The organism is Rhodoplanes sp. SY1, from assembly GCF_046000175.1.
Classification (GTDB): domain Bacteria; phylum Pseudomonadota; class Alphaproteobacteria; order Rhizobiales; family Xanthobacteraceae; genus Rhodoplanes.
Map to the genome: position 1 here is coordinate 1 of NZ_JBEOMB010000089.1, position 50366 is coordinate 50366.

Below are 50366 nucleotides of genomic sequence, written 5' to 3' on the forward strand. Positions count from 1 at the left end.
CCTGCGCCGCGCCCAGCCCGGCTGCCGCCGGGCGGAACCGCGGCCCGCCCGCCGCCCTTGATGCATGCCGTGCCGCGGTGCGCAAGCCGCGCGCGGGGGAGTCGCATGGACGCGACGTGCGTTGACAGGCCGGCGAGCCGGTTCCTATGAGGGCGCCCGCGGCCCTTGGAGAATCATGACCGACCACCCCCCCACCCGGTTCGACGTCCTGGTCGCCGGCGGGGCCGCGGCCGGCCCCGGCGGCGCTGCGCGGCGGCAACACGCGGCATGCGCGGAACTTTCGGATCGCCCATGCCGGCCCGGCCCCCTACGTGCCGGACAGCTACCGCCCGGACGAGTTCCTCGCCGACCTGATGCGCGTCACCGGCGGCGACACCGATGAGCCGCTCGCCCGCTCCCTGATCCGCGGCTCGGCCGGTATCGCGCCGTGGCTCCTCGCCGCCGGCGTCCGGCTGCAGGCGCTCGATCACGGCGTGCTGCCCTACTCGCGCCGCACCGCCTTCCTGCTCGGCGGCGGCAAGGCGATGGTGAACGCCCTCTACGCCACGGCCGAGGAGATCGGCGTCGTCGTCTCCTACGACACGACGCTCGCCGCGCTGCAACCGGACGACGCCGGCTGCGCGGTCGTGCTCGACACGGCCGCCGGCCGCGAGTCGATGCTCGCCAGGGCCGTCGTCGTGGCGACCGGCGGACACCAGGCGGATCTCGCGCAGCTCCGCGTCGATCTCGGCCCGCAGGCGGAGCGGTTCGTGGTGCGCGGCTCGCCCTACTGCACGGGCCACGGCCTCGATCTTCTGCTCGGGCTCGGCGCCGAGCCGGTCGGCGACCGGGCGAGCGCCCATCTGGTCGCCGTCGACGCGCGCGGGCCTCGTTTCGACGGCGGCATCGTCACCCGGATGACCGGCATCCCGCACGGCATCGTGGTCGACCGCACCGGCCGGCGCCTCGCCGACGAGCGCGCCGACACCCGCCGCACCCACTACGCCCAGTGGGGACCGCGCATCGCCGCCTGTCCGGACCAGCTCGCCTATCTGATCGTCGACCAGGACGGTCTGCGGCGCGTCGGCCCGACCGCGCTCGCCCCGGTCACGGCGCCCTCGGTCGCCGAGCTGGCGCGCCGGCTGGAGGTCGATCCCGCCGCGCTCGATGCGACGGTGCGGACCTTCAATGCCGAGGCGGCGGAGCGCGAGCCGGCGGTGCGGCCGCTGGCGGCGCTGCCGCTCGCCGCCTGGCCGCTGCTGCCCGGCCTCACCTTCACGCATTTCGGCGTCGCCGTGGACACCGGCATGCGGGTGCGGTTGCGCGGCGGGCGCCGCAGCGAGCGGGTGTTCGCGGCCGGCACCACGATGGCGGCCAACGTGCTGCGCCACGGCTATCTGGCCGGGCTCGGGCTCACGCTCGCGGCCGTATCGGGCCGGATCGCCGGCGAGGAGGCCGCCCGTGCCGCCGCGTGAGGTCGCCGAGGAGGCCGAGCGGGTGCTGCGGCTGTGCAGCGCCTGCATGTATTGCGACGGCGTCTGCGCCGTGTTCCCGGCGATCGCCGGCAAGGCGACCTTCTCGCTCGCCGACGTCGCCCATATCGCCAATCTCTGTCACGCCTGCCGTGGCTGCTGGCACGCCTGCCAATACGCGCCGCCGCACCCGTTCGCCGTCAACGTGCCGCAGACGCTCGCGGCCGCCCGTGGCCACACCTACGCGGACTTCGCCCGACCGCGCTGGCTCGCCGGCGCGTTCGGGCGGCACGCCTGGATGCCCGCGGCCGTGGTGGGCGCCGCCACGGTCGCGGCGCTTCTCCTGGTCGTCCTAACGGTGCCGCGTGAAACCCTGTTCGGGGTGCATCGCGGCGGCGGGGCGTTCTATCAGGTCGTGCCGTGGGGCGTGATGACGACGGCGGCCGGCCTCTCGTTCGTCTGGGCCGTGGCCGCCATGACGGCGTCGACGGTGGCGTTCTGGCGGGCGATCGCGCCGCCGGTCTCCGCCCGGGTCGTCAAGCGGGCGCTGTGGCCGGCGCTCTTCGACATCGTGACGCTGAGCAATCTCGGTGGCGGCGGCCCCGGCTGCAACGACGTCGACGGCCGTTTTTCGCGCGAGCGGCGCATCGCGCATCACGTGATGGTCGGCGGCTTCGCCCTGACCATCCTGTCGACGCTCTCGGCGGCACTCTGGCATCACGTCGCCGATGCACCGGCGCCCTACCCGGTCTTCAGCCTGCCGGTGCTCGCCGGCACGATCGGTGGCGTCCTGATGCTGGTCGGCATCGGCGGGCTCGTTTCGGTCGAGCTGCGCACCGACACGGCGGCGACCGAGCCGGGGGAGACGCGGCTGAACCTCGTCTTCCTGGTGCTGCTCGGGCTCGTGGCGGCGAGCGGGCTCGCCGTGCTGGTGTTGCGCGAGACCGTGCTGATGGGCGTCACGCTGACGCTCCATCTCGGGCTCGTCACCGGCTTCTTCCTGGTGCTGCCGGCGAGCAAGATGATGCACGCACCCTACCGAGCGGCGGCGCTGCTGCGCGCCGCCATCGATCGCATCGCCTCACCGCCCCGGCGCAGCGGCGGCGAGTGAGCGGCAGGCGGCGGCGAGCCGCGCGAAGGCCAGCTCGTCCGCCGGCAGGCCGAACCGGTACCTGTTCGGTGTATGGGGAAAGCCGCGCACCAGAATGCCGGCATGCGCGAAGGCGTCGACGAGATCGCGACCCGGCGGGCCTTCGGCGAGGACGAAGAGATCGGTGCCGCCGAGGATGCGCAGGCCGCCGCTCACGAGCATCCCCTCGAGTCGGGCGCGGTCGGTGGCGAGCCGCGCCCGCATCGCCGTCGCCCAGGCCGTGTCGAGGAGCGCCGCGGCCGCGATCGCGCAGGCCGGACCCGACACCGGCCAGTCGCCGAGCCGCCGCCGCCACGGCATCGCGGCCCGCTCCGCCACCGCGACGAAGCCCACCCGCAGCCCGGCGAGGCCGTAGAACTTGCCGAGCGAGCGCAGCACCACCACGCCGTCCGGCAGCCGGTCGGCGGCGAGCAGCGACAGGTCCGGCGTAACGTCGGCGAAGGCTTCGTCGACGATCAGCTTGCGGCCGGCGGCAGTCCACGCCTCGGCGAAACCGAGGAGCGCCGCGCGCGAAACGCTCGCGCCGTCCGGATTGTTGGGGTTCACCAGCACGACGACGTCGAGGTCGCGGGCGGCCGGGTCCGGCAGCGCCGGCAGCGGCCGCACCGTGGCGCCGGTCTCCTCCCAGGCGGCGGCATGCGACGAGTAGGTGCGCCCTACCACGCCGACCCGCAGCTTCGGTCCGAGAACCACCGGCAGCAGCCGGATGGCGAGCTCGCTGCCCGGCACCGGCAGCAGCGCCGTGCCGGCCGGCCGGCCATAGGCCGCCGCCGCCGCATCGGTCAGCCGGTCGAGGTCGCGGCCGAGCGGCAGCCGGCGATACGCCTCGGGATCGACCGCCGGCACCGGATAGGCGTGCGGATTGATCCCGGTCGACAGGTCGATCCACGGGGGCGGGGCGTCCGGATAGAGCCGCTCGGCCTCGTCGACACGCCCGCCGTGCCCGCGCAGGATCGCCTCGTTCCTCGGCTGCATCGGCCCGCCCAATCGGTCGTCTCAGATCGATCTGCCCGAGTCCGCCGCGGACTTCGATCCCGCTGGCGGCCGTCGAGGCCGGCGAGGCTTAGCCCGCCGCCCGCCGCGGTGCAATCGACTGACCGCGCCGCGACCTGTACGGGCAACAACGGACAGTCCGATGCTTGCGCCGGCACCCGCCGTGCGCCTAATGTCGCCGCGATGGTTCCTCGCGCCGCTGCTTCGACGCGAGGTGAAAAGGGAATGCGGTGCGGCGCCCCGCGGGCGCTCAGGCCGCAACTGCCCCCGCAACTGTAAGCGGCGAGGCTTTCGCGCGAGTTCGTCACTGGCCGCAGTCTCCCCCTCCGATCGGGACTGCGCGACGGCCGGGAAGACGGCGCGGGAGCCGCCGAGCCGCGAGTCAGGAGACCTGCCATCGAGGTGGCGTGCGCGAATGGTTCCGGGCGGGGTGTTCCGGGGCCTGACGAGGCGCATGCGCAACCGGCGGGAGGGTTCGCGTGCACATCATGGAAGGCTATCTGCCGGTCGGGCATGCCGCCGGCTGGTTTGCGGTGTCCGCCCCCTTCGTGATCGCCGGGGCGGTCCGGATTCGGCGCATCCTGCGGGACGAGCCGCAAACCAAGATGATGCTCGCCGCGGCCGGCGCCTTCACGTTCGTCATGTCGGCCCTGAAGATCCCGAGCGTCACCGGCTCGTGCTCGCACCCGACCGGGACCGGGCTCGGCGCGATCCTGTTCGGCCCCGCCGTGATGGCGGTGCTCGGCACGATCGTGCTCGTCTTCCAGGCGCTGCTGCTCGCCCATGGCGGTCTGACGACGCTCGGCGCCAACGTGTTCTCGATGGCCATCGTCGGACCGTGGGTGAGCTGGGCGGTGTGGCAGGTCGTCACCCGGCTCGGCCTGGGGGCGAGCGTCGCGGTGTTTTGCGCCGCCATGCTGGGCGACCTCTCGACCTATCTCACGACCTCGGTGCAGCTCGCGCTCGCCTATCCGGACGCGAGCTCGGGCGTGCTCGGCGCCGTGGCGAAGTTCGGCGGCATCTTCGCCGTCACCCAAATCCCGCTGGCGATCGCCGAGGGCCTCTTGACCGTGGTGGTGATCAACGCCCTCGCGGCCTCGCCGGGCCTCCTCGGCGGGATGCGGAACGGCGTGCGCGGCCTTGCCGGGGGGACCGAACGATGATCGCGAAGCGAACCTCGTGGCTGCTGATCGCGCTTGCGGCCGCCATCGTCGCCGCGCCCCTGCTCCTGCCGGGCATCGAGGGCGAGTTCAAGGGCACGGACGATCAGGCGGTGAGCGCCATCGCCGAGGCGCGCCCCGGCTACGAGCCGTGGTTCAAGCCGCTGTGGACGCCGCCCAACGGCGAGATCCAGAGCCTGCTGTTCGCCCTGCAGGCGGCGCTCGGCGCCGGCGTGCTGGGCTACGTGATCGGCCGAAGGCACGGCCGATCGTCCGCGTCCGACGATGTCCCCCGTCGATAGGGCGGCCCATCTCAACCGCTGGCGGACGCGTTCGCTCGCCGAGAAGTCCGTCCTGGCCTTCGGCATGATGGCGCTCGCCCTCGCCTTTCCGCCGTTTCCGGTCGCCCCGGTGGCCGCCGTCGTGATGACGGTGGCGACGCTCGTCGGGGCGCGGGTGTCGCCGCGGACCTGGCTCGCCTGCGTGACGGCACCGTTCGGCTTCCTGCTGATCGGATCGCTGTCGCTCGCGCTGCAGGTCGGCACCGCCGGCATCGGCCTCGCCCCGGACGGCCTCATGACCGCAGCCGGAGCGACGGCACGCGCGCTGGCGTGCGTGACGGCGCTCCTGTTCCTCGCCCTGACGACGCCGGCGACCGATCTGGTCGCCGGTGCGCGGCGTCTCGGCCTGCCCGGCGAGATCGCCGAGATCGCCCTCCTGATGTACCGGTTCCTGTTTCTCCTCGGAACGACCGCGCTGGCCATGGACACGGCCCAGGCGGCCCGGCTCGGCCATGCCGGCGCCCGGCGCCGGCTGCGCTCGCTCGGCGGGCTGATCGCCAACCTGCTGCCGCGCTCGCTCGACCGGGCGCGTCGCCTGGAGATCGGCCTCGCGGCGCGCGGCTGGACCGGCGAGATGCGGGTGCTGTCGCGCCGCGCCGCCGTGTCATGGCCGGCGCTGGCGCTCGTCCTCGCGATCGAAGCCGGTGTCGCCGGACTGGGGCTTTGGGCGCGGTGAATCTCCTCGAAGCCCAGGCTCTGACCTACGCCTATCGGGACGGTGGTCCGGCCCTGTCGGACCTCGATCTCGTCGTCCGGCGCGGGCGACGTCTCGCCATTCTCGGCCCCAACGGCGCCGGCAAGACGACGCTGCTCCTGCACCTCAACGGCACGCTCCGGCCGCAGCGCGGCCGGGTGCTGCTCGACGGCGCACCGGCCGGTTACGGCCGCGCCGACCTGACCGCCTGGCGCCGCCGCGTCGGGCTGGTGCTGCAGGACGCCGACGATCAGCTGTTCGCCGCCTCGGTCGAGGAGGACGTCTCGTTCGGGCCGCTCAATCTCGGGCTCGCCGACGACGCGGTGCGCCGACGCGTCGCCGACGCGCTACACGTGATGGGGATCGGCGACCTCGCCGAACGGCCGACCCACATGCTGTCGTTCGGCCAGAAGAAGCGCGTCGCCATCGCCGGCGCCGTCTCCATGCGGCCCGAGGTGCTGCTGCTCGACGAGCCGACCTCGGGCCTCGACCGCGCCGGGCGCGACGGCCTCCTGGCCGCGCTGCAGGCGCTGCACACCGACGGGGCGACGCTGGTGCTCGCGACCCACGACGTCGACCTCGCCTACCGGCTCGCCGACGACGTCGCGCTGTTCGCCGACGGGAAGGTGCTCCGCCAAGGGCCGGCCGAGGAGGTTCTCGCCGACCGCGCCGCCATGGCGGCGGCCGGGCTGGAGTCGCCGTTCCTCCTGTCGCTGGGCCTCGCGGCCCGCGAGGCCGGCATTCTCGGCGCGACCGACCCGCTGCCGAAGACCCGCGAGGCTGTGTTGGCGCTTGTCGCGCGGAGCTGGCGGAAGAGCTGACCGGGGTCGTGAGAGCTGCCTCGGCCGAGGTCTCGTGTCCCGGGCGCGGCGCGCCGCGCCGCGAACCGGGACCCAGGGGCGATCAGCCGAAGCGCCGATCGTGCCGCGCGTCGTGCCGCCCCTGGGCCCCGGCTCTGCGGCGCATCAGGCCTGCGGCCTGCCGCGCCTTGTCCGGGGCACGAGCCCGAGCATCGGTAAATCAGCGCGCGAGCCCGAGCAGGGCCTCGATGTCGACATGCGCCTCGAGATGCGACGCCAGCGCATCGAGGGTCTCGTCGACCATCGCCTCGTAGGCGAGGCCGCCCTGCTCCGCGACGGGCGCGCCGAGGCGAGAGAGCCAGGCGGCGCGCTGGCGATCGTCGGCGAAGAATCCGTGGACGTAGGTTCCGGCGACGCGGCCGTCCGGCGAGACGGCGCCGTCGTCGCGGCCGCCATCCTGCGCGTCGCCCTGCGGATCGTCGAGCCGCACCAGCGGCCGCGCCGTGCCGGAACCCGTCGTGCGGCCCATATGCATCTCGTAGCCGGAGAGCGGCACGCCGTCTTCGACGGTGCGGCCCGTCACCGCGACCAGCGACTTGTCGCCGGTCAACGTCGTGATCACGTCGAGCAGCCCGAGCCCGGCCGCCGTGCCGGGCGGTCCCTCGACGCCGTCCGGATCGGCGATCTCGCGGCCGAGCATCTGATAGCCGCCGCACAGGCCGAGCACCCGGCCGCCGCGACGGACATGCGCGAGAATGTCGACGTCCCAGCCGACCGCGCGCAGCGCCGCGAGATCGCGGATCGTCGTCTTCGCGCCCGGCAGGATCACCAGGTCGGTGTCGGCCGGCAGCGGCGCGCCGTTCCTCAGGAGCACGAGGTCGACGGCGGGCTCGAGCCGCAGCGGGTCGAAGTCGTCGAAATTGGAGATCGACGGCAGCACCGGCACGGCGATGCGCACCTTGCCTGACTTGGCGGAGGACGCAGCCGCGGGCCCGGCCTCGAGCCCATAAATGTCCTCGGCGGGCAGCCGGTGGGCGTCATGAAAATGCGGCACCAAGCCGAGCGGCACCCATCCGGTCTTTTTAGCGATGACCGCCATGCCAGCGGCGAACAGCGACGGGTCGCCCCGCATCTTGTTGACGAGAAAGCCGCGGATCAGCGCCGCATCCTCGGGCTCGACCACGGCCGCGGTGCCGACCAGGCTGGCGATCACGCCGCCGCGGTCGATATCGCCGATCAGCACGACGGGCACGTCGGCGGCGCGGGCGAAGCCCATGTTGGCGATGTCGTTCGCCCGCAGGTTCACCTCGGAGGCGGAGCCCGCGCCTTCGACGAGCACGATGTCGGCCTCGCCGCGCAATCTCGAAAAGCTGTCCAGCACATGCGGCAGCAGCGCGGCCTTTCGCGACTGGTAGTCTTTTGCGCGCGCGGTGCCGAAGACGCGGCCCTGGACGACGATCTGGGCGCCCGTCTCGCTCTGCGGCTTCAAGAGCACCGGGTTCATGTGCACAGACGGCGCGACCCGCGCCGCCCGCGCCTGAAGAGCCTGGGCGCGGCCGATTTCGCCGCCGTCGGCCGTGACGGCCGCGTTGTTCGACATGTTCTGCGGCTTGAACGGCCGCACCCGCAGCCCGCGACGGGTCAGCAGCCGGGCCAGCCCGGCGACGATCAGCGACTTGCCGACGTCCGAGCCGGTGCCCTGGAACATGAGGGTGCGGGCGGTCATGCGCTTTCTACGGGCTGCTCGTGGGAACGGTCATTCCGGGACGGCGCGCAGCGCCGGACCCGGAATCCAGTCCCGAGCGCTCCGGTCGCGGCTGGATTCCGGGCTCGCGCCTTCGGCGCGCCCCGGAATGACGACCGGACAGCCGAGTCGTCACGCTCAATACTCGATGCCGGCCTGGGTCTTCACGCCGGCCTTGAAGTGGTGCTTGACCATCGTCATGTCGGTGACGAGGTCGGCAGCCTCGACCAGGGCCGGCTTGGCGTTGCGGCCCGTGACGGCGACGTGGAGATCGCCCCGGCGCGCCGCGAGCGTCGCCACCACCTCCTCGACCGGCAGGTAGTCGTAGCGCAGCGCGATGTTGAGCTCGTCGAGAATGACCAGGCCGAACGCCGGGTCGTCCATCAGCGCCTTGGCGGTCTCCCAGGCGGCCCGGCAGGCCGCCATGTCGCGCGCCTTGTCCTGGGTCTCCCAGGTGAAGCCCTCGCCGGCCGTGTGCCAGACGACACGGTCGCCGAACACCTCCAGGGCCGTCTTCTCGCCGGTCGGCCGGCTCTTGATGAACTGGACGACGCCGACCCGCCCGCCGTGGCCGAGCAACCGCAGCGCCAGCCCGAAGGCGGCCGTCGACTTGCCTTTTCCAGTGCCGGTGTGAACGAGCAGCAACCCCTTCTCGACCGTCTTGGAGGCGATCTCGGCGTCCTGAAGGGCCTTGCGCTTCTCCATCTTGGCACGATGGCGCGCGGCCTCGTCGGTCTCGGTCTCTGGAGCGGTCATGGGCGTCCTCGTCGGGGGATGGCGACAGGACCACAGGGCGCCGGCTCGGGCAACCGCCGGATTGACAGGGCGGCACTTCCGCCGCACAGATCCTCGCGCCGACGGTGTCCCGCCCGCCGGGAGGTTTTCGTATGTCGCGAAACGCCTTGCGGGTCGGACAAGAGGGAATATCGGAGGCGGCGAGCCGGGACACCCGCGAGGCGGGAGGCCGGCTCGGCGCCGTGCCGGAGCTGCCCCCGCAACTGTGAGCGGCGAGCCTGCACCGAAGCCACTGGGGGCGTTCCCCGGGAAGGCGGTGCCGGCGGTGACCCGCGAGCCAGGAGACCTGCCGTCGCCTGCCACTGACGCCGTTCCGGGCGGGGTGTTCCGGAGCGAATGTCGGCCGAACGGAGTGCAGGTCCGCTCGCCGCACGTCTCGGGGGATTCGTCTCCCGTCGTCGATGAGCGATTCATGACCCCCGTGGAGCCTTCGGCCCCTTCACCAATCCCGCCTGGCCCGGTGAACCTCTACGTCTGCGTCACCTGCCGGCTCTCTGCCGACGAGGAGGTGCGCTCGGGCCGCCTCCTCCACGACACCCTGGTCGCGGCCCAGCAGCGCCACGCCGCCCAGGACGTGACGATCGTGCCGACCGAGTGCCTGTCGAACTGCAACCGGGCCTGCTCGGTCGCCGTCGCGGGTCCCGGCCGCTGGAGCTACGTCTATGGCGGCCTCGCGCCGGAGCAGGCCGACGAGATTCTCTCTGGCGCCGCCCGCTACGCTGCGACCACCGACGGGCTGGTGCCCTGGCGCGAGCGCCCGGAAATACTCCGCAAGGGCGTGGTCGCCCGCATCCCGCCGCTGCCCGCCGCCACGCAGGAGCCTTGAAAATGTCGCTCGAAAAAATCCCCGTCACCATCGTCACGGGCTTCCTGGGGGCCGGCAAGACCAGCCTGGTGCGCCACCTGATGGAGAACCCGGGCGGCCGCCGGCTCGCCGTGCTGGTCAACGAGTTCGGCGATGTCGGCATCGACGGCGACATTCTGAAAGGTTGCGCCGACCCGAGCTGCCCCGAGGACGCGATCGTCGAGCTGACCAATGGCTGCCTGTGCTGCACCGTGGCGGACGAGTTCGTGCCGACCATCCAGGCCCTGCTCGCCCGCCCGCAGCCGCCCGAGCACATCCTGATCGAGACCTCCGGCCTCGCGCTGCCGAAGCCGCTCCTCAAGGCGTTCGAGTGGCCCGATCTGCGCACCCGCATCACGGTCGATGGCGTGATCGCGGTCGCCGACGCCGAGGCGGTGGCGGACGGGCGGTTCGCCCCCGACCTCGCCGCCGTCGCGGCACAGCGCGCCGGCGACGAGACGATCGACCACGACACGCCGCTCGGCGAGGTGTTCGAGGATCAGGTCGCCTGCGCCGACATCGTCATCCTCAACAAGATCGATCTCGTCGACGGGCAGGCACTGGCCGCGGCGCGCGACACCGTGCAGGCCGAGATGCCGCGAAAGATTCCGGTGATCGAGACACAGGAGGGCCGCGTCGACCCGCGCGTCGTGCTCGGGCTCGGCGCCGCCGCGGAGGACGATCTCGCCGCCCGCCCGAGCCATCACGAGGAGCACGGCGAGCACGACCACGACGACTTCGAGACCATCGTGGTGACGCTGCCGGACCACGCCGCCATCCCCGAGGTGGTGGCCAAGGTCGAGGCCATCGCCCGCGATCACGGCGTGCTGCGCGCCAAGGGCTACGTCGCGGTGCGCGGCAAGCCGATGCGGCTGCTGGTGCAGGGCGTCGGCACCCGGGTGCGGGCGCAGTTCGACCGGCCATGGGCCGCCGACGAGCCGCGCGTCTCGCGCCTCGTCGTCATCGGCCAGAAGGGCTTCGACCACGCCGCCGTCACGACGGCCCTGCAGCGCGAGCCGGCCTGACCATGCACATCCTGTTCCGCGAGACGCACGGCCTCGAGGAGGCGGCAGCGGCCGAGGATCTCGGTCACGCGCCCGCCGATCTCGTCGTCCTGTCGTTCGCGGACAGCGACCTCGGCGCCTTCGCGGCCGGCTGGCGGGCCGGTCGCGACGATCTGCCGAGCCTGCGTCTCGCCAATCTGGCGCGGCTGCAGCATCCCCTCTCGGTCGATCTCTACATCGAGAAGACGCTGTCGCACGCCAAGGGCATCCTGATCAGGCTCTTGGGCGGGCTCGACTACTGGCGCTACGGCATCGAGGAGCTGCGGGCCGTGGCGGCGCGGAACAACATCGCGCTGGCCATCGTTCCGGGCGACGGCCGCGCCGACCCGCGGCTCGACGAGGCCTCCAACGTGCCGGTCTCGACGCTGCGCCGCCTGCAGGCGCTGTGCGACACCGGCGGGGCGCGCGCCGCGCAAGGCGCGCTCGCCCAGCTCGCGCTCGCGTCGGGCCTGTGGGCCGTGCCGATCCTCGGCGTGCGCGCCCTGCCCCGCCACGGTTTCTTCCCCGGCGATCTCTCGGCGTGTCCGGTCGACGCGCCGAACGAGGGCGACGCGCCGCGCGCGCTCGTCGTGTTCTATCGCGCCATCCTGGCGGCGGCCGACACGGCGCCCGTCGAGGCGCTGACTGCAGCGTTGAAGGCGCGCGGCTTGACGCCGGTCGGCGTCTTCGTCGGCAGCCTGAAGGAGCCGGAGACGCGCGCCTGGCTGCGTGATCAGCTCGCGCGCATAAGACCCGACGTGATCGTCAACGCCACCGCCTTCTCGGCCCGCGACGCCGACGGCGGGTCGTTCGACGCGGCCGATGCGCCGGTGCTGCAGGTGGCGCTGGCCGGATCGTCGCAGAAGGCGTGGGCGACGTCGGAGCGTGGGCTGTCGCCGTCCGACCTCGCCATCCATGTGGTGCTGCCGGAGGTCGACGGCCGCGTGTTCTCCGGCGTCGTCTCGTTCAAGGAGCCCGAGCCGGTCGATCCCGATCTCGGCTTCGCCCGCGTCGTCCACGCGCCGCACGGCGAGCGCGTCGCCGCGGTCGCGGCACGCGCGCAGGCACTGGCGCGGCTGCGCCGCACGGCGCGCGCGGAGCGAAAGCTCGCGCTGGTGCTGTCCGCCTATCCGGGCCGCGACGACCAGATCGCCCATGCGGTCGGCCTCGACGCGCCGGAGAGCGCCGTCGCACTCTTGTCCACGCTGGCCGGCTCAGGCTACGCGGTCGCGGATGCGCCGCCTGATCACGCGACGCTGATCACGCGTCTGCTGGCGGAGGAGAACGCGTGGCCGCTCGCCGACTACGAGGCCGCACTGCAGGACCTCGACCCGGCGCTGCGCTCGGAACTGATCGCGCAGTGGGGCGCTCCCGCAGATGACCCTTCGGTGCGCGACGGCCGGTTTCACTTCCGCGCCATCCGCTGCGGCAACGTGATCGTCGCGGCGCAGCCCGAGCGCGGCAGCCGCGCCGCGCGGGCGGCCGAGTATCACGACGCACGCCGCGCACCGCGGCACGGCTTCGTCGCCTTCCATCTGTGGCTGCGCCAAGTCTGCAATATCGACGCGCTCGTCCACATGGGCGCGCACGGCACGCTCGAATGGCTGCCCGGCAAGGCGGTGGCGCTGTCCGGGGCCTGCTGGCCCGACGTGCTGCTCGGGGCCACGCCGGTGGTCTATCCGTTCATCGTCAACGATCCGGGCGAGGCGGCCACCGCCAAGCGGCGGCTCGGCGCCGTCACGATCGGCCACATGACGCCGCCGCAACGGCAGAGCGCCGTGCCGGAGCGCCTGCACACGGTCGAACGGCTGCTCGACGAGTACTCCAACGCCGACGGGCTCGACCCGCGCCGCCGCGAGCGGCTGGCGAAGGACATCGTCGCCGCCGCGAAAGAGACAGGGCTCAACCACGACACCGGCATCACCGACGACACGAGCCCGCAGGAGGCCGTGGTGAGGCTCGACGCCTTCGTGTGCGACGTGAAGGCGACGCAGTTCTCCGACGGCCTGCACGTTTTCGGCCGCGTGCCGGTGGTGCCGGACGAGGTGCTGTCCGCCGACGTGCCGTTCGATGTCTGCGCGCGAGTCGAGCAGACGAGCCTGCTCGCCGCGCTCGACGGCCGCGCGGTGGCGCCCGGGCCGGCCGGCTCGCCGTGGCGCGGGCGGCGCGACGTGCTGCCGACCGGCCGCAATCTCTTCACGGTCGATCCGCGCGCCGTGCCGAGCCGTGCCGCCGCCGACCAGGGCGCCCGCCTCGCCGACGCGCTGCTGACCCGGCACCTGCAGGATCACGGCGAGTATCCGGGCTCCGTGGTGGTGGACCTGTGGGGCTCGGCGACGATGCGCACAGCCGGCGAGGAGCTCGCCATGGCGCTGCGGCTGATGGGCGTGGTGCCGACCTGGGACACGACCTCCGACCGCGTGTCCGGCTTCGAGGTGCTCACCCTCGCCCAGCTCGGGCGCCCGCGCATCAACGTGACGCTGCGCATCTCCGGCCTGTTCCGCGACGTGTTTCCGAGCCTGCCGGTGCTGTTCGAGCAGGCCGTCACGGCGCTCGCGGCGCGCGACGAGCCGGCCGAGGAGAACCCGTTCCGGACCGCCGGTGGCCCGCGTGTCTTCGGCCCGGCGCCCGGCGCTTACGGGGTCGGCGTCGCCGAGACGGTCGACGATCTCACGTCCGAGAGCGTGGCGGCCGCCGCCGAGGCCTGGCTCGCCGGCAGCGCCCATGCCTATGGCCGTGGCGACGGCGTGCCGGCCCGCGACGCGCTGGAGGCGCAGGTCGCGGCGGCCGACGCCTTCGTGCATACCCAGGACCTGCCCGAGACCGACCTCCTGATGGCGCCCGACTATGCGGCGCACGAGGCGGGTTTTGCCGCCGCCGCAAAGACGCTCGGCGGCGCGCCTGCCCTTTATCACGCCGACTCGGCGCGTGCCGACGATCCGCGGATGCGCACGCTGCGGGAGGAGATCGCCCGCGTCGTGCGGGCGCGCGCCACCAACCGGACCTGGATCTGCGGGCAGATGCGGCACGGGTTTCGCGGCGCAGCCGAGATCGCCTGGACGCTCGACCAGATGGCGCTGTTCGCGCATCTCGCGCAAGCCGTGCCACCGCATCACTTCGACCTCTATTACGACGCGACGCTCGGCGACGAGGAGGTGCGCGACTTCCTCGACAGCGCCAACCCGCGCGCCGCCGAGGCGATGCGCCGGCGCTTCCGCCAGCTCGTCACGGCCGGCCACTGGACCACCCGGCGCAACAGCGTCATCGACGCGATCGCGGACGACGGTCGATGACACCGGACCTGATCACGACTTCACCGGTCATTCCGGGACGGCCCGGAGGGCCGGACCCGGAATCCAGCCACGACGTCCTACGTCTCGGCTGGATTCCGGGTTCGCACCTTCGGTGCGCCCCGGAATGACGACAAAGGCTTGTGCATGACCCTCGTCTACGAGAAGGACGGCGCCGCGATCTATCGGCGCTCGTTCGCCATCATCCGGGCCGAGGCCGACCTCGCCCGCTTCTCGCCAGAGGAGGAGAAGGTCGCGGTCCGGGTGATCCATGCGAGCGGCATGGTCGAGGTCGCGGCCGATCTGATCTTCTCTCCCGGAGCCGCTGCGGCGGCGCGGACGGCGTTGCGCGCCGGCGCGCCGATCTTCTGCGACGCCCAGATGGTGGCGCACGGCGTCACCCGGGCGCGGCTGCCGGCCGACAACGACGTGATCTGCACGCTCTCCGATCCCGCCGTGCCGTTGCTGGCGGACAAGCTCGGCACGACCCGCACGGCCGCCGCCATGGACCTGTGGCGCGAGCGGCTCGGCGGCGCGGTCGTGGCCATCGGCAACGCGCCGACCGCGCTGTTCCGCCTGCTGGAGATGCTGGACGAGGGCGCCGCGAAGCCGGCCGCCGTCATCGGCATGCCGGTCGGCTTCGTCGGCGCGGCGGAGTCGAAGGAGGCGCTGATCGCCGACGGCCGCGTGCCCAGCATGATCGTGCGCGGCCGCAAGGGCGGCAGCGCCATGACGGCCGCCGCGGTGAACGCGCTCGCGAGCGACCGGGAATGACGATGATCGTTATCTCGAGTCACGTCCCTGTCCGACCAGGTCCGATGCACGGCGCCTCGACTCACTCTCGCCGCTGGCGCGGCGCCAGCGCTCCCTCTCCCCGCGCGCGGAGAGAGGGTCGGGGTGAGGGGGCGCCTCTGCATCCACGAAACGCCCCCTCACCCGACAGTCGCGCTGAACGCGCGACTGTCGACCTCTCCCCGCGCGCGGGGAGAGGTTCAGAGACCGCTGTCGCCGGGGAGTACCGCCGATGACCGCCACCGTCTACGGCGTCGGGCTCGGGCCCGGCGATCCCGAGCTGATCAGCGTCAAGGCCGACCGGCTGGTGCGCGGTGCCGCCGTCGTCGCCTATTTCTGCAAGGCCGGGCGGACCAGCAACGCACGCACCATCGCGGCCGGACTGCTGGCCCCCGACGTGATCGAGATCGCGATGGCGTATCCGGTCACGACCGAGATCGCCTTCAAGGACCCCGCCTACAACGCCGCCCTTAAGGACTTCTATCAGGACTGCGTCGCCCGCCTGACCGCTCACACCGATCAGGGCCGTGACGTGATCGTGCTGTGCGAGGGCGACCCGTTCCTCTACGGCTCGTTCATGCATCTGCACACGCGCCTCGCCGGCCGCGTGCCCCTGGTCGTGGTGCCGGGCATCCCCGGCATGGCGGGCTGCTGGACCGCCACGGCTGCGCCGATCACCTGGGGCGACGATATTCTCACGGTGCTGCCCGCGACGCTCGACGAGGCGACGCTGGTCGACCGCATGGGCCGGGCCGACGCGCTGGTGATCATGAAGCTCGGAAAGAACCTCCCAAAAGTGCGGCGCGCACTCACGACCGCCGGCCTGATCGAGCGCGCCGTCTATGTCGAGCGCGGCACCATGGCGGGCGAGACGGTATTGCGCCTCGCGGACAAACCGGACGATGCGGCGCCCTACTTCTCCATGGTGCTGGTGCACGGCGAGGGACGGCGGCCATGAGCGACGCCTCTTCCTCGGGCTCCCTGGTCGTCGTCGGCCTCGGTCCCGGCGACCCGCGCCTGATCACGCCGGAGGTGAGCGATGCGCTCGCCGGCGCCACGGATCTGATCGGCTACGGCCCCTACATCGCCCGCGTGCCGGACCGGCCGGGCCTCGAGAAGCACGGCTCCGACAACCGGGAAGAGATCGACCGCGCCCGCCACGCGCTGACGCTCGCGAGCGCCGGCCGGCGCGTCGTCGTCGTCTCGTCGGGCGATCCCGGCGTGTTCGCCATGGCGGCGGCGGTCTTCGAGGCGGTCGAGCACGGCGATCCTGCGTGGCGCGCGCTCGACCTGCGGGTGCTGCCCGGCGTCACCGCCATGACGGCGGCGGCGGCCCGCGTCGGCGCGCCCCTCGGCCACGATTTCTGCGCCATCAACCTCTCCGACAATCTCAAGCCCTGGGCACTGGTCGAGAAGCGCCTGAAACTCGCCGCCGAGGCCGACTTCGTCATCGCGCTCTACAATCCGGTGTCGAAGGCGCGTCCGCATCAGCTCGGCCAGGCGCTCGACATTCTCCGCCCGTTGCGCCCACCGAGCACGCCCGTGATCTTCGCCACTGCGGTGAATGCCCTGCAGGAAAGGATCGATACGGTGCCGCTCGCCGACGCGGTGGCGTCGCGCGCCGACATGCGCACGCTGGTGATTGTCGGCTCGTCGCAGACCCGGCTGATCAGCCGGGAGCGCGGCTCGGCCTTCGTCTACACGCCGCGCTCGGCACCGGCGGAGACGACGTCGTGAGACCTGGGGTCGGCAAGCCAGGCCAGCACGGCCGCGACGGTCTCGACCGTCTGCCGTGGCGGGATTTTTGGCCGCCGCACCATCACGACCGGCAGCCCGATTTTCCGCGCGGCGATGATCTTCGCGACGGCCGCCGTGCCGCCGGCGTTCTTCGACACCACCATCTCGCTGCCGTGCGCGATCATCAGCGCGCGGTCGCCGTCGACGTCGAACGGCCCGCGCGCAACCACCACGGTGACGTTGGGCAGCGGCAGATTTTCACGCGGTGCATCCACGAGCCGCACCAGATAGTGGTGCTGCGGCTTTTTCACGAACGCATCGAGATGCAGGCGGCCGATGCCGAGAAAGACGCGCCGCGGCGCCTCGCCGACGGCCACCACCGCCTCCTCCAGCGTGTCGACCTCGATCCAGCGGTCGCCCGCCTCGGGCCGCCACGGGGCACGCTCCAGCGCGACCAGCGGAACGCCGGTCGCCGCGCAGGCCGCGACGGCGTTGCTGCTCATCTGCGCCGCGAACGGATGCGTCGCGTCGACCACGCGGTCGATGTTCTCGGCTCTCAGATAGTCGATCAGCCCCGGCACGCCGCCGAATCCGCCGACCCGCCAGGGCACCGGCACGGCGAGCGGGTTTTCGGTGCGCCCCGCATAGGACAGCACGGCGTCGATCTCGGGCGCGTTCGCGAGCGCCTCGGCGAGCCGCCGCGCTTCTGTCGTGCCGCCGAGGATCAGAACCTTCTGCCGGGCAGTCATCTATCCCCTCACCACCGGCGTGCGGGCGAGCAGCTCGCCCTTGCGACCGAACACCACGACATCGAGCCCCACGTCGGTGCCGCGCAGCTGCGCTGCGCCGGTCTGAACAGCGCGCGCCGCCACGAGCGCGGCGACGTCGATGCCCTCCGCCTGCGTTCGCTGCAAGACCTCGAGCGCCGTGTTGGCGCGGGGGATCGCGTCGACCAGCCCGGCCGGCGCCCCCGCCTCGGCGGCGAGCCGGGCCAGGTGCGAAAGATCGACCTCGCCGGACCGCGAATGGAGATCGAGCAGGCCCTGCGAAAGCTTGGTCATCTTGGCGAAGCCGCCCGCGACGGTGACGCGCTCGACCGGATGCAGCCGCACGTATTTCAGCAGGCCGCCGACGAAGTCGCCCATGTCGATCAGTGCGATCTCGGGCAGGCCGTCGAGCGCCGCGATGGCGGCCTCCGAGGTCGCGCCGGTCGCGCCGGCGATGTGCGCGAGGCCGGCCGCGCGGGCGACGTCGACGCCGCGATGGATGGCGTGGATCCAGGCTGCGCAGGAGAACGGCACCACGATCCCGGTGGTGCCGAGGATCGACAGGCCGCCGACGATGCCGAGCCGCGGGTTGAGCGTCTTCTGGGCCAGCGCGGTGCCGTTCGGGACCGCGATCTCGACGATCACGTCGCCGGCCGCGCCGGTGGCGGCGCAGACCTCGGCGATCGCCGCCCGCATCATCTCGCGCGGCACCGGATTGATGGCCGGCTCGCCGACCGCGACCGGCAGGCCGGGCCGGGTCACGGTGCCGACCCCCTCGCCGGCCCGGAACGTCACACCGGTGCCCGGCGCACCCGGCCGGACCGTCGCGACGACGACGGCGCCATGCGTCACGTCGGGATCGTCCCCGGCGTCCTTCACAACGCCGGCCCGCGCGAAACCATCGCCTGTCTCGCCGAAGGCGAGCGAGAAGCTCGGCCGCTGGCCGCCCGGCAGCGTCACGGCGACCGGATCGGGCAAATGCCCCGTCACCAGTGCCTCGACGGCGGCGCGCGTCGCCGCGGTCGCGCAGGTGCCCGTGGTCCAGCCGGGCCGCAGCGGCTTCTCTTCGCTCATGCGCGCGACTATAGGCGGGCCGCCGCATCCTGTCAGGACTGCCGCCAGAACTGCCGCCAGGACTGCCGAGATGACTGACGATCCCGATCACCATGCCTCCGCGGGCCACATCGCCCTGGTCGGGGCCGGACCAGGCGATCCCGACCTGCTGACGCTGCGTGCCGTGGACCGCCTGCGCGCCGCCGACGTGGTGCTCTACGACGACCTCGGCAGCGCCGGCGCGCTCGTTCATGCGCGCGAGGACGCCGAGCTGATCTCGGTCGGAAAACGTGCCGGCCAGCACGCGCCCAAGCAGGCCGAGGTGAGCCGGCTGATGGTCGCCTATGCGCGGCTCGGCAAGCGGGTGGTGCGGCTGAAGTCCGGCGACCCGGCGATCTTCTCGCGCGCCGACGAGGAGATCACGGCGGCCCGCGAGGCCGGCGTCGCGATCGAGATGGTGCCGGGCGTCACCTCGGCGACGGCGGCCGCGGCGCATCTCGGCACGGCGCTGACCAAGCGCCTGGTCGCGCGGCGCGTGCAGTTCATCACGGCCCACGAGGTGACGGGCGGCCTCCCCGACGACCTCGACCTCGCGGCGCTGGCCGACCCGGCGGCGACCACCTGCGTGTTCATGGGCAAGGCGACGTTCCCGGCGCTCGCCGACAAGCTTTTTGCCCACGGCCTGTCGCCCGATACCCCGGCGGCCGTGGTGGAGAGCCTGGGCAGTGACCCGAGAACCATGATCGGCACGGTCACAACGATCGCGACGCGCCTGCGCGAAAACCCGCCGGCCGGAGCGTGCATGATTCTGTATGGTGCGGCACTGGCGGGGGTGGTGAACGACACGTCGCCTGCGGCGACACACGCGACAGCCCCTCATGGTGAGGAGTGGACCGCAGGTCCGCGTCTCGAACCATGAGGTCACACCCGAGCCGCCGCGGGGCCGTCCTCGCCCTTCGAGACGCGGCCTTCGGCCGCTCCTCAGGGTGAGGACGGAGTGAGGTCGGAGACCGGCCGCCGCATCACCCGAACATGTCGGTCGTCATGCCGCGGTACCAGCCGACCGCCTCCTTGGCCTGCTTCTCGCGCAGCTCGGGCGACTCGTCGCGCTGCGACGTGTAGGGATCGAGCATCACGATCTTGCCGTCGCGCGGCTCGTAGCGGGCGCCGTTCTTGATCGCGTCGTCGGGTGCGATCGTGCTCCAGCAATGATTGGTGAACCGCACCGGCAGCAGCCGGGAGCCGAGCAGCTCGTGACGCACGATCATCGCCGTGTTCTTCGCCTCGTTGTTGGCGGCGAAACCCGATTTCGGAAAATCACCGCCGATCGCGGCGTCGCCGATCACGTGAATGCTCGGATCGAGGAGCGACCTCATGGTGCCGGCGTCGACCGGGCACCAGCCGGTCTCGTCGGTGAGGCCGGCGTCGCGGCCGAGCCGGCCCGCCTGCTGGGGCGGGACGACGTTGACCAGCGCCGCCTTGTGGGTCTCGAGGTCGGTGGTCACGGTCATGGACTTGGGATCGACGGACTTGATGCCGCCATGCATCTTGGGGTCCTGCCACTCGATCACGCCCGGATAGTGCCGGGCCCAGCCGTCTTCGAACAGCGGCTGCATGGGGAAGTGATCCTTGGCGTCGAGGATGACGATACGGGCGTCCTTGACGCCGCGCCGCTTCAGCGCCAGCGCCATCATCGAGGCGCGCTCGTAGGGCGCCGGCGGGCAGCGATAGGGATTCGGCGGGGCGACGATGACGATCAGGCCGCCGTCCTCCACGGCGTCGAGCTGGCGCTTCAGCAGCAGAAACTGGTCGCCGCCGCGCCACGCATGCGGCATGCGCTCCGCCGCCTCCGTCGAATAGCCGGGCACATCGCCGTACTTGAAGTCGATGCCGGGCGAGACGATCAGGCGGTCGTAGGGGATCTCGGTGCCGTCGGCGAGGCGCAGCCGCTTCGCGCTACGTTCGATGCCGGCGACCCGCTCGAACACCAGCTTCACCCCGCGCCCGGCCAGGTTGTCGTAGCCATAGACGAGCTGCTCGTAGGGCTTCTGCCCGCCGAGGAACAGGTTCGAGGTGAACGGCGTGACGAACTGCCTGTTCTGCTCGACCAGCGTCACGTCGAGCTCGGCGCCGGTCGAGACCAGATACTTGGCCGCCGTCGCCCCGCCCGCCCCGCCGCCGATCACGACGACATGCGGCCTGATCTGGGCGGTCGTCGGCGCGGCGAGCGCCGGTGCCGCCAGGGCGCCCGCGGCCCCGCGCAGAAAGGTTCGTCGGTCAATCACGGCCAGTCCTTTCGCCTCCCGCTCTCCTCATGTTGAGGAGCGGACCGCAGGTCCGCGTCTTGAACCATGTGGCCACCACGAGCCGGCATCAGCCGACTTGTGCAGGTCCGAACGCCGAAACCGGGCGGGTGCGATTTCGGTGATGGCCGCCCCCGCCCTTCGAGACGCGACCTGCGGTCGCTTCTCAGGCCGAGGGCGGAGCAGAGCGCGACGCCGTCGCGGTCGTCCTTCACCCGAAGATGTCGGCGACGATGCCCTTGTACCAGCCCATGTTCTCCTCGCTGGTCTGGCGGCGCTCGTCCTTGCCTTCGCCGGTCTTGGAGACGAAGCCCTCGACCTCGGCGATGGCGCCGTCCTTGGCCTCGTAACGACCGCCGATCTTGACCGTGTCGTCGGGCGCGATGATCGACCAGCAGGTGTTGGAATAGCGGGCCGGGAAGGTGCGGGAGCCGGCGAGCTCGCCGCGCACCGCCATCGCCACCACCTTGGCCTGGCTGTTGGCCGCGAAGGCCGACTTCGGCATCGCCCCGGCGATCGAGGCGTCGCCGAGCACGAAGATGTTCGGGTCGTTCGCCGACTTCATGTTGGTCGGATCGATCGGGCAGTAGCCGGTGGCGTTGGCGAGCCCCGCGTCACGGGCGATCTTGCCGGCCATCTGCTTGGGGATCACGTTGACGAGATCCGCCTTGATGGTCTCGAGGTCGGTCACGACCGTCATGGTCTTCGGGTCGACGCTCTTGAGCCCGCCGTGCATCTTCGGGTCCATCCACTCGACCATGCCCGGATAGTGGTTCTGCCAGCCCTCCTGGAACAGGGCCATCTTGGAGAAGCGGTCCTTCGGGTCGATCACCACGATGCGCGACTTGGTGTGGCCCTTCTTCTTGAGGACGGCCGCCATGCAGGAGACGCGCTCGTAGGGTCCGGGCGGGCAGCGATACGGGTTCGGCGGCGCGATCATCACGATGGTGGCGCCGTCCTCGAGCGCGTCGAGCTGCTTCTTCAGGAGCTGGGTCTGCGGGCCGGCCTTCCAGGCGTGCGGCATCACCTCGGCGGCCGCCTCGGACCAGCCGGGCACCGAGCCGAAGTCGAGATCGATGCCGGGCGCGACGACGAGGCGATCGTAGGGCAGCACGCTGCCGTCGGCGAGGCGCACCTCCTTCTTGTCGCGATCGATCGCGGCGGCCGCCTGGTCGACCTTCTTCACGCCGGCGGCGGCGAGATTGTAGTCGTGCGCGATCGAGTCCCACGGCCGGTAGTCGCCGAGATAGAGGTTCGAGTGGAAGCAGGTGATGAACTTCTTGGCCGGCTCGACCAGCGTCACGTCGATGGCGCCGTTCGAATCCTTGGCGACGTAGCGCGCCACGGTCGCGCCGGCCGGCCCGCCGCCGATCACGACGAGCCGCGGCTTCGCCTGGGCGCGCAGCATGGCCGGCATGGCGAGCACACCGGTGCCGACAAGCAGCGCGGTGGAGAAATGACGTCGCGTCATGGAAATCATGATGTCCTCCCTGGATCCCAATGCGCGCCCTGTATGCGGGCCTGTTCGTTGTTACCTCGGCCTCTGCTCCCTCTCCCCGCGTGCGGGGAGAGGTTTTCCCCGTGCGGTCTCGCGAGCTCGGCAAGCCGCCCAGCCCTCTAGTCCGTCCGCGGCTTAAGGCTGCCGAAATAGGCGGCGAGCGCGGCGATCTCGTCGTCCGTGAACTTCACCGCGATCGAGCGCATCACCGGGTTGTCGCGCGTCTTGTCCCGGTACTGGCCGAGGATCTCCACGAAGCTCTCCTCCGGCCAGCCGACGATCGGCGGGATGCCGTCGTAGCGCCCGCTGATCTGGTGGCAGGTGACGCATTCGGACGACAGATACTCGCCGAGCTCGCGATCCCCCTTCGATCCGCCGCTCGTGTGCCCGCCGGCCGCCACGGCGCCGACCGCGACGGCCAGCGCGACGAGCGGCGCGGTCGCGACCGCGACCGTCGCGGTCCCGACGGGTACGGCCAAAATCCGCGTCGGCGCGCGAGACGGAAGGCGCCGCGGCATCATTCGACCCGCGGTCCCTTGCCGTCCTCCGGCGTCACGTCGATGGCGCGGGCGCGGCCGAGAACCTTCGGCGCGCCGGCCGCACAGTTCGTCATGCACGGCTCCTTCTTCCAGAACGCCTTCTCGGACGCCTCGCGGTCGTCGTCGAAGAAGTTCGCCTCGTTCGCGAGCTTCACGGTCGGGAAGCTCTTGTCGGAGATTTCCTGATCCTGGTCCGTGATCACGTCGTTCAGATAGAGCAGATAGGCGACGATCGAGTACAGATCGTCGCCCTCCAGCGACTGCGCGTTGCCGAACGGCATGGCGCGCCGAACATAGTCGATCACGGTCGAGGCGTAGGGCCAGTAGGAGCCGATCGTCTTCACCGGATCGTGAGAGGCGAGCGTGCCGGCGCCCCCCGCCAGAACCGGCCAGCGGCCCGTGCTCTCGCCGAACTCGCCATGGCAGGCGGCGCACTGCGTCACGAACAGATCCTCGCCCTTGCGGGCCGTGCCCTTGCCTGGCGGCAGCCCCTGCCCGTCCGGCCGCACGTCGATGTCCCAGCCGGCGATCTCCTCCGGCTTCGCCTCGCGGCCAATGCCGTAGTGCACCTTCGCGGGTGCAGCAGCAGACGCCGGTGCCGGCGCGGTCTGGGCCGGCGCGGTCTTGGCAGCCGCATCCTTGCCGGTCGGCTTGGCCGGGAGCCTGCCGTTCTGCGCCATGGCGAAGCCGGCGCCGCCGATCAGGGTGGCGACCAGGAGCGCGGCCGAGACGATGGTGATCTCACGCGATCTCGACATTTTCCACCTCGCCCTCCGGCGACACCCGCCAGGTCTGGATGCCATTGTTGTGATAGACGGAGTTGACGCCCCGCACCTTGCGCAGCTCGTCCTTGGTGGGCTGCACGTAGCCGGTCTCGTCGATGGCGCGCGACTGCAGGAACAGCTCCTGGCCGTTCCAGTCGAACTCGGCGTAGAAGCGCGCCATTGACTTGTCGAGCACGGGTCCGTCGAGCCGCGCGGTGCGCCAGTTGCGGCCGCCGTCGAGCGACACGTCGACCCGAGCGATCTTGCCGCGCCCCGACCAGGCGATGCCGGAGATGACCGTGAAACCCTTCTTGTGCTTGAGCGGCGCCTGCGGGCTCGGATTGGTGATCACGGACTTCGCGTCCATCACATAGGTGAAGCGGCGCGCCTTGCCGTTCTCGAGGAGGTCGGTGTATTTCGACGTCTCCTCGCGATGGTGCCAGGGCTGGTCGCCGACCTCGATGCGGCGCAGCCACTTGACCCACATGTTGGCCTCCCAGCCGGGCACGCAGATGCGCACCGGGTAGCCGTTCTCGGGGCGCAGCCGCTCGCCGTTCATGCGGAAGGCGATCAGGCAGTCGTCGAGCGCCTTCTGGAGCGGGAGCGAGCGAGTCATCGCGGCCGAGTCGGCGCCCTCCAGCAGCAGCCACTTGGCATTGGTCTTGACGCCGGCCTCCTCCAGCAACACCCGCAGCGGCACGCCCGTGTACATGACGTTGTGGATCATGCCGTGGGTGAACTGGCAGGCGTTCATCTGGGCGCCGCGCCACTCCATGCCGGAGTTGGCCGCGCATTCGGCGAAGTAGATCCGGTTGGTGCGCGGAAATCGCTCCAGATCCTGCAGCGTGAACATCAGCGGCTTGTCGACCAGCCCATGGATCATCAGCCGGTAGTCGTTGGGATCGAGCTCGGCGATCCCCGAATGGTGGCGCTCGAAGCACAGGCCGTTCGGCGTGATGATGCCGTCGAGCTCGTGCAGCGGCGTGAACGACACCGAGCTCTCGCGCGATGCGGTGAGCCACTCGACGTCGCGCCGGATCACGTTGGCCTCGTGCTTCGACGGCTTGCCGTAGGCCCGCACCGCGACGCCGTCGCCGAGCGTCTTCGACCACTCCGGCACGTTGGGCGGCAGGTTGGCCGGGTTCCCCGGCTCGGTCGCAGCCACCTTGCCGGTCGCGCCGGCGACGGCGGCGCCGCCGAGCGCCAGGCTCTTGCCGAGCAGCGAACGCCGCGACAGCCCGGCGTCCTGATCACGGTTCTTGTTCAGCATTCCCGCTCTCCGGTCTGCATTGTTCGCTTACACGAGACGCTGCTCTCACCTCTCCCCGCAGGCGGGGAAAGGTCGACATTCGCGCGTCCAGCGCGGATGTCGGGTGAGGGGGCGTCGCCGCGAGTCTCTGCTTCGGGAAGTCGCCCCTCACCCCGACCCTCTCCCCGCCTGCGGGGAGAGGGAGCACCGGCGCTGTGCCTCGAGGCACAGGGGTCTCACGCCCCCAAAATCTTCACCGTGGAGGCGCCGGTGGGCGCCACGGTCTGCTTCTTCTTCAGATGATCGAACACCACGTCCCAGATCGCCGGGCCTTCGGTGCCCTCGTTGACGCTCGCCCAGCCGGCGACCATGTACTCCTTGTCGGCGGCGAGCGGCTGGCCGGTGCGGCTCAGCACGAGGTCGCCGATGCGGCTGCCGATCGGCTTGCCGACGTCGATCGTGTAGGAGAGGCCGCCGACCCGCACCATGTCGCCGCCCTGCTGGAGATACGGGTCGGGATTGAAGATGTTGTCGGCGACGTCCTCGAGCACCTCCTTCAGGCGGGCGCCCGTCATGGTCATGCGGTAGGCCGCCGGATAGGTCATGGCGGTGGCGTTGTAGACGTCCTCGCGGGTGATGCTCTGCCCGGCCAGCAGTGTCGGCCCCCAGCGGAAGCCCGGCGACAACGCGATCTCGGCGTCCCGTTCGGCCAGGAGGGCGTCGCAGATCACGTCGTCGAGCGTGCCGTTGAAGTTGCCGCGCCGGTAGAGCGTCGTCGCGGTCTTGCCGACCACCTCGCCCAGCATCGTCTCGTGCGGCGCGCGGTGCCTGGCGATCGCCGCCGCCATCGCGGCGTCCGGCGTGATCACGTCGGCGAGCACCGGGATCAGCTTGTGGCGGACGCCCTTCACGGCGCCGTCGCGCACGTCGAGATCGATGCGCGAGACGAACTTGCCGTGGCTGCCCGAGGCGATCAGGATCGTCTTGCCCACCTGCACCGGCGCCGGCAGGGCGTCGTGGGTGTGGCCGGTGAGGATCACGTCGATGCCGCTCACCCGGCCGGCGAGCTTGCGGTCGACATCGAAGCCGTTGTGGGAGAGCAGCACGACCAGCCCGGCGCCGGCGGCGCGCGCCTTGTCGACCTCGGCCTGCAGCTCCTTCTCGCGGATGCCGAACGACCAGTCCGGGATCATCCAGCGCGGATTGGCGATCGGCGTGTAGGGCAGCGCCTGGCCGATCACCGCGACCTTGACGCCGCCGCGCTCGAACATGGCCGAGCCCTTGAACACCTCGTCCTGGAACTCGCTTTCGCGCACGTTCTGGCACAGGAACGGGAAGCCGAGCTTGCCGACCATCTCCTTCACGCGCTCGGCGCCCAGCGTGAACTCCCAGTGCGCCGTCATGGCGTCCGGCTTCAGGAGCGCCATGCAGTCGACCATGTCCTGGCCCTTGGTCGCCAGCGACGTGTAGGAGTTCTGCCAGGTGTCGCCGCCGTCGAGCAGCAGCACGCGGTTCTCGCGCTCGGAGCGGATGGCCTGGACGATCGTCGCGACGCGGTCTAGGCCGCCGAGGCGGCCGTAGCTCTTCGCCAGGGCCTCGAAGTCGATGTCGGCGAGCGCATAGGCGAGCGGGCTGCCGGGCGGCACCTTGTAGGACTCGAGCAGCGCCTTGCCGGTGACGTGCGGCGGCACGCCCTTGGCGTCGCCGACACCGAGATTGACGGTCGGCTCACGGAAATAGACCGGCTTGAGCTGGGCGTGGATGTCGGTGACATGAATCAGGGTCACGTTGCCGAGCGGCTCGAACGCCAGGAGATCGGCCTGTGTCACGCGCTGCTGGGCGAGCGCCCGGGTCGTCCCCCCGCCCCCGAATCCCGCACCGGCCAGCACGGCAGCCATGGCGGCGGAGTATTGCAGCAGATCACGTCGCGTCGTCATGATGCACTCTTCGGCGCGCGTCCTCGCTCGCCGGCGCGGGGCGCACCGGCGGCTCCAGACGCTTCCTGGGGAACGTCGTTTCGGTCGCGCGGCGGAGAGGCGCCGCCGCGTCACCCCGACCGTCAGGTCACCGTGATGGTCTCTTCGCCGACGATCTTGCTGCCGTCGTCGTCGAACCAGGTGAGCACGACCTTGCCGCTCTCGTCGGCCCGGAACTTGAACTGCAGGTAGGGATTGGCCGAGACGGCGGGCTCCAGATCGGCGGCGAAGACCGGCTTGCCGTTCACCTCGCAGGTGAACTTGTTGATGATCTTGCGCGGGATGACGTTGCCGTCCTTGTCCTTGCGCTGACCCGATTCCATGATGTGGGCCACCAGGGCCTTGACCTCGACGAGGTCGCCCTTCTTGGCCTCCTTCTTGTCGAGACGGATGCGCGGTTTCGGCGCGGGTGTCGCCATGATGTTCTCTCCCAATTCTTCTGAATGACGAGCCGGAGCCGGATCAGCCGCCGCAGCCGCCGATCGTGACCTTGACCTGCCGGGTGTCCATGAACAGCGAGCCGTCGTTCATCTTGGCGACGGCGATTACGTTCTGGGTCTCGGCGAGGCGGATGCGGGTTGCCGCCTCGGCGACGCCCGAGCGCGGAGAGAAATGGAAGGTGGCGATGCCGCCGCGCGGATTGCCGTCGGCGACGATCAGCACGTCGGTGACGTGTGAGGCGTCGGTCATCGGGCTCTCGACCGTGAAGGCGAGCGGCACCGTGTTGCCGTTCTCGGCGATGTCGGGCAGGTCGAGCTTCACCTTGCCCTTGGTCGGCGTCTTGCCGCCCGTGAACGCCTTGACGAGATCGTCGGAGTCGTTCTTGGCGAAGGCCGTCCCGGCGCCGCCGAGCGCGACCGCCGCCACCACGCCGGCGCCCAGCGCGAACGCCTCGCGTCGGCTCACTGTCGTCGTCATCGAGAACCTCTCCTCATGTCGACGGCCCCGCCGGGCCGACTGTCCTGATCGCGACGACTTTACGGTCGCCGCGGCACCCGGTCACGGATCGACGCGGTCCCGGACCTGTGCGGTCGGCGACCGAGACGAGCACGCACCGAAGACGAGCACGCACCGAAACCAGTCCGTCACGGAATTCCGAGGAGCCGGCGGGCGAATGATCTGGCGATCGTTGGCCCGCCGCGGCGCCGTCCGGGATCCGCTTCCTCCATACATTCATTATTTTGAAACTTCTCTACCCGGTCCGGCCGGATCGCGCAATAGGCGAAATGGCTAATGACGATGCATTTGTTGCTGCATCACAGCGAAATGCAGGACGCTCGTCCTTTCGGGGGGCCTCGGCAGAAAAAACGCTTTTCATTCGTCTTCGGGAATATAAGCTGCACGTTGCAGGCATTCCAGAAGACCGGCACGACCGGCCGCCGCACCCATCGTCGGAGGAACCATGAGCCCAGGAAGCTTCGCCCTGGCGCGCGCCGTCGTCACGGCCGCGTCGGTGGCGGTGACGCTGTCGGTCGCCACCGCCCAAACCCCCACCCCTCAGCCCCCTGCCGCTTCCACGGCTTCCCCGGCGGCCGAAGAGGACGCCGACAAGCTGTTGGAAAAATACCGAGCCATGATCTCGGATCCGATGTCGAACCCCGGCTATCTCGCGGTCGACAGCGGCGAGACGCTGTGGTCGACGGCGCGCGGGCCCAAGAACGCCACGCTCGAGACCTGCGACCTCGGCAAGGGCCCCGGCAAGGTCGACGGCGCCTATGCCGAGATGCCGCGCTGGTTCGCCGATGTCGGCCGGGTGATGGACGCCGAATCGCGCATCCTGTGGTGCATGGAGACCATCCAGGGCATCGACACGACGCCGATCCGCAAGAAGCCGTTCGCCTCCTCGGGCGGCAACCCGGCGACCGAGATCGAGGCGCTGGTCGCCTTCGTCGCCAACAAGTCGAACGGGATGAAGTACGCGGCCAAGATGGAGCACCCGAAGGAGCGCGAGGCGGTGGCGCTCGGCGAGGCGCTGTTCTACCGGCGCTCCAGCATCAACGACTTCTCCTGCCAGACCTGCCACGGCCAGGAGGGCCAGCGCATCCGCTTGCAGACCCTCCCGTTCTTCGACAATGCCAAGGCCGCGCAGGCGACCATGGGGTCGTGGCCGACCTACCGGGTGTCGCAGGCCTCGTTGCGAACCATGCAGCACCGCATTTGGGACTGCTATTGGCAGATGCGCATGCCCGACGTCGGCTACGCCTCGGAGGTGACGGTCGCGCTCGCCGCGTATCTCACCAAGCGAGCCGAGGGCGGCGCCATCGAAGTGCCCTCCATCAAGCGCTGAGGACCCCCGATGACCAGATTGTCCTTCGCGGCCTCCGCCGCAGCGGTCGCGACCGCTCTCCTGATGTCCGGCCTGGCGCACGCCGCCGACACGCCGTCCACCACGGGCGCCGGAACCGGCGCAGCGACGCCGGCCGCCGTCGAGGTCGCCCCCGGCATCACCCGCGAGCGGCTCGAACAGGCGGTCGCGGCCGCCTGGAAGAACCTGCCGCCGGACCTCGCGGGACGCGTCGTCCAGGACGAGACGATGGCGGTGTGCTCGCAGTATCGCAACCAGCCGCCCCAGGCGGTGGCTGACGCGATCCTGGCCCGCGAGAAGCAGAACGTCACCTATCCGGCGGACGGCAAGTATCTGGGCAGCTGGAAGAACGGCGAGAAGCTGGCGCTCTCCGGCTTCGGCGGCCGCATGGGCGACGACCCCAAGCGCGCCAACGGCGGCAACTGCTACGCCTGCCATCAGCTCGCCCCGACCGAGATAAGCTACGGCACGCTGGGGCCGAGCCTCACGGGCTACGGCAAGCTGAAGGGCACGACGCCGGAGGCCCAGAAGGAGGTCTACGAGCGGGTGTTCAACGCCCAGGCCGTGTTCGCCTGCTCCAACATGCCGCGCTTCGGCCACCACAAGTTCCTGACCGTCGAGCAGATCAAGGACGCGGTGGCGTTCCTGCTCGATCCGGAGTCGCCGGTGAACAAGTGAGGGCGGGCGCGGACGTGTGAGGAGTTGCGCCTGCGCATGGCGCCGCTTCCCTCTCCCCGCGCGCGGGGAGAGGTGAAGTTCACGCGCCCTGGGCGCGGAGATAGTCGCGCAGCGTGCCCTTCTCGTAGGCCTTCTCGGCGACGAAGCGGAACAGGGCCTGGAAATGTTTGGGCTCGAGATAGCCTTGCGCCCGCGCCACCTCGCGCGCGCGGGGGGCCTTCGCCTTCATGGCGTCGACGCTCTCGCCGAAGAACTGGAAGGTCGGCGTGAAGCGCACGCCGTATTTCTCGGCGAGCCGGCGCTCGGAGAGCGTCTCGCCGTCGAGGTCGACGACCTTGCGGTCGCCTGCGACGTTGAGCTGCAGGACCTCGAAGTTGGTGCGGATGTAGCTCGCGATCGCCGGATCGCCGAGATTCTTGATGTGGGTCTCGCGGCAATAGGGGCAGCCGCGGAGCTCCCACATCACGGCGAGCCGCTTGCCGTTCTGCTGCGCGAGCGCGACGTCGTCGGCGAGCTCGAGCAGGCTCTGCAGAAACCACTCGACATGCGGCAGCCCGTCCTCGTTGAGCTTCAGCTCCTCGGCGCGGAGTTTCGCCGAGGTCAGGGCGGGACCCGCGAGCGCGGCGCCGATCAGGACACGACGTGAGAGCATCGACGACAGCATGGACGTTTCCTCATGAGCGTTTTTCATACGTTAGCGCGATTTCGTAACGTCTGCACCGTCGCGGGCCTGACTCACGCGATCCTGATCACGAGCGCAGGCCCGACGCCGACCGGTGCCGCGATGGCGCAGGCACAGGCGCCGAGTGTCGCCGCCGACGAGCCGATTCTCGCCGACCGGCGGCTCGCCGCCGGCTATCTGCGCACCGGCAACGGCGACCTCGCGGCGCTCGCGCTCGAACGGCTGCAGAAGTCCCTGCCCGCCCCCTATTCGGCCCGGGTCGCGACGGCGCTCGCGGCGATCGACGCCGGCGATCTCGCGGCCGCCGCCGCCGCCACCGAGGCGCTGGCCGCCGATCTCTCCGCGGCCCGGCGCGCCGCCGGCACCCGCCTGCTCGCCGACTGCGTGCGCGAGCTGTCCGACACGTTCGCGGCCCTCGACCGGCACCGCACCAAGCACCCCGATCTCGCCGACGCGACGACGGGCGCTGCCATCACGACGGCCGCCAAGGACAGCGACGCCGCCTTCGCGCGCTGCGACGCCGAAGCACCGACGCCCGTGAAGACCGACGCCGACTTCCGCCGCATCGTCGACGGCGCCCGCGCCTCGCTGGCCCGCGTGCCGGAGGCGGTGGCGGCTCGCGACGGCGATCTCCTGCATCGTTTCCTCATCGAGCTGCGCGCCTACGAGCAGATTCTGAAGTTCCGCCACGGCTGAGGCCGGCGCGGCACCTTACGCCATCCCTCACCGTCGTCATGGCCGGGCTCGTCCCGGCCATCCACGATCTTGGATCCGGAAAACCAGAAACAACGTGGATGCCCGCGACGAGCGCGGGCATGACGGACAAACTCTCCGGGCCCCCTCCCCTCACCCGATTTTCCCGAGCGCCGGGATCGTCTCCAAGAGCCAACCGGCGATGTCCGCCATGGTGCCGGTGAAGATCAGCACGCCGGTGATGATCAGAAGCCCGCCGATCACCTTCTCGACCGTCCCGAGATGGCCGCGGAATCGCTTCAGGAAGCCGAGGAACGGCCGCACGAACACGGCCGCCGCGAGAAACGGCAGGCCGATTCCGGCCGCGTAGGCGGCGAGCAGGCCGGCGCCCTGCCCGGCCGAATCCTCGGCGCCCGCGATCAGCAGGATCGAGGCGAGCACCGGGCCGACGCAGGGCGTCCAACCGAACGCGAAGGCGAGCCCCATCACGAACGCCCCGAACAGCCCGACCGACTGGCCGCCGAGCCCGAACCGCGCCTCGCGGTAGAGCAGCGGGATCCTGATCAGGCCGACGAAGTGCAGGCCGAGCACCACGATGATCACGCCGGCGACGCGCGACAGGATCGTCAGGTGGTCGATCAGCAGGCGGCCGAGCAGCGAAGCGCTGGCACCGAGCGCGATGAACACGGCCGAGAAGCCGGCGACAAAGAACAAGGCGCGCAGGAAGGCCCGCGCCGTGGTGCCCGGCCGCGGCGTGTCGCCGGCGAGCTCGTCGAGCGAGGCACCGGCGAGCCAGGTGAGATAAGGCGGCACCAGCGGCAGCACGCAGGGACTGAGGAACGACAACAGGCCCGCCATGGCGGCGGCCGCGAGCCCGACCTCGAGCGACATCGTTTCCCCCTGTCCGGCCGCATTCTTTTTCGCGCGGCACTCGTGCTTCTCGTCGGGCGCATGGTGACGCGAAGCCGGTAGCGTTGCAATCATTCGGTATCGTGCATCCGTGATCGCACGGCTCGGCGATCCCGCGCATGCACGACGGCGGCCCGTCGTGGTATCCTGCCGGCATGACGACGCGACACCCGACCCGCCGCACCGCCCTCCTGCTCGCCGCCACGGCGGCCGCCACGACGGCCGGTCGCCCCATCCCCGGCCGGGCGTCGGCCGAGCCGCAGGCCACGCTGGTCTATGTCCGCGAGGTCGGCTGTCCGTGGTGCCGCGAATGGGACGCCCGCATCGGCCCGATCTATCCGAAGACCCAGGAGGGCCGCCGCGCCCCGATCCGCGAGGTCGAGAAGCGCGACGTTCCGGCCTCCGGCCTGACGCTCGTGCGCCCGGTGCGCTACACGCCGACCTTCGTGCTGGTGGTCGGCAACGCCGAGCTCGGCCGCATCGAAGGCTACCCGGGCGAGGAGTTCTTCTGGGCACGCCTCACGAAGCTCTTGGAATTGCTGCCGGGCGAGTGAAAGCCGATACCAGAGGGCTCGTGTCCCGGGCGCGGCGCGACGCGCCGTGACCCGGGACCCAAGGCATCCGAAACGAGGCGGTTACCCAGGCGCCCCTGGGCCCCGGCTCTGCGGCGCTTCGCGCCGTTGGCCCGAAGCGCCTTGTCCGGGGTACGCCCGTCAGATCAGTCGACGGATCGCCCTACCCGGCCCGGCCCGATGCCGGCTCGGCCCCCGGCGCCGCGGCCGCCGGCGTCTCGCGATCGAGGAGGAAATCGGTGATCCCCGCGGCGAGCCAGATGCAGGCGAGCGTCACCCAGGCGGTGAGCGCGAAGATGGCGCCGCCCGACACCCCGGCCCCGACCGCGCAGCCGCCCGCCAGCATGCCGCCGAAGCCCATCAGCACGGCCCCGACGATGTAGCGCCGCATGCTCTGGCCGTCCTTGAAGCCCTGCAGCACGAACTCCTTGTAGAGGAGCGCGCCGACCAGCGAGCCGAGGAAGACGCCCGGCACCAAGCCGATGTCGAAGTTCCACACCATGCGCGACTGGTCGAGCACGAACATCAGCGTGTCGGCCGACGGCCCCGTGAACGTGATGCTGGTGACGCGGGCCGGCGAGAAGCTCGCCTGCGAGATCGTGTAGGTGACGAGCCAGCCGACCGCCACCATGCCGCCGACGCCCGATGCCGTGAACCAGCTCGACGCCGGCAGCCTGCTCTTCACGGCGTAGAAGTACGCCGCCGCGCACCACACGACCCCGAAGGCGAGCGCGTGCTCGTGGCCGAGGCCGAGCACGACGAGGAGATCGCGGGCGCCGGCACCGTCGATCGTCCACCAGCCCGTGATGGTCTCGCGCAGCGGCGTGAGCGCCCCGCGATAGGCCGACTGCGCCGTCACGGCCATCACCAGCCCGGTGACGAGGGCGCGGAGGTTGCCGGTGGCGGACAGCACGAGCAGACGGCTGGCGCAGCCGCGCGTCATGATCATGCCGGCACCGAACATCAGGCCGCCGAGGATCGCACCCGACAGGCTGCCGCGCTGGGCGAGCTGGCGCGCCTCGGAGACGTCGAGCAGCCCCATCAGGATGAATCCTTGAGTCCACACCACGGCGGTGGCGAAGGCCATCAGCCAGATCGCCACCTTCTGACCGACCTCGCCGTGGAAGAACTCGATCGAGGCGGCGCGCAGGCAGAAGCGGCTGCGCTGCGCCGCGAACCCGAAAGCGGCGCCGACCGCGACCCCGGCGAGCGCCAGCGTCGGCCCCTCCCCCACCTGCTCGATGATCGTGATCAGATCCACGGGACGCCTCCGCCGGCCTTCCGTGGCCGAGCAGGACGAGCATGCGGCGCGCCGAATATGAGAACCTTGACAATCCGCAACGTCCGCGGCGGTGGGCGAGCGGGCCGGAGGGCGAACGCCCACACGATCTTTCCGCCGACTCGCCCCATCTCCGCTCATGCCCGCACAGGCGGGCATCCAGAGCCGCACGTCGTGCGGCCCCTGGATCTCCGCCTTCGCGGGGACGAGCGGACTCAATGGCAATGTCTCGCAACAGCGGGCGCTACCGCGCCGGCGGCTCGTCGTCCTCGGCCCCGGCGAGCTCGGCGAGCGCCTGCTCGAAGTCCTTGGCCTCGCGAAAGTTCTTGTACACGGAGGCGAACCGCACATAGGCGACGTCGTCGAGATCGCGCAGATGCGCCATCACGGTCTCGCCGATCGTCTCGGCCGTCACCTCGCCCTCGCCGATGCTCTCGAGGTCGCGGACGATCTTGGAGATCGTCTGCTCGACCCGGTCGGGATCGACGTTGCGCTTACGCAGCGCGATCTCGATCGAGCGCGCGAGCTTGTCGCGGTCGAAAGGCACCCGGCGACCGTTCCGCTTGATCACGGTCAGCTCGCGCAGCTGCACCCGCTCGAAGGTGGTGAAGCGGAAGCCGCAGGCGAGGCACAGCCGGCGGCGCCGAATGGCCGAGGAATCCTCGGTGGGACGCGAGTCCTTCACCTGGGTGTCGAGGCTGCCGCAGCTCGGACAGCGCATCCCGGATTCCCCCGTGCCCTTCGGCCCCTGTGCCGCGCCGGCCTCGCCTCAGTCCTGGTAGATCGGGAACCGGCCGACCAGCCGCTTCACCTTCTCGCGCACCGCCGCCTCGACCAGCGAGTCCTCGTCGGACTTCTTCTGCGAGAGCACGTCGAGGACCTCGGAGATCATCTCGCCGACCTCCTTGAACTCGGCGACGCCGAAGCCGCGCGTGGTGCCGGCCGGGGTGCCGAGCCGGACGCCCGAGGTCACCATCGGCTTCTCGGGGTCGAACGGGATGCCGTTCTTGTTGCAGGTGATGTGGGCGCGCCCGAGCGCCGCCTCGGCGACCTTGCCGGTGAGCTGCTTGGGCCGCAGATCGACCAGCATCAGGTGCGTGTCGGTGCCGCCGGAGACGATGTCGAAGCCGCGCGACTTCAGGGTTTCCGCAAGCGCCTTCGCGTTTTCGACGACGTTCTTCGCGTAGACCTTGAAGGACGGGCGCAGCGCCTCGCCGAACGCCACCGCCTTCGCGGCGATGACGTGCATGAGCGGTCCGCCCTGCATGCCGGGGAAGACGGCCGAGTTGATCTTCTTGGCCAGCGCCTCGTCGTCGGACAGGATCACGCCGCCGCGCGGGCCGCGCAGCGTCTTGTGGGTCGTCGTGGTGACCACGTGGGCGTGCGGGAACGGGCTCGGATGCGCGCCGCCCGCCACCAGGCCGGCGAAATGCGCCATGTCGACCATGAGATAGGCCCCGACCTCGTCGGCGATCTCGCGGAACGCCCGGAAGTCGATCACCCGCGGATAGGCCGAGCCGCCGGCGACGATCAGCTTCGGCTTGTGGGCGCGGGCGAGCTCGCGCACCTGATCCATGTCGATGCGGTGGTCGTCGGGCCGCACGCTGTAGGGCACCACGTTGAACCACTTGCCCGACACATTGACGGGCGAGCCGTGGGTCAGGTGGCCGCCGGCCGCGAGGTTGAGCCCCATGAAGGTGTCACCGGGGCTCAGCAGCGCGAAGAACACGGCCGCGTTGGCCGAGGCGCCGGAGTGCGGCTGCACGTTCGCATAGCCGCAGCCGAACAGCTTGGTCACCCGCTCGATGGCGAGCCGCTCGACCACGTCGACATACTGGCAGCCGCCGTAGTAGCGCTTGCCCGGCAGGCCTTCGGCGTACTTGTTGGTGAGCACCGAGCCCTGCGCCTCCAGCACGGCGCGGCTGACGATGTTCTCCGAGGCGATCAGCTCGATCTCGTCGCGCTGCCGGCCGAGCTCCTGCCGGATCGCGCCGAAGATCTCCGGATCGGCCTCTTGGACACTGGCGGAAAAGAAGGATTCGGCTTCGACCGAAGCCGGTTTCGTCACGGACATCGTGGTCTCCTGGCGCCGCGGGATGCGCGAGAATGGCGCCTCGACAGGCGGGTCCCGGGGTGTGTTTGGGCCGTCGGATTAGCATATCGGCCGCCGACCGCCAAGTTATGGGCCGCCTCGCGGCGGTTCGACTCTAGATATGGGGGAGGTTCGGTCCAGGAAGCGCTGCCGGGATGCGGTCGACGCGGTTTGGCAGCGCCGGGCCGACCTCAGCCGCCGCGCTCCTGGGCGAGGCGGCGCTCCAGCTTGCGCAGGGCGAGACGCTGCAGGTCCGCGCGCGACGTGGTCAGCGGCGCCATCACGGTCACCTCGATGCCGGTGGCCGAATCGATCGCGGCCACCCGGACGGCGCCGCCGACCGCGGTCATCTCGAAGAACACCTCGCGACCTGCCGACTCGTCCGCCATCCCGGGCCTCGCAGCGTGGGTCCGCGAGGGTAGCAGATTCCCGCACCGAGGGGCGGAGCCTCCGGGCCCCCCTACCCCCGGCTCGCGCCGCCCTGGCTGGCGGCGAGGCCGTCGCGGGAATAGATGTCGTCGCGGAACTGGACGACGCCGTCGGGCGTCACCCAGGCCGTCACATAGACCCAGTAGAGCGGCACCGGGGCCGCGAGGCGCGCGTCCTTGCGCTCGCCGGACTTGATCACGGCGTCGATCTCGGCGCGCGACCAGCCGGGAGTCTCCGACAGGAGCCACACGACGAGCTCGCGCACGTTCTGGACCCGCATGCAGCCCGAGGAGTGGAAGCGGAAATCCTCGCCGAACAAGCTTTTCGACGGCGTGTCGTGCATGTAGACGCCGTCCTTCGAGGGGAAGTTGATGCGGATCGAGCCGAGCGAGTTGAAGTCGCCGGGATCCTGCTTGAAGCGATAGTTCACCGCCTCGTTGGAGTTCCAGTTGATCTGGGTGGGCTGCAGTTCGGCGCCACGGCCGTCGAAGATGCGGATGTGGTTCTTGGTGAGGTAGTCCGGCTCCTCCTGCATGCGCGGGATCAGGTCCTTGCGCACGATCGAGACCGGCACGGTCCAGTACGGATTGAAGTTCACCTCGACGATGCGGCTCTGCAGGTCGGGCGAGGCGCGGTCCGGCTTGCCGGCGACCGTGACGTGGCGCGACACCACGACGCCGCCCTCGATCGCCTCGATCTGGGCGGCCGGGATGTTGGCGACGACGAGCTTGTTGCCGAGATTGCTCGACAGGGTGCGCAGCCGCACCACGTTGATGCGCAGCTGCGCCAGCCGCACCTGCGCCGGCACGTTGAGGGCCTTGAGGGTCTGCTGGCGCACCACGCCGTCGACCGTGAGGCCGTGGCGCGCCTGGAAGCGCCGCACCGCCGCCTCGACATAGGAGTCGAAGACGTCGCCGGCGCCGGCCGCGGCCGGATCGATGTCGCCCGACACGGCGAGGCGATCGCGCAGCACCGGCACGGCCGGGTTGCGGTTGCCGAGCCGCAGTCGCTCGACCTGCGGCACGCTCGGCCAGCCGCCGCGCGCCACGATCTCCTCGTAGCGCGGGATGAACTGCTCGGTGGTCTGCGCCGTCGACGGGTCGAGGGTCGGCAGCGACGCCTTCGGCATCAGGATGGTGCGCGAGGCCGAATCGAAGCCCTGGCCGAAGTTGCGGCCCTGGCTCTGCTGGATGAGCTGGTCGAGCACGGCGTCGGTGCCCTGGGCCTGCGCCCGGCCGGCGAATGCCGCGAGCCCGGCCACCCCGCCGGCGAGCGCACGGACCACCGCCCGGCGGTCGAGCCCCTCGACCTGCGACGCATGCCGCGAGGCCCCCTCGTGTCGGTGGAGCCCCGCCGCGCCACCGTCCTTCTTCACGTCCCCGTCCATCTCACCTCGCCGCGCCCCGAAAGGTCGCGCCTCGTTGGTCCCGCATGCTCGTTGATCCCGCATGCTCGTCGGTCGCGCACGTACACGATCGCGCCCTGCCCCGACCGCGATCCGCATATCACGGCGATTACGGATGCGAGCCGGCGTTTTTATGTCAGCCCCGCCCTGCTCGGACAGGCGCGACAACGCCTCTGCAGCCCATCGTGGTGAGGATGTCTCGAAATGTCGGTGAGCGGGCATTGACGGTATCGGAGGAGGTTCCGTAGTGTCCCGGCGCACCGATGCGCGAGCCACGATTCCGACGTGCTCCGTGCATCGCAACCCCCGAACGGCAACGGAGCCGATCTGCATGAGACTGAACCTTCTGTCCGCCGCCGCCCTCGTCTCGATGGTGGCGACGACGGCGCTCGCGCAAAGCCGGCAGGATTTCACGCTGATCAACCGCACCGGGTACGACATCAGCGAGGTCTACGTCTCCCCGAGCAAGACCGACGACTGGGAGGAGGACATCCTGGGCGACGACCTCCTGGAGGACGGCGAGCGCGCCAACATCACGTTCAGCCGCGCCGGCAAGACCTGCATGTGGGATCTCAAGGTCGTCTACAGCGACGACGATTCCTCCGCCGTGTGGCACGACATCAACCTGTGCCAGGTCGAGCGTGTCACGATCCGCTACAACCGCAAGTCCGACACGACCTCGGCGACGTTCGACTGAGGACGGCATCCGCGGGCGCGGCTCAGCTGGGCCGAGCGACCTTTCGCACCACTCTCGGTGGTCGTCGTCCGCGCAGGCGGACGGCCCAGTATCCACCGGCTTGCGGTGTTTGAGTTGAACAACTGCGGCGTACTGGGTGCTCCGCCTTCGCGGAGCACGACGGACGAGAGGCTTCGGACTCGCGCAAGCGCATGCGATGCCCGGCCTTTTGAACGCACGACGCCCCGGTCCGCGAGGTGCGGCCGGGGCGTTCGTCGGGGAGTCGGGCGCGAGGCGCCCGCCGGTGTTCGTGAGATCGGACCCGGCGATCAGAGCCGGTAGAGGATCTGGTCGGTCCAGAACCGCTCGAGCCGGTGCAGCGCCTTGTTGAGGGTGGCGAACTCCTCGGCGTTGACGCCGCCGACCTGCTCGACCGTGCGAACGTGCTTCTGGTAGAGCGCCTCGATGATGTTGCGCACCTCGCGGCCCTTGTCGGTCAGCTTGATGCGCACCGAGCGGCGGTCGACCCGCGAGCGCTGGTGGTCGAGGAAGCCCATTTCGACGAGCTTCTTCAGGTTGTAGGAGACGTTCGAGCCGAGATAGTAGCCGCGGGTGCGCAGCTCGCCGGCGGTCAGCTCCTTGTCGCCGATATTGTACAGGAGCAGCGCCTGCACCGAGTTGATGTCGGCGCGGCCGCGGCGGTCGAACTCGTCCTTGATGACGTCGAGAAGGCGGCGGTGGAGCCTTTCGACGAGGGTCAGCGATTCCAGGTAGAGCGGCCGGATATGGTCGAAGCGCATATCCCGCTCGGCGGGTTCCGCCGGCCTTGCGACTGCTTTCATGACGACGCCTATTGGTTGTTGTACGACGAGGCCCTGTATTCCTCGTTCTCGACCATTACTACGCGGCACGCTCTAAAATCGGTTTAAACAACAGAATAAAGAACCGGTTTATTTGCCGAGGTAAACCAACGACTAAGGATGGAATTTCGCGCGTCTTTTTTACCTTGGATTCACCGCCTTTCGACTGCACGGGGGATGCCGGCTCCGGTGTTAACCGGCCTGCTCTGCGCGGGCACGAAAACGACTGCGGCGGCCCCGGGGGGCCGCCGCGAAAGCGAACTCGGTCAGACGGTTGGGCGGGCCGGATCAGTTCACGCGGGTCCAGGTCTGGCCGCCGCAGAACATGCCGCCGAAGGCACAGCCCTGGACGCGCATCTTGTCGGCGCCCTTCATGGCGAGCGTCGAGTCGTAGATGCCGCCGCCGCCATTGCGGGTGTCCTTGATCCGGCCCTTCCAGCCGTTGCCGGAGGCCTTCATGTCGATCAGCACCTTCTCGCCGTTGCGGCCGCTCTTGGCGTCGACCGCATAGCCGCACAGGTTCTGGCCGCACGCCTCGACCCGCACCATGCCTTCGTTCTTCTCCGTCATCCACAAGCCGACCGGGCCGGTGGCGGCCGCGACGGGAGCCGGCGCAGGCGCCGGGGCCGGCGGCAGCGCGGCGACGCGCTCGGGCGGCGTCACGGGTGCGGGCACCGGGGTGGCGACGGGCGCCGGAGCGACGGGAGCCGTGGTGACAGGGGAGGTGGCGACAGGCGCCGGAGCGGTCTGGCCGACCACGGGGGGCGGCGCCGGAGGCGGCGGCGGGACGACCACGGTCGTCTGGGCCGGGGCCGCGACCGGCGCGGTCGGGGCCGGCGCGGCGACCGGCGGCTGAGTTGGGGCCTTGGCGGTGGGGCGGGCGTTCCACTGCGGCGCCGGCACGGACGTCACCTCGGTGTCGTCCTCGTCGTCGTCCTTGCCGAAGCCACCGAAGCCGCCGAGCTTGCCCTTGGCGAGGCTCTCGATGTCCTTCCAGCCGACCGCCGGCAGGTCGAACCGCTGCGCCTCGCGAGCGCCGCGCTCGCGCCAGGTGACGGTGCCGCACAGCTTGTCGCGGCAGCGCTCGTCGAAATCGATACGGACCGTGCCGCCGTTCACCGGGACGCTGAACGAGCCGGCCTGGGCGGCGCCACCGAGGACCACCAGGGCGGTGGCGAGACCGAAGGTCATTCCGATCGTGCTGCCGAGGGTCTTGCGGAGCGTCGTCATGGGATCCTCCCGTCGGTCGGGCCAGCGGCCCGGTGTCGAGGGTGAGGATGCCCCCGTCCCGGCCCTGCAACCGTGAGGTGGCTCACACAAGGGCCGTCGGTCCGCGGCCAGGCCGAACCGGGTCGCCCGAAAATGCGACAGGGCGGGTCCGGGGGCCCGCCCTGTCGGAGCGCCGCGACGCGGCGGCTCAGTGGCCGCCGGCCGGGAGGGTGGGTGCGGCCCGCACGGCCGGACGTTCGTAATCCGCGACCGAGACACCCGCGCGCGACACCAGGATCGCCCAGGCCGGCATGTCGATCTCGAGGAAGGCCGCGAAGGTGTCGAGCGTCGCGCGCACCGGCTCCGCGCCGCTCGCCGTCAGGCTGTCCTTGAAGAAGTGCGAATCGACGGCGCGCGTCACCGCATTGGCGATCTCGCGCTGGACCTCGCCCGGGATGCCACGCGGCGCCATCAGGCCGAACCACAGGCCGACGTCGACACCGGCGATGCCCTCCTCGGCGAGCGTCGGCAGCTGCGGAGCGACCGGGCTCCGGCGCGCGCCCGTGGTGGCGAGCTGGACGATGCGGCGGTCGGCGGCGATGCCGGCGATGGTCGGCAGAGGCGCGAACAGGACGTCGAGCCGTCCCGCGACCAGGTCGGCCGCCGCCTCGTGACTGCCGTCGTAGGTGGCCTGCACCATGCTGACGCCGGCCGCCGCCTTGAACAGCTGGGCGGCGATGTGGCCGCCGGTGCCGAAGCCGGCGGTGCCGTAGCGCAGCCTCCCCGGCTTCGCCTTGGCGAGCGCGACGAGCTCGCGGACCGTGCCGACACCGAGCGCCCGATTCACCACGACCACGGTCGGCACTCGGCCGAGCAGCGCGATCGGTGCGAAGGCGTGCGGGAACGCGAAGGGCTGCTCGGGCAGGATCGCGGCGTTGGCGGATTGGGCATTGCTCGCCACGAACAGCGTGTAGCCGTCCGGCTCGGCGATCGCCGCGGCCGCGGCCGCATCGTTGCTCGAATGGCCCGGGATGTTCTCGACGATGAATCGCTGGTTGAAATACTCGGTCAGCTTGTCGGCGTAGATGCGGGCCAGGATGTCGGTCGTCGAGCCGGCCGGGAAGCCGACCACGATATGGACCGGGCGGGTGGGATAGATCTGGGCGTCCGCGACGCTCGCGACCGCTCCGGCGAGGAGCAGCGCGGCGATCGGGGCCAGCAGTCGGCGCAACAAGGTCGTCTCCCGTCGCGGCCCATTCGCGGGCTCGCCGTCGAGGCGCACGCGGCCGCCTCACGCATGTCGTCGGGGAGAGAATGTGCGGACCGTCGTCAGGTTCTCCGGCGACACGCGGGAGCGGTGCACGCACCGTCCTGTGCCTTATTTAACTGCAACTGCCTGCTGAGGAATCGGGCGGATCACGTAGACCCGCATGCGTATGAGCGCGGACTGGCGCGCGCCGCACGCCGAGCTCCGCGAACAGAATATTTACTGATCATGAACCATAAGAGGCGCCGCCCGGATTCGGACCCGTCCCGCAGTAGTCGGGCTACTCGCGAAACGCCTCCTCGCGACCCTTGCGGATCGCCGGCAGCGCGACCGCGACCAGCAGGCCCGCGGCGGCGAGCAGGAAGCCGAGGCTGAGCGGCCGGGTGACGAAGATGCTCCAGTCGCCGCCCGACAGCACCATGGCGCGGCGAAAATTCTCCTCCAGCATCGGGCCGAGCACGAGGCCGAGCAGCAGCGGCGCCGGCTCGCAGTCGAGCTTGCGGAACACGTAGCCGATCACGCCGAAGGCCGTCATGATCAGCACCTCGGCCGGGCTGGAGTTCAGCGTGTAGGTGCCGATGCAGCAGAACACCAGGATGGTCGGGAACAGGTAGCCATAGGGCATCTGCAGCAGCCGCACCCACAGGCCGATCAGCGGCAGGTTGAGCACGACCAGCATGGCGTTGCCGATCCACATCGACGCGATGAGGCCCCAGAACAGCACCGGTTGCTTCGTTATGATCTCGGGGCCCGGCGTTATGCCGTGCACCATCATGGCGCCGATCATCAGCGCCATGAGGGCGTTGGGCGGCACGCCGAGGCTGAGCATCGGAATGAAGCTGGCCTGCGCGGCGGCATTGTTGGCGGTCTCGGGCGCGGCGACGCCCTCGATCGCCCCCTGCCCGAAGCGTTCGGGCGTGCGCGACACCTTCTTCTCGAGGCTGTAGGCCGAGAAGGCCGCGATGGTCGGCCCGCCGCCCGGCAGGATGCCGAAGGCGGTGCCGACCGCGGTGCCGCGGATCATCGCGGGAATGCAGCGCAGGAGATCGACCCGCGACGGCATCAGCTCGCGCACCCGCAGCACGGCGGGGCGCGCCTGCCCCTTCTCCTCCAGATTGATCATGATCTCGGCGAGGCCGAACAGCCCCATCGACAGCGGCACGAAGCCGATCCCGTCGAACAGGACGTCGAGGCCGCCGGTCATGCGGTAGTCGCCGGTCGAGACGTCGGTGCCGACCAGGCCGAACAGCACGCCGAGCACGATCATGCCGATCGCCTTGAGGATCGAGCCGTGCGCCAGCACGACGGCGGAGACCAGCCCGAGCAGCATCACGGACACGTAGTCGGCCGACTGGAACATCAGCGCCACGGCGGCGAGCGGCGGGCCGGCGACGGCGATCAGCAGCGTCACCACGGTGCCGGCGAACAGCGAGCCGAGCGCCGCGATGGCGAGCGCCGGCCCGGCGCGGCCCTGCTTGGCCATCGCGTGGCCGTCGAGGATCGTCACCACCGAGGAGGTCTCGCCCGGGATCTTCACCAGGATCGCCGTGGTCGAGCCGCCGTACTGGGCGCCGTAGAAGACGCCGGCCAGCATGATCAGGGCGCCGACCGGCGACAGCCAGAAGGTGATCGGCAGGATCAGCGCCATGGTGGTGAGCGGCCCGATGCCGGGCAGCACGCCGATCGCGGTTCCGACCGCGCAGCCGAACAGGCAGAGGCCGAGGTTCTGCCAGGTCAGCGCGACCGAGAAGCCGAGCGCGATGTTCTGGAACAGATCGGGCATCACGGGGCTTTCACGACAGCGCCGGCCACAGCCGGATCGGCATGCCGAGCGCCATCACGAAGATGCCGACATTGACGACGACGAGCACCAGCGTGAGCAGCGCGAGCCGCAACGGCGGCAGCAGCGGCCCGGCCCCGGCACCGATCAGGATCGTCACGACCAGGGTCGCGACCAGTCCGAGCGGACGCAGCAGCAGCGCGAAGGCGAGCGCCGCGAGCGTGATGCAGACGAGCGGCCGCCAGTGCCACGCCTCCGGCCGCCCGTCGGGGCGGATCAGTGCGAGGGCGGCGAGCACGCCGCCGCAGCCGATCAGCAGCATGGCGACGAGGCGCGGAAAGTAGCCCGATCCCATCGCGTCGGCCGTCCCGATCTCGAGCCCGCGCGACAGCCACAGCGCACCGAGACCGAGGCCGATGAACATCAGCCCGGCGAGGAGATTCTTGGTCGGCCCGATGCGCAATGGTCGTCGTTCTCCACGGTGCAGTCGCCAAATGAGCTCGTCATTCCGGGGCGCGGACCGCAGGTCCGCGAACCCGGAATCCAGGGACCAACCCGGTGATCATGGCTGGATTCCGGGTTCGCCGCTGCGCGGCGCCCCGGAATGACCTGTCCCCGAAGTTCGCCTACTTCTGCCGCGCCTTCACGAGGCCGGCTTCGAGCAGGATCGGATAGAGCTCGGCGTCGTCCTTCTTCCAGCGCGCCGCCGTGGCCTTGCCGTCGCCGGGCTGAATCGCGAAGCCGGCCTTCTTGGCCTTGTCGACGAACTCGGGGTCCTTGAGCACCTTCAGGATGTTGGTCTCCAGGAATGTGAGCCGGTCCTGCGGAATGCCTTTCGGGCCGATGATGCAGCGCCACGAGCCGGCGATCAGGTCGACGCCCTGCTCCTTGAAGGTCGGGATCTCGGGCGCCATGAAGTGGCGCTCGGCCGCCGACACGCCGAGCAGCTTCAGCTTGCCGGAGCGATGCGGCTCGATGGCGTCCGGCACCGGCACGGCGGCCGTGTCGATCTCGCCGCCCATCAGGGCCGTCACGGTCGGGGCGTAGCCGCCATAGGCCACCTTGGTGACTTTGAAGCCGAGCTGCTTCTCGAAGATCGAGATCGCGATGTAGGACGAGCCGCCCGGCTGGTCGTTGCCGTTGCGCAGCTTGCCCGGATTGGCGCGGGCGCGCTCGATCAGCTCCTTCAACGAGCCGATGCCGCTCGCATTGCTGGCCTGCAGGGCGAACGGATCCTCGCCGAAGAAGGCGATCGGCTCCATCTCGTCGAGCGTGTTGGCCTGCGGGTTGAGATAGGGCAGCGACACGCCGCCCGAGGCGAGCATTCCGATCGTGTAGCCGTCGGGCTTCGCCGTCACCACCTCCCGATGTCCGATCGCGCCCCCTGCCCCGGGCTTGTTCATCACCACGACGGGCACGCCGATCTGCTTCGACAGCGCATCGGCGAGCAGCCGCATGCTGATGTCGCTGCCGCCGCCCGGCGGCCAGGCGACGACCAGCGTGATCGGTCCGGACGGGAAGGCCTGCGCGCTCACCTCGGTCCACACCGCGGGCGCGGCGACCGCCATCACTCCGGCACCGGCGAGTTTCAATAGATCCCTGCGCTTCATGGTGGTCTCCTGATCAGATGGACGTCACGGGCGGGGACCGATCCGAGACGAGCCCGGCGCGGCCCCCTGCACTTTCAAGAAACGTGCCGCGTCGATGCCGCGCGGCGCGAGGCGTCACCGCGTCTCGGCCGCGAAGCGGCGGATCACGTCGAGGCCGAGGGCGCAGTCATCCGCCGTGCCGAGCAGGCCGAGGACCGGCTCGTCGAGCCCGGCCGCCACGAAGTCGGCGAGCCTTTGCATGCAATGGTCCGGCGTGCCGGCGATGCCGAAGGCGTCCACGGCCTCGTCGGAGACGAGCGCGGCGGCGCCGGCGATGTCGCGCCGCGCGATCGCGGCGATCACGGCCTCGTGGTCGATCGGAATGCCGGAGGACTTGATGTTCTCTGCGAGGAACTTGTTGCGCATCACGAAGGCGAGCCGCTCGCGCACGATGTCGCGCGCGGCGCGGCCGTCCGGCGAGGCGGCGAAGAAGATGTACCCGGCACGCCTGATCGCATCCGGGTCGCGCCCTGCCCCGGCCGCCGCCTCCGTGCAATGCGCGATCGACTGCCGGACCGAGGCGATCGACAGCCCGGCCGAGAGCACGACGCCGTCGCCGACCCGGCCGGCGAGCCTGAGCATATCGGGTCCGATGGCGGCGACATAGACCGGGATCGGCGTCTTCGGCACGACGGCGAGGCGGGCGCCGGCGAGCCGCACGAACTCGCCTTCGGTGTGCACGGGCTCGCCGGTCCACAGCGCACGCAGCGCGGCGACGAACTCGCGCACCGCCGCGACCGGCTTCACCATCGCCTGCCCGGCCTCCTTCAGGAACATCGGGTTGCCGGTGCCGACCGCGATGGCGGCGCGGCCGGACGCCACCTCGTCGAGGGTCGCGAGCGCCATGGCGGTCGGCACCGCGTGGCTGACATAGGGGCTCACCGCGGTCGGCACGAGGGCCGCCTCGCCCGGCACCGCGAACGCGAACGCCATGCAGGTGGCGATCGCCTCGCGATAGCCGAGATGCTCGGCGACCCACAGGCTGCCGGCACCGGCCGCGACCGAGTCCTTCGCGAGCGCGATCGCCTCGCCGGTGGGCACGAAGCCGTCGAAATTGACACCGATCCGCACGCGCCCCGCCATCGCCTCGCCCCTCAGGTCCCGGTCTCGACGAGCGCGAGCAACTCCGCCGCCGACTTGCCGGCGAGCCCGAGCTTCTCCAGCGTCAGGCCGTCGCGCCAGTAGTCGATGCCGAGCGACAGACCAGCGAGCTGGATCAGCGCGTCCATGGTCGGCGTCGGCACGCCGGCGACGCGGCCGAGGGCCGCCATCGGCACCAGGCCGTAGCCGACGTCCTCGTGCACGTAGCGATGGTCTAGCGTGCCCGGCGACTTGATCGTCTTGTTCGGCGCGCTCTCGATGCAGGCGCGCGAGATGTCGCCGGAGTCGCGCGCCTCCGCCGTGGTCAGCCCGGCGTCGTGGAAGAGCTGCAGGAACGACACGGCCGGCACACCCAGAGCTTCGGCGACCGCCATGCGCTCGGCGTCGACCGCCGAAGTGACGCGGCCGACCGCGTCGGTGATGCCCTCGCGATAAAACAGGAAGTTCCCGCCGGTGTGCTGGATCCAGCCGGCGTTCATGATCATGCCGGGCGAATGGAACACGGCGTTGATGTTGGCGAGCGCCGTCTCCAGCACGCTCGACGCCTCGATTATCTCCGGATAGAGCGGCTTCATCAGCGCGTAGAGCGCGCCGCGGTCGCGGCCGGGCAGCGCGGCGAAGCGCAGCCGCTTGGTGTAGCTGTAGATGTTGACGGTCGCCGGCCCTTCGAGCCGCGTGATGTAGGTCAGCGTCACGGTCTCGCAGGTCTTCACCGGACCGCGATAGCCGGCGCGGCGCAGCTCGTGCACGAAGTGCAGGCCACCACCGGTGTGGCCGGGATTGACGAACACAGGCTGCGACCCGTCGAGAAGCGGCGCCAGCGCCTGCGCATAGGTCTCGTGCGCGACCGACGGCACCACCAGCATGATCAGGTCGGCGCCGCGCACCGCCTCGGCGACGTCCGAGGTGAGGAGATCGACCGGCACCAGCCCTTCGACGATGCCGCGGGCCTGAATGCCGCCCTGCGCTCGGATCGGCGCCAGCCGGTCGGGGTTGCGGGCGTGCAGGCGGACCGAGAAGCCGCGGCGTCCGAGATCGGCCGCGGCTGCGAAGCCCCCGTGACCCGCGCCGAGAACGGCAATCGACGTGATGCTCATGGTTCGGACAATCCGGTGAGGCGCGGCCGGTGGCCGGGCGCGACGGCAGGCGCGCGGCCGCGCGACACGACTTCGGCTGGAGAACGGTCGATGCTGAACGGCATGCGCGCGAAGAACCGTCGCGGTTGAAGGACGCCCAAGTCTGCATACCAGGGCGGCCGAGGCAACGGTCTTTATGCAAAGTGGAGGCCGGGCACTGCGGGTCGTCCCGGGGCTCGGGATGCGCCCCGGACTCCGCTCGTCCCCGCGAAGGCGGGGACCCAGGGGCCTCACGGAACGACGTCCTGGAGTCCCTTCGCGGAAACGAGGGAAGGATGCACCTCGATCTGTGGCGCTGGATCCTCGCCTTCGCGGGGATGAGCGGAGCGTGCCGCGGGCGCGGTGGAAAGAACGCCGCCCGCTCAGAACCGCACGAGCAGATTGCCCCGCACGCCCTGGTCGGAGAGGTCGGCGCCGTACTGGCCGCGCCACGACACGCCGACAGTCGTGTTCGCCGCGACCGCGACGTCGAGGCCGATGTCGCTCACGACGGCGTCCTTGGCGATCGGCGCGCCGGCGACCGTGAACGGGTTGCCGCCGGCGAACGCCAGTGTCGCGAGCGTATCGGTGTCGCCGAAGGCGTGCCGCCAGCCGACTGTTCCGCGCAGCTTGCCGGCCGCGGCGCCGAGGGCGACGTCGGCGGTGCCGTGCAGGCCGATCGTCGTGAAGGTCACGCCGGTGTCGTCCGAGCCGGCCCGCAGCGCCGCGCCGCCGCCCGCTTCGGTGAACGAATCCGTGTGCAGGTTGACGTGGGCGAGCGCCGCGAACGGCTCGAGCACGCTCCGCCCCACCGGCACCTTCCAGCCGAGCTCGGCGAAGCCCTGCGCCGTGCCCGCCCCGTACTCGGCGGTCGGGCGATCGGAGAAGTTGGTCAGCACCACGCTGCGCGACGTCGCGATGTCGTTGTACGTGTAGGCGGCACCGCCGCGCAGGCCGAGCGCGCCCCACTGCTGTCCGCCGTAGAGGCCGACGTGATAGCCGTCGGCCGTCGCGGCGCCGGCCGTGCCCGAGACGGTGGTGCGGCTGTAGCCGGCCAGGAGGCCGAGGCGCCAGCCGTCGAGGACCACGCCGTCGCCGCCGACCACGAAGCCGCCGGTCGAGCGGTCGAAGGCGCGAGCGTTCCCGTCGCTGCCCGCCGTGCCCCAGGTGCCGAAGGCCCGGCTCCACAGGGTCGTCCGCTCGACCCCGGGGCCCACCGCGTCGAAGGCGGCCCGCACCCGGTCGAGCGCGGCATCGCGCACCAGCCCGGCGGTCTCGATCAGGGCGCCCTTGGTCGAGGCGTGGACCTCGCCCGAGATCTGGTCGAAGGCGGCGCGCGCCGCCGCGTCGGTCGGCAGGAAGGCGACGGCGTTGTAGAGCGCGCTCGCGTTGGTCAGGCTGCCGAGCCCGGCCGCCGCCGCGGCCTGGTTGGCGGTCGCCGCTGCCGCCGTGAAAGCGCGCGTGAGCCGCACGTCCAGATAGACGTTGTTGGGATCGTAGGCGGCGCTCGCCGTCGCAAAGGCCGAGACCGCGCCGCCATTGGCGACCGACGTGTAGGTGCCGGTGACTCCGCCGGCCGCGGTCAGGATGGTGTAGCGGGTGCCGACCGTCGCGGCGCCGAGCGTCGAGACCGCGATGGTGCCGCCCGCGATCGTCGCCGTGCCGGTCACCCGGATCAGGTCGGAGGTGCCGTTCGGGCCGATCTCGACCGCATAGACCGAGCCCGCCGCCTGGGTGTAGTTGCCGGCGACCGTGATGGTGCCGATCGAGTTGCCGGGCGCCACGGTGCCGCCGGACTGCACCTCGGTCTCGCCGATCGTGCCGGAGCCCTTGAGGAGGCCGCCGCTGCGCACCTCGACCGTGCCGGTCGAGGTGCCGTTGACGGTCAGCGTGCCGTCGACCTGGACCGTGGACGCGAACAGGCTGGCGCCGGCCGCGACCGTGACGGTGCCCTCGTTGACGAAGGTCGCCCCGGTGAGCGTCAGGCTCGATCCGGCGCCGAGCGCGATCGTGCCGGAGCGCGTGTTGGTGAAGGTGGTGGTGCCGGTCGGCCCCGTGAAGGTGGCGGAGCCGCCGGCCGCCACGGTGAGCAGGCCCGCATTGGTGAAGCTCGTGGTGCCGGCGAGCGTCCAGCTCGCCGTCGAGACGCCGGCCGGCAGCAGGTTCCAGGTGCCCTGGTTGACGATCAGGCTGGTGCCGCCCGCCGTCGTGAAGCCGCCGTTGACCGTGCCGGTGTTGGTGAAGCTCGCGGTGCCGGCCGTCGCCGACAGCGCGACCGCGACCGGGTTGGTCGTCGCCGTCGCCGTGATGGTGCCGGAGTTGGTGACCGTGACGTTGCCGCTGCTGCTCGCCGCCGAGATGCCGCCGAGCGCCGAGATCGTCCCGGCATTGGTCACGGTCACGTCGCCGGACGGCGTCAGCGCCTTGATGCCCCAGTCGCTCGGCGCCGTGATGACGCCGGTCGCCGTGTTGGTGACGACGACGGCGCCGCTGACGTCCGCCTGGGCCCAGATGCCGGCATGGCCGACGCCGGAATCGACGATCGCCGTATTGTCGTAGGCGGCCAGGGTGCCGCTGTTGGTCACCGTGACCGGGCCGTTGTCGGTCATCGCATGCACCGCATTGTCGTCGTAGGACGTGACGGTGCCGGTGTTGACGATGGTTGAAGTGGACCCCGGTTTT

47 protein-coding genes and 2 riboswitches are annotated in these 50366 nt (G+C 70.8%); of the genes, 18 read left to right on the forward strand and 29 right to left on the reverse strand.

All coding sequences use genetic code 11. The annotated features are described in order from the left end of the window. Positions 1–284: 284 nt before the first annotated feature. Together tcuA and tcuB are read left to right on the forward strand one after the other, a co-directional pair. Complete coding sequence (tcuA, locus tag ABTU92_RS21040; RefSeq protein WP_408093626.1) at positions 285–1454, forward strand: FAD-dependent tricarballylate dehydrogenase TcuA; 1170 nt, start codon at positions 285–287, stop codon at positions 1452–1454. Beyond that, positions 1441–2562 carry a tricarballylate utilization 4Fe-4S protein TcuB gene (tcuB, locus tag ABTU92_RS21045; RefSeq protein ID WP_408093584.1) on the forward strand — a complete coding sequence of 374 codons (1122 nt, stop codon included), beginning with the start codon at positions 1441–1443 and terminating at the stop codon, positions 2560–2562. The genes tcuA and tcuB overlap by 14 nt, the downstream gene beginning before the upstream one ends. On the opposite strand, the gene ABTU92_RS21050 is transcribed toward tcuB, so the two are convergent. After that, positions 2533–3576, reverse strand: a complete 1044-nt coding sequence (locus ABTU92_RS21050; RefSeq protein ID WP_408093585.1) for an aminotransferase class I/II-fold pyridoxal phosphate-dependent enzyme — start codon at positions 3574–3576, stop codon at positions 2533–2535. The genes tcuB and ABTU92_RS21050 overlap by 30 nt on opposite strands. Positions 3577–3761: 185 nt before the next feature. Next, positions 3762–4008: riboswitch (cobalamin riboswitch) on the forward strand. Positions 4009–4082: 74 nt separating this feature from the next. Between ABTU92_RS21050 and ABTU92_RS21055 the strand changes: the two genes are divergently transcribed. The 4 genes from ABTU92_RS21055 to ABTU92_RS21070 are packed head-to-tail and all read left to right on the forward strand — an operon-like array spanning position 4083 to position 6610. Beyond that, positions 4083–4757 carry an energy-coupling factor ABC transporter permease gene (locus tag ABTU92_RS21055; protein WP_408093627.1) on the forward strand — a complete coding sequence of 225 codons (675 nt, stop codon included), beginning with the start codon at positions 4083–4085 and terminating at the stop codon, positions 4755–4757. After that, the gene (locus ABTU92_RS21060) at positions 4754–5056 is read left to right on the forward strand and encodes an energy-coupling factor ABC transporter substrate-binding protein (protein ID WP_408093586.1); all 303 of its coding nucleotides are present in this window, start codon (positions 4754–4756) and stop codon (positions 5054–5056) included. Before ABTU92_RS21055 ends, ABTU92_RS21060 begins: the two co-directional genes overlap by 4 nt. Continuing rightward, positions 5040–5771, forward strand: coding sequence for a cobalt ECF transporter T component CbiQ (gene cbiQ / locus ABTU92_RS21065; protein WP_408093587.1), 732 nt, complete (start codon positions 5040–5042; stop codon positions 5769–5771). The genes ABTU92_RS21060 and cbiQ overlap by 17 nt, the downstream gene beginning before the upstream one ends. Further along, positions 5768–6610, forward strand: coding sequence for an energy-coupling factor ABC transporter ATP-binding protein (locus tag ABTU92_RS21070; RefSeq protein ID WP_408093588.1), 843 nt, complete (start codon positions 5768–5770; stop codon positions 6608–6610). Before cbiQ ends, ABTU92_RS21070 begins: the two co-directional genes overlap by 4 nt. 199 nt (positions 6611–6809) lie before the next feature. On the opposite strand, the gene ABTU92_RS21075 is transcribed toward ABTU92_RS21070, so the two are convergent. Next, entirely contained in the window at positions 6810–8315 is a 1506-nt protein-coding gene (locus ABTU92_RS21075) for a cobyric acid synthase (RefSeq protein ID WP_408093589.1), read from the reverse strand. 156 nt (positions 8316–8471) lie between these two features. Beyond that, the gene (cobO, locus tag ABTU92_RS21080) at positions 8472–9089 is read right to left on the reverse strand and encodes a cob(I)yrinic acid a,c-diamide adenosyltransferase (RefSeq protein ID WP_408093590.1); all 618 of its coding nucleotides are present in this window, start codon (positions 9087–9089) and stop codon (positions 8472–8474) included. Between the two features lie 124 nt (positions 9090–9213). Beyond that, positions 9214–9437: riboswitch (cobalamin riboswitch) on the forward strand. Between the two features lie 103 nt (positions 9438–9540). On the opposite strand from cobO, the gene ABTU92_RS21085 reads away from it, so the two are divergent. The 6 genes from ABTU92_RS21085 to cobJ all read left to right on the forward strand — a co-directional run bounded on the left by ABTU92_RS21085 (position 9541) and on the right by cobJ (position 16834). Further along, a complete protein-coding gene (locus ABTU92_RS21085) occupies positions 9541–9954 on the forward strand; it encodes a DUF1636 family protein (protein WP_408093591.1) in 414 nt (137 codons plus the stop codon). Between the two features lie 2 nt (positions 9955–9956). Beyond that, complete coding sequence (gene cobW, locus ABTU92_RS21090; RefSeq protein ID WP_408093592.1) at positions 9957–10997, forward strand: cobalamin biosynthesis protein CobW; 1041 nt, start codon at positions 9957–9959, stop codon at positions 10995–10997. Positions 10998–10999: 2 nt separating this feature from the next. Then, positions 11000–14308: a cobaltochelatase subunit CobN gene (cobN, locus tag ABTU92_RS21095; protein WP_408093593.1), complete on the forward strand. Its 3309-nt coding sequence runs from the start codon at positions 11000–11002 to the stop codon at positions 14306–14308. A gap of 144 nt (positions 14309–14452) precedes the next feature. Further along, positions 14453–15079, forward strand: a complete 627-nt coding sequence (locus ABTU92_RS21100) for a precorrin-8X methylmutase (RefSeq protein ID WP_408093594.1) — start codon at positions 14453–14455, stop codon at positions 15077–15079. Between the two features lie 250 nt (positions 15080–15329). Then, the gene (locus tag ABTU92_RS21105) at positions 15330–16055 is read left to right on the forward strand and encodes a precorrin-2 C(20)-methyltransferase (protein WP_408093595.1); all 726 of its coding nucleotides are present in this window, start codon (positions 15330–15332) and stop codon (positions 16053–16055) included. Next, on the forward strand, positions 16052–16834 hold the full coding sequence (cobJ, locus tag ABTU92_RS21110) for a precorrin-3B C(17)-methyltransferase (RefSeq protein ID WP_408093596.1): 783 nt from the start codon (positions 16052–16054) through the stop codon (positions 16832–16834). The genes ABTU92_RS21105 and cobJ overlap by 4 nt, the downstream gene beginning before the upstream one ends. Here the strand turns inward: cobJ and ABTU92_RS21115 are convergent. Beyond that, entirely contained in the window at positions 16795–17583 is a 789-nt protein-coding gene (locus tag ABTU92_RS21115) for a cobalt-precorrin-6A reductase (protein WP_408093597.1), read from the reverse strand. The genes cobJ and ABTU92_RS21115 overlap by 40 nt on opposite strands. Further along, positions 17584–18675, reverse strand: coding sequence for a cobalt-precorrin-5B (C(1))-methyltransferase (locus ABTU92_RS21120; RefSeq protein ID WP_408093598.1), 1092 nt, complete (start codon positions 18673–18675; stop codon positions 17584–17586). A gap of 70 nt (positions 18676–18745) precedes the next feature. On the opposite strand from ABTU92_RS21120, the gene cobA reads away from it, so the two are divergent. Next, complete coding sequence (gene cobA, locus ABTU92_RS21125) at positions 18746–19573, forward strand: uroporphyrinogen-III C-methyltransferase (protein ID WP_408093599.1); 828 nt, start codon at positions 18746–18748, stop codon at positions 19571–19573. Between the two features lie 103 nt (positions 19574–19676). Here cobA and ABTU92_RS21130 read toward each other — a convergent pair whose 3' ends face one another. The 8 genes from ABTU92_RS21130 to soxY form a co-directional block, all read right to left on the reverse strand. Then, a complete protein-coding gene (locus ABTU92_RS21130) occupies positions 19677–20939 on the reverse strand; it encodes an FCSD flavin-binding domain-containing protein (protein WP_408093600.1) in 1263 nt (420 codons plus the stop codon). A gap of 229 nt (positions 20940–21168) precedes the next feature. After that, complete coding sequence (locus ABTU92_RS21135) at positions 21169–22437, reverse strand: FCSD flavin-binding domain-containing protein (RefSeq protein ID WP_408093601.1); 1269 nt, start codon at positions 22435–22437, stop codon at positions 21169–21171. A gap of 137 nt (positions 22438–22574) precedes the next feature. Beyond that, on the reverse strand, positions 22575–22934 hold the full coding sequence (locus ABTU92_RS21140; RefSeq protein ID WP_408093602.1) for a c-type cytochrome: 360 nt from the start codon (positions 22932–22934) through the stop codon (positions 22575–22577). Between the two features lie 38 nt (positions 22935–22972). Beyond that, a complete protein-coding gene (locus tag ABTU92_RS21145) occupies positions 22973–23752 on the reverse strand; it encodes a c-type cytochrome (protein ID WP_408093603.1) in 780 nt (259 codons plus the stop codon). Continuing rightward, positions 23736–25028, reverse strand: a complete 1293-nt coding sequence (soxC, locus tag ABTU92_RS21150; RefSeq protein ID WP_408093604.1) for a sulfite dehydrogenase — start codon at positions 25026–25028, stop codon at positions 23736–23738. Before soxC ends, ABTU92_RS21145 begins: the two co-directional genes overlap by 17 nt. Before the next feature lie 215 nt (positions 25029–25243). Further along, the gene (soxB, locus tag ABTU92_RS21155; RefSeq protein ID WP_408093605.1) at positions 25244–26944 is read right to left on the reverse strand and encodes a thiosulfohydrolase SoxB; all 1701 of its coding nucleotides are present in this window, start codon (positions 26942–26944) and stop codon (positions 25244–25246) included. Between the two features lie 122 nt (positions 26945–27066). Beyond that, positions 27067–27402, reverse strand: a complete 336-nt coding sequence (soxZ, locus tag ABTU92_RS21160; RefSeq protein WP_408093606.1) for a thiosulfate oxidation carrier complex protein SoxZ — start codon at positions 27400–27402, stop codon at positions 27067–27069. A 43-nt stretch (positions 27403–27445) separates the two neighbouring features. Next, positions 27446–27901, reverse strand: a complete 456-nt coding sequence (soxY, locus tag ABTU92_RS21165) for a thiosulfate oxidation carrier protein SoxY (RefSeq protein WP_111360174.1) — start codon at positions 27899–27901, stop codon at positions 27446–27448. 484 nt (positions 27902–28385) lie between these two features. On the opposite strand from soxY, the gene soxA reads away from it, so the two are divergent. Together soxA and soxX are read left to right on the forward strand one after the other, a co-directional pair. Further along, positions 28386–29270, forward strand: a complete 885-nt coding sequence (soxA, locus tag ABTU92_RS21170) for a sulfur oxidation c-type cytochrome SoxA (protein WP_408093607.1) — start codon at positions 28386–28388, stop codon at positions 29268–29270. A gap of 9 nt (positions 29271–29279) precedes the next feature. Next, positions 29280–29966, forward strand: coding sequence for a sulfur oxidation c-type cytochrome SoxX (gene soxX / locus ABTU92_RS21175; RefSeq protein ID WP_408093608.1), 687 nt, complete (start codon positions 29280–29282; stop codon positions 29964–29966). 79 nt (positions 29967–30045) lie between these two features. Here soxX and ABTU92_RS21180 read toward each other — a convergent pair whose 3' ends face one another. Further along, the gene (locus ABTU92_RS21180; RefSeq protein ID WP_408093609.1) at positions 30046–30630 is read right to left on the reverse strand and encodes a thioredoxin family protein; all 585 of its coding nucleotides are present in this window, start codon (positions 30628–30630) and stop codon (positions 30046–30048) included. 12 nt (positions 30631–30642) lie between these two features. On the opposite strand from ABTU92_RS21180, the gene ABTU92_RS21185 reads away from it, so the two are divergent. After that, on the forward strand, positions 30643–31344 hold the full coding sequence (locus ABTU92_RS21185) for a hypothetical protein (RefSeq protein WP_408093610.1): 702 nt from the start codon (positions 30643–30645) through the stop codon (positions 31342–31344). A 150-nt stretch (positions 31345–31494) separates the two neighbouring features. Here ABTU92_RS21185 and ABTU92_RS21190 read toward each other — a convergent pair whose 3' ends face one another. Continuing rightward, complete coding sequence (locus ABTU92_RS21190; RefSeq protein ID WP_408093611.1) at positions 31495–32232, reverse strand: cytochrome c biogenesis CcdA family protein; 738 nt, start codon at positions 32230–32232, stop codon at positions 31495–31497. A gap of 137 nt (positions 32233–32369) precedes the next feature. On the opposite strand from ABTU92_RS21190, the gene ABTU92_RS21195 reads away from it, so the two are divergent. Beyond that, positions 32370–32804, forward strand: coding sequence for a thioredoxin family protein (locus ABTU92_RS21195; RefSeq protein WP_408093612.1), 435 nt, complete (start codon positions 32370–32372; stop codon positions 32802–32804). Between the two features lie 181 nt (positions 32805–32985). On the opposite strand, the gene ABTU92_RS21200 is transcribed toward ABTU92_RS21195, so the two are convergent. The 5 genes from ABTU92_RS21200 to ABTU92_RS21220 form a co-directional block, all read right to left on the reverse strand. Beyond that, positions 32986–34083 carry a YeeE/YedE family protein gene (locus tag ABTU92_RS21200; RefSeq protein WP_408093613.1) on the reverse strand — a complete coding sequence of 366 codons (1098 nt, stop codon included), beginning with the start codon at positions 34081–34083 and terminating at the stop codon, positions 32986–32988. Between the two features lie 262 nt (positions 34084–34345). Then, positions 34346–34822: a transcriptional regulator NrdR gene (gene nrdR / locus ABTU92_RS21205; protein WP_111356603.1), complete on the reverse strand. Its 477-nt coding sequence runs from the start codon at positions 34820–34822 to the stop codon at positions 34346–34348. Positions 34823–34870: 48 nt separating this feature from the next. Continuing rightward, positions 34871–36175 (reverse strand): serine hydroxymethyltransferase, encoded by a 1305-nt coding sequence (gene glyA / locus ABTU92_RS21210; protein ID WP_408093614.1) that lies wholly within the window; start codon positions 36173–36175, stop codon positions 34871–34873. A 209-nt stretch (positions 36176–36384) separates the two neighbouring features. After that, complete coding sequence (locus ABTU92_RS21215) at positions 36385–36582, reverse strand: DUF6898 family protein (protein WP_408093615.1); 198 nt, start codon at positions 36580–36582, stop codon at positions 36385–36387. A 71-nt stretch (positions 36583–36653) separates the two neighbouring features. Continuing rightward, positions 36654–38009, reverse strand: a complete 1356-nt coding sequence (locus ABTU92_RS21220) for a murein L,D-transpeptidase (protein WP_408093616.1) — start codon at positions 38007–38009, stop codon at positions 36654–36656. Positions 38010–38358: 349 nt separating this feature from the next. Between ABTU92_RS21220 and ABTU92_RS21225 the strand changes: the two genes are divergently transcribed. Then, positions 38359–38724, forward strand: a complete 366-nt coding sequence (locus ABTU92_RS21225) for a hypothetical protein (RefSeq protein WP_408093617.1) — start codon at positions 38359–38361, stop codon at positions 38722–38724. A gap of 308 nt (positions 38725–39032) precedes the next feature. Here ABTU92_RS21225 and ldtR read toward each other — a convergent pair whose 3' ends face one another. From ldtR to ABTU92_RS21270, 9 genes are all read right to left on the reverse strand, one after another. Beyond that, on the reverse strand, positions 39033–39545 hold the full coding sequence (gene ldtR / locus ABTU92_RS21230; protein WP_111360698.1) for a transcriptional regulator LdtR: 513 nt from the start codon (positions 39543–39545) through the stop codon (positions 39033–39035). Positions 39546–39851: 306 nt separating this feature from the next. Next, positions 39852–40793, reverse strand: a complete 942-nt coding sequence (locus ABTU92_RS21235; RefSeq protein WP_408093618.1) for a DUF2147 domain-containing protein — start codon at positions 40791–40793, stop codon at positions 39852–39854. A gap of 187 nt (positions 40794–40980) precedes the next feature. After that, the gene (locus tag ABTU92_RS21240) at positions 40981–42006 is read right to left on the reverse strand and encodes a Bug family tripartite tricarboxylate transporter substrate binding protein (protein WP_408093619.1); all 1026 of its coding nucleotides are present in this window, start codon (positions 42004–42006) and stop codon (positions 40981–40983) included. A 313-nt stretch (positions 42007–42319) separates the two neighbouring features. Continuing rightward, on the reverse strand, positions 42320–43822 hold the full coding sequence (locus ABTU92_RS21245; RefSeq protein ID WP_408093620.1) for a tripartite tricarboxylate transporter permease: 1503 nt from the start codon (positions 43820–43822) through the stop codon (positions 42320–42322). Between the two features lie 10 nt (positions 43823–43832). Then, entirely contained in the window at positions 43833–44282 is a 450-nt protein-coding gene (locus ABTU92_RS21250) for a tripartite tricarboxylate transporter TctB family protein (RefSeq protein ID WP_408093621.1), read from the reverse strand. A gap of 163 nt (positions 44283–44445) precedes the next feature. Beyond that, positions 44446–45429 (reverse strand): Bug family tripartite tricarboxylate transporter substrate binding protein, encoded by a 984-nt coding sequence (locus ABTU92_RS21255; RefSeq protein WP_408093622.1) that lies wholly within the window; start codon positions 45427–45429, stop codon positions 44446–44448. 114 nt (positions 45430–45543) lie between these two features. Further along, positions 45544–46539 carry an LLM class flavin-dependent oxidoreductase gene (locus ABTU92_RS21260; protein WP_408093623.1) on the reverse strand — a complete coding sequence of 332 codons (996 nt, stop codon included), beginning with the start codon at positions 46537–46539 and terminating at the stop codon, positions 45544–45546. Positions 46540–46562: 23 nt separating this feature from the next. Continuing rightward, the gene (locus ABTU92_RS21265) at positions 46563–47666 is read right to left on the reverse strand and encodes an NAD/NADP octopine/nopaline dehydrogenase family protein (RefSeq protein WP_408093624.1); all 1104 of its coding nucleotides are present in this window, start codon (positions 47664–47666) and stop codon (positions 46563–46565) included. A 401-nt stretch (positions 47667–48067) separates the two neighbouring features. Further along, the coding region (locus ABTU92_RS21270; RefSeq protein ID WP_408093625.1) for an autotransporter domain-containing protein at positions 48068–50366 on the reverse strand (2299 nt) is incomplete at its 5' end.

Excerpts from the sequence above, each read along its gene's own strand:
- ABTU92_RS21050 (WP_408093585.1), bottom strand. The coding sequence starts at position 3,576 with ATGCAGCCGAGGAACGAGGCGATCCTGCGCGGGCACGGCGGGCGTGTC.
- ABTU92_RS21055 (WP_408093627.1), top strand. The coding sequence starts at position 4,083 with ATGGAAGGCTATCTGCCGGTCGGGCATGCCGCCGGCTGGTTTGCGGTG.
- ABTU92_RS21060 (WP_408093586.1), top strand. The coding sequence starts at position 4,754 with ATGATCGCGAAGCGAACCTCGTGGCTGCTGATCGCGCTTGCGGCCGCC.
- cbiQ (WP_408093587.1), top strand. The coding sequence starts at position 5,040 with ATGTCCCCCGTCGATAGGGCGGCCCATCTCAACCGCTGGCGGACGCGT.
- ABTU92_RS21075 (WP_408093589.1), bottom strand. The coding sequence starts at position 8,315 with ATGACCGCCCGCACCCTCATGTTCCAGGGCACCGGCTCGGACGTCGGC.
- cobO (WP_408093590.1), bottom strand. The coding sequence starts at position 9,089 with ATGACCGCTCCAGAGACCGAGACCGACGAGGCCGCGCGCCATCGTGCC.
- ABTU92_RS21085 (WP_408093591.1), top strand. The coding sequence starts at position 9,541 with ATGACCCCCGTGGAGCCTTCGGCCCCTTCACCAATCCCGCCTGGCCCG.
- cobW (WP_408093592.1), top strand. The coding sequence starts at position 9,957 with ATGTCGCTCGAAAAAATCCCCGTCACCATCGTCACGGGCTTCCTGGGG.
- cobN (WP_408093593.1), top strand. The coding sequence starts at position 11,000 with ATGCACATCCTGTTCCGCGAGACGCACGGCCTCGAGGAGGCGGCAGCG.
- ABTU92_RS21100 (WP_408093594.1), top strand. The coding sequence starts at position 14,453 with ATGACCCTCGTCTACGAGAAGGACGGCGCCGCGATCTATCGGCGCTCG.
- ABTU92_RS21105 (WP_408093595.1), top strand. The coding sequence starts at position 15,330 with ATGACCGCCACCGTCTACGGCGTCGGGCTCGGGCCCGGCGATCCCGAG.
- cobJ (WP_408093596.1), top strand. The coding sequence starts at position 16,052 with ATGAGCGACGCCTCTTCCTCGGGCTCCCTGGTCGTCGTCGGCCTCGGT.
- ABTU92_RS21115 (WP_408093597.1), bottom strand. The coding sequence starts at position 17,583 with ATGACTGCCCGGCAGAAGGTTCTGATCCTCGGCGGCACGACAGAAGCG.
- ABTU92_RS21120 (WP_408093598.1), bottom strand. The coding sequence starts at position 18,675 with ATGAGCGAAGAGAAGCCGCTGCGGCCCGGCTGGACCACGGGCACCTGC.
- cobA (WP_408093599.1), top strand. The coding sequence starts at position 18,746 with ATGACTGACGATCCCGATCACCATGCCTCCGCGGGCCACATCGCCCTG.
- ABTU92_RS21135 (WP_408093601.1), bottom strand. The coding sequence starts at position 22,437 with ATGATTTCCATGACGCGACGTCATTTCTCCACCGCGCTGCTTGTCGGC.
- ABTU92_RS21145 (WP_408093603.1), bottom strand. The coding sequence starts at position 23,752 with ATGTCGAGATCGCGTGAGATCACCATCGTCTCGGCCGCGCTCCTGGTC.
- soxC (WP_408093604.1), bottom strand. The coding sequence starts at position 25,028 with ATGCTGAACAAGAACCGTGATCAGGACGCCGGGCTGTCGCGGCGTTCG.
- soxB (WP_408093605.1), bottom strand. The coding sequence starts at position 26,944 with ATGACGACGCGACGTGATCTGCTGCAATACTCCGCCGCCATGGCTGCC.
- soxZ (WP_408093606.1), bottom strand. The coding sequence starts at position 27,402 with ATGGCGACACCCGCGCCGAAACCGCGCATCCGTCTCGACAAGAAGGAG.
- soxY (WP_111360174.1), bottom strand. The coding sequence starts at position 27,901 with ATGACGACGACAGTGAGCCGACGCGAGGCGTTCGCGCTGGGCGCCGGC.
- soxA (WP_408093607.1), top strand. The coding sequence starts at position 28,386 with ATGAGCCCAGGAAGCTTCGCCCTGGCGCGCGCCGTCGTCACGGCCGCG.
- soxX (WP_408093608.1), top strand. The coding sequence starts at position 29,280 with ATGACCAGATTGTCCTTCGCGGCCTCCGCCGCAGCGGTCGCGACCGCT.
- ABTU92_RS21180 (WP_408093609.1), bottom strand. The coding sequence starts at position 30,630 with ATGCTGTCGTCGATGCTCTCACGTCGTGTCCTGATCGGCGCCGCGCTC.
- ABTU92_RS21185 (WP_408093610.1), top strand. The coding sequence starts at position 30,643 with ATGAGCGTTTTTCATACGTTAGCGCGATTTCGTAACGTCTGCACCGTC.
- ABTU92_RS21190 (WP_408093611.1), bottom strand. The coding sequence starts at position 32,232 with ATGTCGCTCGAGGTCGGGCTCGCGGCCGCCGCCATGGCGGGCCTGTTG.
- ABTU92_RS21195 (WP_408093612.1), top strand. The coding sequence starts at position 32,370 with ATGCACGACGGCGGCCCGTCGTGGTATCCTGCCGGCATGACGACGCGA.
- nrdR (WP_111356603.1), bottom strand. The coding sequence starts at position 34,822 with ATGCGCTGTCCGAGCTGCGGCAGCCTCGACACCCAGGTGAAGGACTCG.
- glyA (WP_408093614.1), bottom strand. The coding sequence starts at position 36,175 with ATGTCCGTGACGAAACCGGCTTCGGTCGAAGCCGAATCCTTCTTTTCC.
- ABTU92_RS21215 (WP_408093615.1), bottom strand. The coding sequence starts at position 36,582 with ATGGCGGACGAGTCGGCAGGTCGCGAGGTGTTCTTCGAGATGACCGCG.
- ABTU92_RS21220 (WP_408093616.1), bottom strand. The coding sequence starts at position 38,009 with ATGGACGGGGACGTGAAGAAGGACGGTGGCGCGGCGGGGCTCCACCGA.
- ABTU92_RS21225 (WP_408093617.1), top strand. The coding sequence starts at position 38,359 with ATGAGACTGAACCTTCTGTCCGCCGCCGCCCTCGTCTCGATGGTGGCG.
- ldtR (WP_111360698.1), bottom strand. The coding sequence starts at position 39,545 with ATGAAAGCAGTCGCAAGGCCGGCGGAACCCGCCGAGCGGGATATGCGC.
- ABTU92_RS21235 (WP_408093618.1), bottom strand. The coding sequence starts at position 40,793 with ATGACGACGCTCCGCAAGACCCTCGGCAGCACGATCGGAATGACCTTC.
- ABTU92_RS21245 (WP_408093620.1), bottom strand. The coding sequence starts at position 43,822 with ATGCCCGATCTGTTCCAGAACATCGCGCTCGGCTTCTCGGTCGCGCTG.
- ABTU92_RS21255 (WP_408093622.1), bottom strand. The coding sequence starts at position 45,429 with ATGAAGCGCAGGGATCTATTGAAACTCGCCGGTGCCGGAGTGATGGCG.
- ABTU92_RS21265 (WP_408093624.1), bottom strand. The coding sequence starts at position 47,666 with ATGAGCATCACGTCGATTGCCGTTCTCGGCGCGGGTCACGGGGGCTTC.